This window comes from Vibrio sp. 10N.261.51.F12 (assembly GCF_041471725.1).
Taxonomy (GTDB): Bacteria; Pseudomonadota; Gammaproteobacteria; order Enterobacterales; family Vibrionaceae; genus Vibrio.
In genome coordinates, this window is the sequence record NZ_JBFROV010000027.1 from 57672 (window position 1) to 115342 (window position 57671).

At 45.8% G+C, this 57671-nt stretch carries 28 protein-coding genes and 1 pseudogene (2 of these 29 cut by a window edge); 21 read left to right on the forward strand and 8 right to left on the reverse strand.

Annotated features, from left to right (window positions below):
• The 4 genes in view from AB4405_RS15920 to pfaD are tightly spaced (at most 20 nt apart) and all read left to right on the forward strand, a layout consistent with a single transcriptional unit that may run on beyond the window.
• Positions 1–2189, forward strand: the end of a protein-coding gene (locus AB4405_RS15920) for a phosphopantetheine-binding protein (RefSeq protein ID WP_372061783.1). It extends 5599 nt beyond the left edge of the window; the window shows 2189 of its 7788 coding nt (coding positions 5600–7788); its start codon lies beyond the left edge, outside the window; the stop codon is at positions 2187–2189.
• The gene (locus tag AB4405_RS15925; protein ID WP_372061784.1) at positions 2189–4300 is read left to right on the forward strand and encodes a PfaB family protein; all 2112 of its coding nucleotides are present in this window, start codon (positions 2189–2191) and stop codon (positions 4298–4300) included. Before AB4405_RS15920 ends, AB4405_RS15925 begins: the two co-directional genes overlap by 1 nt.
• The gene (locus AB4405_RS15930) at positions 4297–10236 is read left to right on the forward strand and encodes a beta-ketoacyl synthase N-terminal-like domain-containing protein (protein ID WP_372061785.1); all 5940 of its coding nucleotides are present in this window, start codon (positions 4297–4299) and stop codon (positions 10234–10236) included. Before AB4405_RS15925 ends, AB4405_RS15930 begins: the two co-directional genes overlap by 4 nt.
• Positions 10237–10256: 20 nt before the next feature.
• Positions 10257–11894, forward strand: coding sequence for an eicosapentaenoate synthase subunit PfaD (gene pfaD, locus AB4405_RS15935; RefSeq protein WP_372061786.1), 1638 nt, complete (start codon positions 10257–10259; stop codon positions 11892–11894).
• A gap of 257 nt (positions 11895–12151) precedes the next feature.
• Here pfaD and AB4405_RS15940 read toward each other — a convergent pair whose 3' ends face one another.
• Genes AB4405_RS15940 through AB4405_RS15950 form a run of 3 tightly spaced genes read right to left on the reverse strand, consistent with a single transcriptional unit; the run spans position 12152 to position 16180 of the window.
• A complete protein-coding gene (locus AB4405_RS15940; protein ID WP_372061788.1) occupies positions 12152–13732 on the reverse strand; it encodes a hydantoinase/oxoprolinase N-terminal domain-containing protein in 1581 nt (526 codons plus the stop codon).
• Between the two features lie 4 nt (positions 13733–13736).
• Entirely contained in the window at positions 13737–14861 is a 1125-nt protein-coding gene (locus tag AB4405_RS15945; RefSeq protein WP_372061789.1) for a DUF917 domain-containing protein, read from the reverse strand.
• A gap of 5 nt (positions 14862–14866) precedes the next feature.
• Entirely contained in the window at positions 14867–16180 is a 1314-nt protein-coding gene (locus AB4405_RS15950; RefSeq protein ID WP_372061790.1) for a cytosine permease, read from the reverse strand.
• A gap of 105 nt (positions 16181–16285) precedes the next feature.
• On the opposite strand from AB4405_RS15950, the gene AB4405_RS15955 reads away from it, so the two are divergent.
• The 11 genes and pseudogenes from AB4405_RS15955 (at position 16286) to AB4405_RS16005 (ending at position 30344) form a co-directional block, all read left to right on the forward strand.
• Entirely contained in the window at positions 16286–17224 is a 939-nt protein-coding gene (locus AB4405_RS15955) for a LysR family transcriptional regulator (RefSeq protein WP_372061791.1), read from the forward strand.
• Between the two features lie 469 nt (positions 17225–17693).
• The gene (locus AB4405_RS15960) at positions 17694–17849 is read left to right on the forward strand and encodes a hypothetical protein (protein ID WP_372061792.1); all 156 of its coding nucleotides are present in this window, start codon (positions 17694–17696) and stop codon (positions 17847–17849) included.
• Positions 17850–18629: 780 nt separating this feature from the next.
• A pseudogene (locus AB4405_RS15965) lies at positions 18630–19022 on the forward strand (helix-turn-helix domain-containing protein); the annotation flags it as partial.
• A 511-nt stretch (positions 19023–19533) separates the two neighbouring features.
• Positions 19534–20730 (forward strand): efflux RND transporter periplasmic adaptor subunit, encoded by a 1197-nt coding sequence (locus tag AB4405_RS15970; protein ID WP_372061793.1) that lies wholly within the window; start codon positions 19534–19536, stop codon positions 20728–20730.
• 2 nt (positions 20731–20732) lie between these two features.
• Complete coding sequence (locus AB4405_RS15975) at positions 20733–22727, forward strand: MacB family efflux pump subunit (protein ID WP_372061794.1); 1995 nt, start codon at positions 20733–20735, stop codon at positions 22725–22727.
• A gap of 11 nt (positions 22728–22738) precedes the next feature.
• Complete coding sequence (locus AB4405_RS15980; RefSeq protein ID WP_372061795.1) at positions 22739–24166, forward strand: ATP-binding protein; 1428 nt, start codon at positions 22739–22741, stop codon at positions 24164–24166.
• Between the two features lie 29 nt (positions 24167–24195).
• On the forward strand, positions 24196–24900 hold the full coding sequence (locus AB4405_RS15985; RefSeq protein WP_372061796.1) for a response regulator: 705 nt from the start codon (positions 24196–24198) through the stop codon (positions 24898–24900).
• A 910-nt stretch (positions 24901–25810) separates the two neighbouring features.
• Positions 25811–27181, forward strand: a complete 1371-nt coding sequence (locus tag AB4405_RS15990; RefSeq protein ID WP_102469302.1) for a sodium:alanine symporter family protein — start codon at positions 25811–25813, stop codon at positions 27179–27181.
• Positions 27182–27390: 209 nt separating this feature from the next.
• Positions 27391–28674, forward strand: a complete 1284-nt coding sequence (locus AB4405_RS15995) for a peptidoglycan DD-metalloendopeptidase family protein (RefSeq protein WP_372061797.1) — start codon at positions 27391–27393, stop codon at positions 28672–28674.
• Between the two features lie 40 nt (positions 28675–28714).
• Complete coding sequence (locus AB4405_RS16000; RefSeq protein WP_372061799.1) at positions 28715–29353, forward strand: DUF1007 family protein; 639 nt, start codon at positions 28715–28717, stop codon at positions 29351–29353.
• Entirely contained in the window at positions 29346–30344 is a 999-nt protein-coding gene (locus tag AB4405_RS16005; protein ID WP_372061801.1) for a hypothetical protein, read from the forward strand. The genes AB4405_RS16000 and AB4405_RS16005 overlap by 8 nt, the downstream gene beginning before the upstream one ends.
• A gap of 203 nt (positions 30345–30547) precedes the next feature.
• Here AB4405_RS16005 and ylqF read toward each other — a convergent pair whose 3' ends face one another.
• Positions 30548–31486 carry a ribosome biogenesis GTPase YlqF gene (gene ylqF, locus AB4405_RS16010; protein ID WP_372061802.1) on the reverse strand — a complete coding sequence of 313 codons (939 nt, stop codon included), beginning with the start codon at positions 31484–31486 and terminating at the stop codon, positions 30548–30550.
• 305 nt (positions 31487–31791) lie between these two features.
• On the opposite strand from ylqF, the gene AB4405_RS16015 reads away from it, so the two are divergent.
• The 6 genes from AB4405_RS16015 to AB4405_RS16040 all read left to right on the forward strand — a co-directional run bounded on the left by AB4405_RS16015 (position 31792) and on the right by AB4405_RS16040 (position 54544).
• On the forward strand, positions 31792–47853 hold the full coding sequence (locus tag AB4405_RS16015) for an RTX toxin (protein WP_372061803.1): 16062 nt from the start codon (positions 31792–31794) through the stop codon (positions 47851–47853).
• Positions 47854–48093: 240 nt separating this feature from the next.
• Entirely contained in the window at positions 48094–50322 is a 2229-nt protein-coding gene (locus AB4405_RS16020; RefSeq protein WP_372061817.1) for a type I secretion system permease/ATPase, read from the forward strand.
• Entirely contained in the window at positions 50315–51640 is a 1326-nt protein-coding gene (locus AB4405_RS16025; protein WP_372061804.1) for an HlyD family type I secretion periplasmic adaptor subunit, read from the forward strand. The genes AB4405_RS16020 and AB4405_RS16025 overlap by 8 nt, the downstream gene beginning before the upstream one ends.
• Positions 51641–51655: 15 nt before the next feature.
• Positions 51656–52972, forward strand: coding sequence for a TolC family outer membrane protein (locus AB4405_RS16030; protein ID WP_372061805.1), 1317 nt, complete (start codon positions 51656–51658; stop codon positions 52970–52972).
• On the forward strand, positions 52972–53589 hold the full coding sequence (locus tag AB4405_RS16035) for an OmpA family protein (RefSeq protein WP_372061806.1): 618 nt from the start codon (positions 52972–52974) through the stop codon (positions 53587–53589). The genes AB4405_RS16030 and AB4405_RS16035 overlap by 1 nt, the downstream gene beginning before the upstream one ends.
• Positions 53582–54544 (forward strand): PstS family phosphate ABC transporter substrate-binding protein, encoded by a 963-nt coding sequence (locus tag AB4405_RS16040; RefSeq protein WP_372061808.1) that lies wholly within the window; start codon positions 53582–53584, stop codon positions 54542–54544. Before AB4405_RS16035 ends, AB4405_RS16040 begins: the two co-directional genes overlap by 8 nt.
• A 290-nt stretch (positions 54545–54834) precedes the next feature.
• On the opposite strand, the gene AB4405_RS16045 is transcribed toward AB4405_RS16040, so the two are convergent.
• The 4 genes from AB4405_RS16045 to AB4405_RS16060 all read right to left on the reverse strand — a co-directional run.
• The gene (locus AB4405_RS16045) at positions 54835–55143 is read right to left on the reverse strand and encodes a SemiSWEET transporter (RefSeq protein ID WP_372061809.1); all 309 of its coding nucleotides are present in this window, start codon (positions 55141–55143) and stop codon (positions 54835–54837) included.
• 10 nt (positions 55144–55153) lie between these two features.
• Positions 55154–56137 (reverse strand): aldo/keto reductase, encoded by a 984-nt coding sequence (locus tag AB4405_RS16050; RefSeq protein WP_372061810.1) that lies wholly within the window; start codon positions 56135–56137, stop codon positions 55154–55156.
• A gap of 51 nt (positions 56138–56188) precedes the next feature.
• Positions 56189–57526 carry a 6-phospho-alpha-glucosidase gene (locus AB4405_RS16055; RefSeq protein WP_102469295.1) on the reverse strand — a complete coding sequence of 446 codons (1338 nt, stop codon included), beginning with the start codon at positions 57524–57526 and terminating at the stop codon, positions 56189–56191.
• 131 nt (positions 57527–57657) lie between these two features.
• On the reverse strand, positions 57658–57671 hold the 3' portion of the coding sequence (locus tag AB4405_RS16060; protein ID WP_102469294.1) for an alpha-glucoside-specific PTS transporter subunit IIBC. It continues 1609 nt past the right edge of the window; only the last 14 of its 1623 coding nucleotides appear in the window; the start codon falls outside the window, past its right edge; the stop codon is at positions 57658–57660.

A 57671-nucleotide genomic window follows, 5' to 3' on the forward strand; every position in this document is an offset into this window, starting at 1 on the left:
TCTTGTTTGCCAAGCATCTAAAAACGCAGTTGAACACAGCGACAGGTCGTAGTGCGTTCTTTACACTCAGCCGTATCGATGGTGGCTTCGGTTACCTAGATAGCGAGCAGTTAAAAGGCGCGGAGCTAAACCAAGCAGCGCTGTCTGGTCTCACTAAAACGCTAAGTCATGAATGGCCGAACGTATTTTGTCGCGCACTGGATGCCGCGTCAGCGCTAGACGCTCGTCACTTAGGCGATGCTATTACCGCTGAGCTGTTTGATATCAATACAGATACCGTTGAAATTGGTCTCGGTGAAGCCACTGCTAAAGAATCAGGGCGTGCAACGTTAGTTGCTGCAACACCTGGTTCGGCATTGACTAAAAATACCGCAGCCCAGTTAACAAAGAGCGATAAAGTGCTGGTTACGGGTGGCGCGAAAGGGGTGACCTTTGAATGTGCACTAACATTGGCAAAACAATGCCAATCGCATTTCATCCTAGCGGGTCGTAGTCAACACATTACGCCTGATGAACTACCACAATGGGCGCAAGGCAAACAGCCAAACGAACTTAAGCCTGCGGCGATTGCTCACCTGCAAAGCACGGGTGACAAGCCAACGCCTAAGAAAGTGGATGCGTTGTTAAAGCCAGTATTGAGCAGCCTTGAAATCAATGCCGCATTGCTCGCCTTCAGTGAAGTGGGAGCAAGTGCTGAGTACCTAAGCCTTGATGTTTCAAACCGCGAATCAGTGGCAAAAACACTGGCGGGCATTAACGACATTACTGGCTTGATTCATGGTGCTGGCGTATTGGCTGATAAGCATATTCAAGACAAAACACTCGATGAACTGAATATGGTTTACGGCACGAAAGTCGGTGGACTTGAAGCCGTGCTGAATGGTCTTGATAGCAGCAAACTTAAGCTTATCGCGATGTTCTCATCAGCGGCAGGTTTCTACGGCAATACGGGACAAAGCGACTACGCGATGTCTAATGAGATTTTGAACAAAGCCGCGCTGCAACTTTCTGCGCGTCACCCTGAAGCAAAAGTGATGAGCTTTAACTGGGGACCATGGGATGGTGGCATGGTGAATGCCGCATTGAAGAAAATGTTCAATGATCGTGGTGTCTACGTTATTCCTCTACAAGCCGGCGCTGAATTGTTCAGTACTCAACTGCTAAGCGAAACAGGCATTCAACTGCTTGTGGGAACGAGCATGCAAGGTTCTGACAACAAGGAAGCCGCTGTAAAAAAGCTTAATGCGGAGTCTGTGCATCTTGCAAAGAGTCCGCTAACTACAACGATCACTGTGACACGTATTCTTGAACCAAAGGCCCTGCCTTTTATTCAAGACCACTGCATTGCCGGTAACCCTGTGTTGCCGACAGTGTGTGCCATTCAATGGATGCGTGAAACGGCGCAGCAACAGTTAGGTGTGAGCGTTAGCGTTCACAACTACAAGCTGCTGAAAGGGGTCATATTTGATACTGATGAAGCACAAGAGCTAACAGTGACATTGTCACCTTTGGCGAAGTCTGCGGGTCGAATTAAAGCAATGATTCATTGCCAAGGTCGTCCTCAGTATCAAGCGGAGCTACAAGTTGCCGACGTGCAATGTTCATCGGATGTGCCGAGCGCGTTAACGAAGCAATTTAAGGCAAATGAAGCAGGAAGCGTTGCGACGCAAGCGTCACTGTACAGCGATGGAACCTTGTTCCACGGCCCGAGATTGCAAGGCATCACGACAATAGAACGTTTTGATGACTCAAGTTTACTTGCGCAGTGCCAATTGCCAATCATTGCCGACCGTGATTGTGGTGCGTTTGTCGCGAAAAATGGTTTTGCGGATAGCCAACCCTTTACGGAAGACTACTTACTGCAAGCGATGTTAGTTTGGGCTCGCATGAAATATGGCGCGGCAAGTTTGCCATCGGCAATCGGTGATTTTATTTGCTATCAGCCTTTGCAGGCCGGAGATAAAGGGTGGATAGCGCTGGATGTGATTAAGAGCACAGCTCGTTCACTTCAAGCGAATATCTCACTTTACCATCAAGATGGTCGCGTGAGCGCGGTGATGAAAGGGGCAAAAGTGACGATCAGTAAGAGCCTTAATGATGCGTTTCTCGCCAACTCACCGGTTGCAACATTGGCAACAGAAACGTTGGCAACAGACAAATTGAAAGCAGAAAAGGAGCCATTGTCATAATGACGGTTCCTTCTAATCAAGCGATGCCTTTGCGCATCGCTCTTTTGGCTCAGCCAGCGTTTGCTGCTGAGCTTTCTGCCGACTTATCACCTCTGTTAGCCAGCGTTGAGAAAATCACGATTGGCGATGATTTTAATTCTGCCTTAAACCTTGCCATTGATGCTGTTAATCAAGGGCACTTGGTAGAATTTACCGCCGATCCCGCTGAGACGTTATCCTCTGGTCATCTTGTTACTGGCGCACCAGCACGTATCTGGATGTTGAGCGCACTCACCGCAGCAAAAAATAAGGTCCATCCGCATGCTTATCTAGCAGGAATGGCCGCTGAGCAGCCCTCGGATAACGTTAATACGGCGAGTGAAGCGCACAGTATCGACCGTGCACTTGCGCATGCCAAGCGTTCGAACGGCGATGTTAGCCAGAAAATTTCAACGTCCGCCGTGACGTCTGAAGAGAAGTTCTCTGCGTTGTTGTCTTTGATTCAATCAATCTCAGGCCGCACATTAGCGAACGGCTATTGGTTTACTGAGCCTCATAAAGCACGCGTAGCAACGTTGACCTTTATGGATGACGCGAGTATTAATAGCTCTGGCTCAGTATCGACCAGCCTAGTCCTTACTCAAGCGACCGGTTTACAACCATCCAAGTCGTTGCTATCTGCGACGCGATTGATGTTTGTCGTGTCGGGCACGACCCAAGCCGAGTTAATCGCACGCTTAACGCAGTTGAATGATGATCTTGTCAGTGCCCGTGACTCCGATCATGACGTACTCGCACTGACTACGTTGATGCACCGCAACCTCACGCAGTTTGAGTCTCAATCACCGCCTGTTAATTCACAGGCCAATATCGTGATTCAAGCGGCATCGCTTGAGGCGGCCTTACAAGAAATTAACGCGCTACAGCAAGCGTTGCCGAAAGTGATGGCCGATAACAGTCATTACAAAACCCCAGCGGGTAGTGGCTTTTCTCCAGCACCGACCAGCCAAGGTGGCGTAACGTTTGTTTACCCTGGTGTCGGTACGGTCTATCCGGGCATGTTGCGTGAGTTTCATCAGTATTTTCCATCGCTTTATGCACGGCTAGAGCGTGAAGGCAACCTGGCCGATATGCTGCAAGCGGAAAAAACGTATTCAGATGACGCACAAGAGATGTCACTCAGTGAGCTGGCGATTGCAGGCGTGGGCAGCAGTTATCTACTGACGCAACTGCTTTGTGATGAGTTCGCTGTGAAGCCAGACTTTGCGCTGGGCTATTCCAAGGGTGAAGCCTCGATGTGGGCCAGCCTTAATGTTTGGAAGAACCCTCATGCGTTGATTGAAATGACGCAAACCAGTCCTATTTTTACCACCGCTATTTCAGGCAAGCTCACGGCGGTTCGTGAAGACTGGAACCTGACTGAGACGGATGATATCCGTTGGAACAGTTTTGTGGTTCGCAGTGACGCGGCATCGATTGAGGCGCTGTTAGCCGAATTCCCAAGGGCTTACTTAGCGATTGTTCAGGGTGATACGTGCGTCTTAGCTGGTTGCGAGGAAAGCTGTCGCGCTTTACTTAAAAAATTGGGTAAACGCGGCATCGCAGCCAATCGAGTGACGGCGATGCACACCACACCCGCGCTGAGTCAACATCAGCAAGTTCGTGAGTTTTACACGCAGCCGTTGTTTGATGTATTGCCGCAACATATTCGGTTCATCAGCGCAGCGGGCAATCAACCCGTCAATATAGACAGTGACAGTATTGCACGCGCCATTGCTGATACGTTCTGCTCGACACTCGACTTCACTGCGTTGATACGCAGTGCTCGTGAGCAAGGCGCACGCCTGTTTGTCGAAGTTGGCGCTGATAGGCAAACCAGTACATTAATCGACAAGATTAATCGAAGTGATGATGTCGCCAATCAACATTGTGTTGTTGCCACCAACGCCAAAGGCGGCGAAGACGTAGTGACCTTACTTAAGTGTCTTGGCCAACTTATCACGCATCAAATCCCGCTCTCTGTTGCGCCTCTTATTCAAGGCCTAGAACAGCAGCTCAATGAGTTGAAACATCCGCATGATCTGGCTGCAACAGATACCACAGCAAATAATCATCAAGGAGAGCCAGTGTGAGTTCTCAGCAAAATAACAAAATCGCCATTGTCGGTATTGCCAACCAATACCCTGATGCGGATACGCCACAAGATTTTTGGCAAAACCTGATAGATAAAAAAGACTCTCGCACGACACTAAGCGCAGAGAAACTGGGGGCAAACCCGCAAGACTATCAAGGAACCCAAGGCCAATCGGATCGCTTTTATTGTGATAAAGGCGGTTACATCGAAAACTTTGCGTTTGATGGTCAAGGTTACCGTGTCACGGACGCGTCTTTTAAGGGCGTTGACCAAAGCTTTCTTTGGGCACTGGACACGAGCCGGAAAGCACTCGATGATGCCGGTATTGCCTTAAATGCCGATGTACTTGAACGTACTGGCGTCATCATGGGGGCGTTGTCGTTTCCTACCACGCGCTCGAATGATCTGTTTCTTCCGATGTATCACTCGGTGGTTGAGAAGGCGCTTCAAACTAAGCTCAATAGTGATCAGTTTTCACTATTGCCAACCAATGAGCAAGCGCATGACTTGAATACGGTCAATGGTGCAGCGGCGCACAATGCCTCTAAATTAGTGGCGGATGCGCTAGGACTTGGTAATGTTCAGCTAAGCCTTGATGCTGCTTGTGCTAGCTCCGTTTACTCATTGAAGCTGGCTTGCGATTATTTGAATACGGGCAAGGCTGACATGATGCTTGCTGGCGCGGTCTCCGGTGCTGACCCGTTCTTTATCAATATGGGCTTCTCGATTTTCCACGCTTATCCCGATCACGGTGTGTCTGTTCCTTTTGATAGCAACAGCAAAGGGTTATTTGCGGGCGAAGGCGCGGGCGTATTAGTGCTTAAGCGTTTAGCCGATGCGGAGCGTGACGGCGACAATATTTATGCAGTAGTCAGCGGAATTGGCCTGTCCAACGATGGTCGTGGTCAATTTGTGTTGAGTCCGAACAGCAAAGGCCAAGTACAGGCATTTGAACGTGCTTATGAAGCCTCTGAGCTGAGTCCGGACAGTATCGAAGTGATTGAATGTCATGCAACGGGAACGCCGTTGGGTGATAAAGTTGAGTTGACCTCTATGGAGCGATTCTTTACCGATAAACTTAATGGCTCAAATGCGCCATTGATTGGCTCGGCAAAGTCGAACCTTGGACACTTGCTTACCGCAGCTGGCATGCCGGGAATCATGAAAATGATTTTCGCGATGAAAGAGGGCGTATTACCACCAAGTATTAATCTCGATACGCCGTTGTCGTCGCCTGATGGCCTATTTGGGTCGCAGACATTACCAAGAAACGTGCAAACTTGGCCGAGTAAATCGGGTAACTCTGAGCGTTGTGCCGGGGTCTCTGTGTTTGGTTTTGGCGGCTGTAACGCGCACTTGTTGCTTGAGGCCTATTCGAGTACTGGCGTTGCGTCACCATTCAGCGAACAGGACACCAAAGAACGCCACCCAAGCGCCGCTTCACCGAAGGCATCAAAGCTTAGCATTGCTGGTTTGGCTTCGCACTTTGGTTCATTGCCAAGTATCAATGCGTTAAGTCGTGCGATTGACACCGATGGTAATGCCTTTATTGAATTGCCGAAAAAGCGTTGGAAAGGGCTCGATCAGCATCCAGAGTTACTCAGCCAGTTTGGGCTGAATGCGGTGCCAGCGGGCGCGTATATTGATCAATTTGAGCTGGATTTTCTGCGTTTTAAAATCCCACCGAATGAAGATGATCGTTTGATCTCTCAGCAGCTGTTGTTGATGAAAGTCGCGGACGAAGCGATTCGTGATGCCAAGTTAGTGGCTGGACAAAAAGTCGCTGTCTTGGTTGCGATGGAAACTGAGCTTGAAATGCACCAATTCCGTGGTCGTGTCAACCTGCACAGCCAATTGGCAGAAAGCTTTGCCAATATGGGTGTAGAGCTGTCGCAAGACGAATACCAAGCGCTAGAAACAATCGCGATGGACAGTGTCATGGATGCGGCGAAGCTTAACCAATACACCAGTTTCATTGGTAACATCATGGCGTCGCGTATCTCGTCGTTGTGGGACTTTAATGGCCCGGCGTTCACCATCTCTGCTGCAGAGCAATCGGTCACGCGTTGTATAGACGTCGCGCAAAATCTGATGTCGCAAGAGTCGTTAGATGCGGTTGTGATTGCTGCGGTTGATCTTAGTGGCAGCGCCGAGCACGTTATCCTCAAGAACAGTGTGACGCCAGTGGCAATGCAGCCACAGGATGCCGGTTGGAATGTTGGTGAAGGGGCGGGTGCCATTGTTTTGGTTGACGAGCAGCACGCTGCAACACGCCAAATTACTGAAGATGGTAACGTCACAAGCTATGGTCAAATTGGTGAGCTTGCATTTGGAAACAGTACTCGTAGTCAAGCCGTCACCGACGCGTTATTGACGCAATCTGCTACGCACTCAACCCAAATTGCTGTGGTTGAGCTTAACCACGCGCCAGAGAAAGGCGTGCCTTTGGGGCACACTGACATACTCGTTAACCACGTTGCTAAGCAAACTCAAGCCAGCAAGCGGTTAGGGCATTGTTCAGCGGCTTCTGGTATGGCGAGTTTGCTTCATGGCCTACTCAATCTCAATGGTATTGCTGATCCTGTCGCAGGTCATCTATCCAAACAGGCGATCATTGCTAACGTTAGTGAAGGGCAGTGCTCACAATTGCTTGTCTCGCAATCCAAGATTGAATCCCAAGCATTGACACTTCGCTTACAGCGCGAGATAGCCAGTGATGCGAAGCGTCAACTGATTAAATCGGTGTCCCTTGGTGGTCGCGATATTTATCAGCATATTACGCAAGCGCCATTATCAACCTTGCCACATATTCAACAAAAAATGGTTGGAAAAACAGGTCGCCGCACGGTGTCAGTACCAACGTTGTCGCCAGCGACCGTTGCTATGCCGGTTGAGACTAAATCAGTTAAGACAAAGCCAGCCATTGAAATTCAATCATCCAACTCTACAACTGTGACGGGCGTGGCATTGCATGCAAGCCGTCAGAGTCCGTTTATAGGTAATCACAGCACTATGACTGATGTTTTATCCGCTAAAAATAGCGCGCCGACGTCTCAATTATCCGCGACTCAAGATTCTGCGTTTCAACAAAACCAGCAACTGACGCAGCAAGTTCATCAAGCCTTTTTGCACAATCGCGCACAAGGTTTACAAATCGCCGATGCACTCCTTAAAGCGCAATTGAACGAGATCACTCAGGGCTTAGAAGGTGGCGCAACGACTATTGCGTCTAATAATAGCGCGTCTAATAATATGGCTTCTAACTCGCCATTAGGCACGAACGTTGCCACTCCAATCACTCAAACCGTGGCGGCTACTCAGCCAGTCGTTGAACCTGTGAATGTGTACGCGGCGCCAGCGAGACCCGTTCGTAAACCTTGTATCTGGGATTACGATGATCTGGTTGAATACGCAGAAGGCGATATCGCCAAAGTTTTCGGCCCAGATTACGCTATTATCGACAGCTATAAGCGCCGTGTAAGACTGCCAACTACTGATTATCTTTTGGTTTCTCGCGTGACCAAGCTTGATGCCACGATGCTGGAATACAAGCCAAGCACGATGACGACCGAGTACGACATTCCTGTGGACGCACCCTACTTAGTGGATGGTCAAATCCCATGGGCGGTTGCGGTTGAATCCGGTCAGTGCGATCTGATGTTGATCAGCTACTTAGGCATTGATTTTGAAAACAAAGGTGAACGTGTTTACCGTCTTCTAGATTGTACGTTGACGTTCCTTGGCGACTTGCCTCGTGGTGGTGATACGCTACGCTACGATATCTCCATTAACAACTACGCTCGCAATGGCGATACCTTGTTGTTCTTCTTCTCGTACGAGTGTTTTATCGGCGACAAGATGATCCTGAAAATGGATAACGGTTGTGCTGGTTTCTTCACCGATGAAGAGTTAGCGGATGGTAAAGGTGTCATTCATACTGAAAGCGAAATCAAGGCTCGTCAATTAGCGACGAAGCAACGCTTTGAGCCAATGCTGCATTGCCCGAAATCGCAGTTTGATCACAGTGCATTACGTCACCTGTTGACAGCGAACATCGCGGAATGTTTTGGTCCGACGCATCAATCCAACACGCACCAACCTTCATTGTGCTTTAGTTCAGAGAAGTTCATGATGATTGAACAAGTGAGCCGCGTAGAGCCACAAGGCGGCACGTGGGGTTTAGGTCTGATTGAAGGTCACAAACAGCTAGAGAAAGAGCACTGGTATTTCCCATGTCACTTTAAAGATGACAACGTGATGGCCGGTTCATTGATGGCGGAAGGTTGTGGTCAATTACTGCAGTTCTACATGATGCACCTTGGTATGCACACGTTAGTTGAAAATGGTCGCTTTCAGCCACTAGAAAATGCGCCACAACAAGTGCGTTGTCGTGGGCAAGTATTGCCACAATCGGCTCAGCTGACATACCGCATGGAAGTGACGGAAATTGGTGTTAGCCCACGTCCTTATGCGAAAGCGAACATCGATATCTTGCTGAACGGCAAAGTGATTGTTGATTTCCAAAACCTTGGGGTGATGATCAAGGAAGAAGCAGAATGTACGCGCTACCCTCAACTTATTGGTAGCAGTGAATCGGTAAACGTTGAGGCATTAACGGCTGCAACTGTTGCACCGACAGAAACCAAAGCGAGCAATCAAGCATCCGCCAATGCGCCGTTGATGGCTCAGATCCCCGATTTAGAGACCGCGACAAATAAAGGCGTGATTCCTTTACAGCACGTTGAAGCACCAATCACACCTGATTATCTGAACCGCACGCCGGATACGGTTCCGTTTACGCCGTACCATATGTTTGAGTTTGCAACGGGTGACATTGAAAAATGTTTCGGCCCTGACTTCTCTATTTATCGTGGAATGATCCCACCACGTACTCCGTGTGGCGATCTGCAGCTTACGACCCGAGTAGTAGAAATCAATGGTAAACGTGGTGACTTCAAAAAGCCGTCGTCTTGTATTGCTGAGTATGAAGTACCAGCCAATGCATGGTATTTCGACGAAAACAGCCATGAAACCTTAATGCCGTATTCAGTGCTGATGGAGATCTCTCTGCAGCCAAATGGCTTTATCTCAGGCTACATGGGGACGACCCTAGGATTCCCTGGTGAAGAACTGTTTTTCCGCAACCTAGACGGCAGTGGCAAAATGCTGCGCAATGTTGATTTACGCGGTAAAACCATCACCAATGATTCTCGTCTACTGTCGACGGTCATGATGGGCACCAACATCGTACAGAGCTTTAGCTTTGAGTTGAGCACCGATGGTGTGCCTTTCTATGAAGGCAAAGCGGTATTTGGTTACTTCAAAGGCGCTGCGCTGAAAGATCAACTTGGCTTAGACAACGGTAAAGTGACGCAGCCATGGCATGTCGACAACAATCGTACGCCAGATGTCAGCATTAATCTGCTTGATAAATCAAGCCGTTACTTTAATGCACCTGTATTGGCAAATGGGGCAACACAGCCGCATTATCAGTTGGCTGGTGGCCGTTTGAACTTCATCGATAATGTGCAAATCACCAGTGATGGTGGTAAATCAGGACTGGGCTACTTATACGCTGAGCGCACGATTGACCCAAGTGATTGGTTCTTCCAGTTCCACTTCCACCAAGATCCAGTGATGCCGGGTTCACTTGGCGTAGAAGCCATCATCGAATTGATGCAGACCTATGCGCTAAACAAAGACCTTGGTGCGGGCTTCCGTTCACCGAAGTTTGGTCAGATCCAATCTGAAGTGAAGTGGAAATATCGTGGTCAAATCAACCCGTTGAACAAACAGATGTCGCTCGATGTGCACATTACTGCGATTAAAGATGAAGACGGTAAGAAAATCATTGTTGGTGACGCCAACTTGAGCAAAGACGGCCTTCGTATCTATGAAGTGAAAGACATTGCTATCTGCATCGAAGAAGCTTAAGTGAGAAAGGACAAATTATAATGACAACACAACTAACCATAAACAACGAAAAGCTTTCTCCATGGCCGTGGCAAATTGAAGACAGCACGACGCATTTTGACCAAGCGACAATGGCAACCATTCTTAAAGACTTAAGCCTTGGCTGCTATGTGGTGAACCATCCTGAGAAAGGGTTGGGGCTTAGCCAACACGCAGAAGTGACGTCAGGTGACGCGGCAAGCGCAGCAAACAGCCAACCTGTCAGCGCTTACGCGCCAGCACTGGGTACACAAAGTCTTGGCGATGAAGAGTTTCGTCGCTGCCACGGGGTAAAATATGCTTACTATGCAGGCGCGATGGCAAACGGCATCTCTTCGGAAGAGCTAGTTATTGCCCTTGGTCAAGCGGGTATTCTCTGCTCATTTGGCGCAGCGGGTCTTATTCCGTCTCGCGTTGAACAAGCGATTAACCGCATTCAAGCGGCGCTACCAAACGGCCCGTACGCGTTTAACCTGATCCATAGCCCAAGTGAACCCGCCCTTGAGCGCGGCAGCGTAGAGCTGTTTTTGAAGCACAAAGTGAAGACGGTAGAGGCGTCGGCATTTTTAGGTCTAACGCCGCAAATCGTACATTACCGAGCTGCAGGTTTGAGTTGTGACGCCAAAGGCGAGATTCAGATTGGCAATAAGGTCATCGCTAAGGTGAGCCGTACTGAAGTGGCCAGCAAATTCATGGCGCCTGCGCCGGTGAAAATGCTGCAAGCGTTAGTGGATGAAGGGCGTATTAGCGCTGAGCAAATGGAACTGGCTCAGCTCGTGCCAATGGCTGATGATATTACTGCAGAGGCTGACTCTGGTGGTCACACGGATAACCGTCCACTGGTGACGTTACTGCCAACAATTTTGGCATTAAAAGACAAAATCCAAGCCCAGTATCAGTTCAAGACCCCGATTCGTGTTGGTTGTGGCGGTGGTGTAGGTACACCTGACGCCGCACTAGCGACCTTCAACATGGGGGCGGCATACATTGTGACCGGTTCAATCAACCAAGCGTGTGTAGAAGCTGGCGCGAGCGAGCATACCCGTAAGTTGCTTTCAACCACTGAAATGGCTGATGTGACCATGGCGCCTGCGGCTGATATGTTTGAAATGGGTGTGAAGCTACAAGTAGTGAAGCGCGGTACCTTGTTCCCAATGCGTGCCAACAAATTGTATGAGATCTACACGCGTTACGACTCGATTGAAGCTATTCCTGCCGACGAGCGCCACAAGCTTGAGACTCAGGTATTCCGTTCAACCTTGGATGATATCTGGGCTGGTACGGTAGCGCACTTTAACGAACGTGATCCGAAACAAATTGAACGAGCAGAAGGTAACCCAAAACGTAAAATGGCGCTTATCTTCCGCTGGTATCTGGGCCTTTCTAGCCGCTGGTCAAACACGGGTGAAAAGGGACGTGAAATGGATTATCAAGTCTGGGCAGGTCCTGCACTAGGCGCGTTCAATGCGTGGGCAAAAGACAGCTATCTTGATGATTATCAGCAGCGTAATGCGGTTGATCTTGCTAAACATCTGATGCATGGTGCCGCGTATCTAGCACGTATTAATTTATTAACCTCGCAAGGTATTAAATTTACGCCAGATCTTGCCCGCTGGACACCGAGCCAGCGAATGGCTTAAGTGATGAATGTCACTTGATGGTTAATGTGTGACGTGACCGTATTACCTGATGGCTAATGTACAAATTAGCGACCTCTTTAAGAGGTCGCTTTTTTTGTCTCTGACGTCGAGGGTAAGCTGCTGTCCGTGGGTATTTGGTCGCTTGTTTCTTGAGGCTATGGCCTCAAGAAGTGCCCATGTTAGAAGTCGTTCTGTATGAAGAAGTTGACTGCTTTTCGTTATAGAGCCTAGTTCAATACAACTGTCACTGATTCGCTTTAAATCATTTTGATGTGTCCAGCGGCTTTGATCTTCACATGAACCATGTTGCCTTGAAGGTAGCTTAGTGGGATCTCGCTACGTTCAATAATGGCTACGTTGTCGCTGCATGCGCCAGCCTCAATCGCCATTTGCTTGGATTGCGCTTCCAATCCCTTTAAGGTTTCCTCTCGAGAAGCCGGATCAATCGGTACGATCTTATCGAACTGACCTGATATTTCACCCAGCGCGACACCAATCGCATTCGCCACTTCAAAGTGTTCAGGGCGAACCACTTGGCTCACACCTTCAAAGTGGTCGGGGAATAGGGCACTGCCGCCACCAACCATGATTACCGGAACACTCGCTGCAGAAGTCTTCATCTTATCGATGCCTTCTTCAACGTCGGTCACCATTTGTTGATAAACCTGACTTGCTTGCTCGGTTGATATACCAATCTCATCACTTAGCTGATGCTCTGCTTGCCACTGTAATTGACCTGTTTTGAGTGCGATGTCGGTTAACGTAAGTTCATCACCACCAAAGCTGCGTGCCGTTTGCGTTAAGGTATGGCCAACACTTTCCGGCCCTAACTGGATACACTCTTGTTCAAAATGAACTTTGGTGCCACCACCAATGGCTAGCGCCAAAATATCAGGCATGCGGAAGTTGGTTCTCACTTCGCCAATTTCTACCGCTAAGCTCGATTCTCTTGGGTAACCATGGGTGAGCACACCAATATCAGACGTAGTACCGCCCACATCGACCACAATCGCGTCTTTTAACTTAGTTAAGTGACTAGCACCGCGAATCGAGTTTGTTGGCCCACAAGCGACAGTGAGAATTGGATACATCAACGCAAACTGCTGCGACATTAAGGTTCCATCGTTCTGACCGAAGTATGGTGTGGTGTGAATCTCATGGTTCACTAGTGCATTGCAGAAACCATCGACGAATCGTTTTGCTGTGCCTTGCAAGGCTGCGTTCAGAATCGTGGCGTTTTCACGCTCTAGAAGCCCTAAGCTGCCCACTTTATGGGAAAGCGATAGGTTCACGCCCGGAAGTTCTTGTTGGATCCACTCTGCTGCTTGAAGCTCTTGGTCGCCGTTGACGGGAGAGAACACACCGCAAATAGCAATGGAATCGACGTGACCTTTCATTTTCTGACAAAGCTCGCGGATCTCAGACTCTTGAATGTCGGCAATCAATTGGCCGTCGTATTCATAGCCGCCGTGTGCTTGATAGAAGTGTTCACCAAGCAGGCTTTGCCACGCTTCACTCCAACCACAAAGGGGCGGGACGCTGTCACCACTCGGAAGGGCTAAACGAATCATACCGACTCTGTCTAAGCCTTTCCTCTCAACGATTGCGTTGGTGCACTGCGTGGTGCCAAGCATCGCGTGTTTCACTTGCTTGCCGTCAATGTTCGCTTGGCTTAGTAGTGCAGAAATTGCATTATCGATGCCAGTGGAAATGTCGTGTGTGGTTGCGGTTTTCACCTTAGCAATCACATTTAAGTCTGCGTCGAGCAACACACCATCGGTATTCGTGCCACCCACGTCAATGCCTAAACGGCAGTAATCAAGTGTAATGTTTGTCATGCTACTACCTCTTCAATGCAGACTTTAATTGTTCAATGGTTTGGTATTCGACGGTGTAGCCAAAGTAACCTGGTCCTGCGACTTCGATGCCTTTGTCAGTGCGCCATTTGGGGTCACAAGGGTAGGCGATAAGGTCGATGCGTTGTCCGTAACGAAGTTGTTCGGTAGTGATTGGCTTACCCGTTTCGTGGTCCAATATTGAGATTAGGTCTGGTGTTGAAGCCAGTAGGTTTTCTTGATTCATGTCTGCGCGGCTTGTGCCTTTATGCGCCAGAAGCAATTCGTTTTGGAACTGTACGAATACGTTATCTACGCCAGTATCTTCAAACTGAGCCAGTTTCTCGATCACGACGCCACCAGTTGCAAAGCCACCGTCAGTTTCACGTTGAATGTCAACAATCTTGCCACTGATGAGTGTGTGGCCGCCAACAATGTCTAACACAGCTTGTGTGCCGCTCTGGTTGTTGTCGTTCGCGAGTCTGATCGCTTCACCAATCTTCATTGCTTGGGTCAGTGTTGCAGGCAATGCGCTGCGCTTTAGGTTCTTACCGTTCATTGGGTAGTCACACATTGCTGCCGAGCCGCCCATTTGCTCTGTAATCGGCCTAGCAAACTTTTCAGACCAAATTCCGTCTATCGGATAAAGCGTGACCACATTGCCACGCTCGTCGGCCAACGTGTTGGGTGCTGAAGGTAAATCGTCGAGGAAAAAGGTCACCATCTGAGCTTCAGGAAAGGCACGTCCCATTGCATCACAGTCAATTACAGGAATGTTCTTTTGCGCTGCAACGAGAATTGGAATCAGTGAGTTGAAGCCGCCTACCTCGATAGGGAATGTCGCCGCTACCTCGGTGCCGAGCGCCTTTTCCATTGCTTCGAATGCAACCAGCATTTGATCTTTCGAGTTGAGCTTTTCTACTGAGACGGTTGGTGCGCCAATCATAGAAGAGGGCACAGTCATCCAATCGTCTTGTACCTCTTCCAGAGGAATCATGTGGACAGGTAGTTTTGCTGTTGCGATAGCGACTTTCGCCATTAATGCGCCGCTGTATGGGTCACCGCCGCCGCCCGTGCCTAATACAGTGGCACCAAGCGCGATATCATCAATCATTTGTTCAGTAATAATCACAACTACTATTCCTTATCACTTGAAGGAGAAAGCTTCATTAGGGCTAGGTAAATACCGCCAGTTGCAAGAATGCCGTCTAACGCCGAGATGCTGGTTAATGAAAACAGGTTGAAGAATTCTGGTGCGGTGCAGGCGCTGAATGCAGTACCAAATGCCCAAGAAGCTAGGCCTTTGAACATCCAAGCTGGAACTTGTTGGATGTTCTCAAAGCTCATCTTTGTTGAATCTAAAACGTAGTATTGAACGATGTAGACACCCGCAGCAGGTGCGATGGTCACGCTCAGTAGCATTAAGAAGTCGGTAAATTTGTTCACCATGCCGAGCTGAGCAATGCCAATGCCTACGATGGTCATGATCACAACCAACACTGGACGAGGAATCTTAGGCAGCACCATCGACATGCATAAGCCACCAGAAGTCAAGTTGCTACTGTTGGTCGTCCATTGAGCAAACACCAGTACGATGATGGCAGCCATACCTAAACCAAGTGTGAAGAAGACTTCAACGATATCGTCGGTTCCGGTCATTTTGGTCAGGATTAATGCGATAAGAATGATGGCACTGTTGCCGACTAGAAAGCCGATACCAGCCCCTAAAATTGCGTCGCGACGTGTTTTGGCGTAACGAGCAATATCAGGTGCGGCAACGGCTGCAAGAATCCAGATAGACATAACAAAAGAGATGGCTTGGCCAAGAGTTAGAGGATCTTCAATGGTGGGTGCTGCTCCGCCTTGGTAGTCGGCGGCCATGAACAAGCCAATCGTAATCAGCGTTACCATAAGAGGAACAGAATAGGTGCTGAGTTTACCCAAGGCACGTACGCCGTAAATGGCGGTCATCATCATTAACACACTGCCGCCAATCAGAGCGGTTAGATGAGAAATAACGATGTCGTATTTCGCCAGAGCATCCACCATGATGAAAGCAAAGAAGTCAGCTTGGAAAGCGAACCAGCCAACTAACGAGATGCCATTGATGAAACCAAGAATCTTACCGCCGTTACGACCAAACACTGCGCTACTCACGAGTGGGGTAGATACACCCGCTTGAAAACCAATGTTGGCACACAACATCGCAATCACTGCGAGTAAGCCAGAGCCGATAAACGTGGCAAGCAATGCGTCCTCAAAACCAATCCCGCTGCTTAGAATCGAACCAAGGAACAAGCCAGAGATATCGATGCCGATAGCCAACCAGATAAGGCTGATCACCCACCAAGAGCGCTTGGCTTTCTCGGGAACAGGTTCCAACTCAAAGTCATCTATCTTTTTGTGGCTGCGTGTTGCTTCGGGTTTATTCATGTAAGCTTCTGTCGCCATAGCGCCATCCGTGCATTGTTATTCCATAAGTGTGAATAAAGCATACTGATGTATTTATTGCTAATAAATGAATATAATCAGATGTAAACATAACGAAATCCAAATGTGAGTAGCAAAGTGAACCCAAACAATAAGTTAGATAAAAGAGACCTACGAAGATTAGAACTTTTTTGTGAAATTGTTGAGCAAGGAGGTATCAATCAAGCGGTCGCGAGCACTGGAATTAGCCAGCCTGTGCTCAGTAATCAACTTATTGCCTTGGAAAAAAGCTTAGAATTAACATTGTGTCAACGTGGTCGGCGAGGTTTTAAACTCACTCATGAGGGTGAACAAGTGTATAAATATGCGAACCAATTAAAATCGACATTAATCGACTTTGCTTATAAGTTGCGAGGCGTGCAGACCGAACTCTCTGGACATGTACGAATTGGTTGTTTGGATAACACCGTTACTTTGCCTTACAACCCACTTCCAAAAGCGATCGAAACATTTTACCAGCGCAGTAACAGTGTTGAAGTCAGTGTCGATGTTGGGGACTTCACCCAGTTGAACGAGAAGCTAGCAAAGAACCAGATAGATATGATGATAGTCGTCCTGGGATCACATCAAAAGTCAGCATTTCAACATAAATACCCACTGTTTGAAGAGCACAGTTATCTATATGCGCGCAAAGATCTGGCCGAAAAGATCATGGATAACGATTTTTCGCTTAATGGTTGTCGTATCAATATGGGGGGTTATGCCAAAGATGAGATGTTCCGATTACTCAATATTGAACAGTACGATTCAGTAAAGCCTTTTGATGGTTGGCATGTAGAGTCGGGAGTGATCCTAACACTGGCAGGAACACACTTGAGTTTCTTGCCTTCCCACTTAATCGATCGTGGTCACTATGATCAGGCTTTGATAGCGCTTCAACCGGAGAAGTGGAGTTTGAAAAGTCAGTTTTATCTAGTGTTAAAGCAACCTGTGGAATCTCTTTCTCCCGCTGTTCGCGCATTTTTTGATGAGTTACACCAGCGGGAAACATTGGATTTAATCTAGGGTGCTCTCTTAATTCAAGGTGAACTCAAATAGAGATACTGGCTCCGCTTATAAATACCCCCTGAGTGAGATGCTGAGAGGGTTATTTATCTAAAGATTTTGATGAAGAGGTTTATTGATGGACATACAACGTTTAATTGCTTTCTAAGCTGTCGTGCCGATTTACGCTCTTAAGTGGCTGTCAGCAGACACCTAGTGCCATAATTGCCTAAATTTATGCACACACCACTGTGCAACCATCGATAAATCCAATGTCTGACAACATCGTATTAACTTGCTCCTTTGCCTAAGTGCCGCATTGTCTCAGCATTTTGTGCGAGATCGCTTACGCTTGCGTGAGTCAAGAGTACTAATGTCGCTGGTTTTATGATGGGCACTTGTCTAACTGTTTGTTTTTAATTTACTTTATGTGATTGTGGTATTCAAATCTTTTGGTTTCACATCTATATAACACGTCAAAAGTTCGATAATGCCGTATTCTATCTCTTGTCGACAGGATAGCGACACGGAACAGGAAAGGCGCAAGGAATGGGCATCGTCAGGAAGACGATTCGATGGTTTAGGATACGCCGTCGGCACGGAGAGCAAACAGGACATTGAAGTGATGCAACCGTTACTAGGATAGGTAACGAACTAAGGAAGGCAGTGGACACTTTTGGATGAAGTAGGGAACAAGCATCAGGATAGATGCAATGGACACCGCTTAGGAACGAGTGAGGTAAGCTAACGAGGATGGTTAGCGGGTAAGGAACACCATTTTGGACACCGCTAGGATGGCGATGAACGGAATAAGCTGACGGATTTCAGCATTACTGTTATGGATTGATGCATGGAGCACCTTTAGTAGCAGGATTGCTGCGAGTAAGAGTTATAACCCCGAAGCCGAAAGGTCTCGGGGTTTTTCTTTTTCGGCAATACCTCACGCACACACTATTGGACTGCGACCTCATAGTTTGTCATTTTCTAATCCCTCAAAATTAGGTCGTCATCCTTGGAAACGAGGATCTCCCAAAGCGTATTACTCACATAAAATAGAAACGAATTCCGAAAAATAGACTCATAACGCGCTGATGAAGATCCCCTTTTTCAAGGGGGTGACGATTTATTTTGATCAACGAGAGCAGTCACGTACCAGAGTCTATTTTGTGCTGGTAAAGAGCGAACAGACACGCTTTTAGACAAAAGCTATCCTTAAAATCAGTAAAAAAATATCTAAGAATTCGTCATTCTTTTGAAGAAAGGAATCTACCGACAACCCTCTCTGAACCACAAGAGTATCATATGGTGGCTAGCTTAGTTTTGCCCCGAAATGAGTTACGTCAGTATGTGATCACACTTGCTCACATCACTGATAGCTTCAGTTTTCTCATAGCAGTAAAGTGTCCATAAGTCTCTGGCCAGACCAATTCGAAGGCGTATTCAGGATCTTCCTATTAGCGGTCGACCATGTACGACTGAAATTGAGCTAGCTCAGGCGAGAAACAAGGCAGGAAGAAGACTGATTGAAGCAACGGAATATGTTGCTAAAGGAGGTAGATGTACCGCTCGTTTCTGCAAGTTTATAAGTGGATTATGTCGTCATATGAGTATCCATGCTGTCTCTCAGCACTTAGGTATTCGTTGGGAAACCGTAAAGAATATTGATCGAGAATACCTGCGTTCAAGCCAGCCAGCGTTAGACCCCAAGAAACTGAGCAACTTAATCCACATCGGTGTCGATGAAGTTGCCAGAGCTAAAAGCCATGATTATATGACGCTGGTATATAATCTGATTTCTGGTCATTTAATTTGGGTTGAACGAAGTCCTGCTCTCTTTTTTCGAGTAACTGTCAGTCGAAATATAGGTTTACTCAGACGTAGAGCCCGAGGGGTGAGAGATACTGATTACTTTAAATTGAAGATAAGACAAACATCTTTACCTGACACTTATTCAACCTTTTACTCAAAGATCAAGCTCACGTAAGCGGAGAAGAGCCCAAAACCTAATGAATGGCAAAAAGCAAGACCAATAACCCTATTGGCGATAGAATATCTAGCCGTGTTAACCATATACATACTCTCCAACTAAGCCTTAGCGCATGGTTATGTTGATATAGACTCACGACAACAAGTTTTAAAAAAAGAAATGGTGCAGAATTTCCTGGGTTGTGGCTAGTTACTTCTCTTATCGCCACACACTCACCACACAATTCAACCTAAACCAGAAAAAACCGTTTATTATCAGTAGTTAATAATTAAATCTTGTCTCAAAGTTCCCTCACATTTTTCCGTTATCCTAATAACAGTTAAGAAATTGGGGAAACTTGCACATGAAAAATATCAAACGTTTAGTGACGATCACTTTACTTGTTGTCGCTACCGGTGCCGTCGCCGCTTATTTTTATACGAAGAACGACGCCTCAACCATGGCGTATTCTACGGAGCCTGTTTGCATCGGGAATATTGAAGATGTGGTGCTAACTAACGGTGTGTTATATCCGTCCAAAATGGTGAATGTTGGGGCCCAAGTATCCGGTAAGTTAGAGTCGATAGCCGTTTCGGTTGGCGACAGGCTTGAAGCGGGGGCTCTCATTGCGCAAATTGACAACCTTTCTCAAGAAAACGCATTAAAAGAAGCCCAAGCATCATTGACCAGTATTAACGCTCAATATCAAGCGAAAGTAGCGCAAATTCATCACTCTCAACTGTCTTTCGAAAGGCAGAAGATGATGCTTGAAAAAAATCTCACCTCACAGTCTTTGTATGACGCTGCGGAAGCGGAACTTATTGTTTATAAATCGGAATTAGACCAACTGGTTGCTGAAAAAGAGAAAGCGTTGATCAATGTTGATGATGCCCAGTTGGACTTAGGCTACACAACGATTGAGTCACCCATTCATGGCACTGTTGTTTATGTTTCTGTCGAAGAGGGGCAAACCGTGAATACAAACCAGTCTACACCTTCTATTGTGGAAGTGGCTCAACTCGATGTTATGACGGTCAAGGCGCAAGTATCTGAAGCCGACATTATTCACGTTACGACAGGACAAAAAGTATATTTTTCGATTTTAGGCGCCCCACAACACTATTTTCATGGTGAACTAAGAACAATAGAGCCAGGGCCAACCCTTCTTACCGGTGATGATAGTAGCCTTAACATTGGTGATAATGATGCTATTTACTACAACGCGGTATTTGATGTCGACAACACGGAAGGGTTGCTTCGTTTCGGTATGACAGCGCAAGTGTCGATTGTTTTAAATTCAGCGCAAGATGCATTACTGGTTCCATCCCAAATTCTCACTCGCAAGTTGCCGGGCGATAATCGTTATCGTATCCCTGTATTGGTTGATGGGGCGTTGGAAATGCGAGATGTTGAGATTGGTATCGACAATAAGGTGTATGCGCAAGTGCTGAGTGGGTTAGAGCAAGGCGATCGAGTCGTTATGGGTCAGGCAAACACCAAATCGGCATCAAGTTTTAATATGCCATCCACATTAGGACAAGAAAAAGGCGGGAGATCTTAACCATGAGTGACGTATTATTAGAAGTCTCAGGTCTTAGTCGTCGGTTTCCTGCTGGTGATGAGGAATTAACGGTATTGAACAACGTCAATCTGACTATTCGTCGCGGCGAAATGATTGCGATTATGGGGGCATCCGGTTCGGGTAAATCAACCCTAATGAATATTTTAGGTTGCTTAGATACACCCAGTGAAGGGGCGTATCTGGTCAATGGTCAAGATACCTCCGTAATGAATCCAGACCAACTAGCAGAGTTACGACGTGACTATTTTGGTTTCATATTTCAGCGTTATCACTTGTTGGATGATCTAACTGCTATCGGAAACGTTGAAATTCCGGCGCTCTACTCGGCAGAAAATAAATTGTCGCGTCAGGCACGCGCAGAGAAGTTGTTAAACAAATTGGGATTAGCCGATCGTATGGGTCACAAGCCTAGCCAATTGAGTGGTGGACAGCAACAACGGGTCAGTGTCGCTCGCGCTTTAATTAATGGTGGTACGGTGGTCCTTGCCGATGAACCGACCGGTGCACTTGATAGTCACAGCGGTAAAGAAATGATGCAGCTACTAGGAGAGTTGCATCATCAAGGGCACACTATTGTACTGGTCACTCATGACCCTAAAATTGCCGCATCAGCAGAGCGTGTTATTGAAATATCTGATGGTGAAATCGTTAGTGATATCACTAACGATAACGCCTCAAATAAACATTCAGTAATAGCTAATTCGGAAATAGCTACTTCATCGACAAGTGTTTCAGAACAAAAAAAAGCGAATACATTCACATCAAGGCCATTTTCCGCACAGTGGTTCAGCTTTGTTGAAGCGTTCAAAATGTCACTATCGGCGATGGGCAGTCACCGCCTAAGAACGTTTTTAACGATGCTGGGGATCATCATCGGTATTGCCTCGGTGGTATCCGTAGTGGCGATCGGAAATGGTTCCCAGGCGCAAGTGTTGTCACAAATGGCTTCGATGGGGACCAATACCATTGAAATTAAACCCGGATCTGGTTTAGGTGATAAACGTGCGGGACGAATAAGAACGCTAACCGCAAGTGATGCAAATGCCTTAACGAATCTATCATTTGTTGATAGCGTGACGCCAACCGTACGTGCCAATGTCACTGTACGCTATGCTAGTGAGGTCGTCACCGCAGAGGTGCTAGGCGTTGGTCCTGACCATTTTCGCGTGCAAGGTTTTGAGTTAGCACAAGGGCAATTGTTTGATGAGCAAAGTGTCGCTTCATTGGATCAAGTCGCAGTCATTGACAATAACACCTTAAACGATCTCTTTCCTGATGGTGATGCACTTGGGCAGGTTATCTTTTTGGGCCAGTTGCCAGTGCGCATTATCGGAGTCACTGAAGCAAGTAAAATGGCATCTGGTAATAGCGATGCTCTGAATGTATGGCTGCCTTATAGTACGGTAAACTCTCGTATCTACAGCCAAAATTACGTCAATGATATTACAGTTAGGGTGAGTGATGACGTATCGAGTATCGCCGCAGAGCAAGCGATCATTAATTTAATTAAAATGCGTCATGGCGTAGAAGACTTCTTTACTGTTAATACGGATACGGTAAGGGAAAACATTGAACAAACCTCATCAACGATGACGTTACTTATCTCGGCCATTGCCTTTATTTCATTGGTGGTTGGTGGTATCGGTGTGATGAATATCATGTTGGTGTCGGTCACCGAGCGCACACGAGAGATTGGTATCCGAATGGCCGTAGGGGCAAGACAAGCGGATATTATGAGACAGTTTTTAATCGAGGCGGTTCTGGTGTGTCTATGTGGCGGTGCTTTGGGTATTGGCTTAGCTTACGTTGTGGGTTTGGTTATCTCATCAATGAGCGGTGGATTGAGTCTGATTTATTCGACCAACTCAATTATTGCCGCCTTTATGTGCTCAACACTGATTGGGGTTCTGTTTGGTTTCTTGCCGGCCAGAAATGCAGCAAGATTAAACCCTGTAGATGCGCTATCTAAAGGATAAGGAAACAGACGTTGAAAGTGAATTTTAAGCTGAAGATCATTCATAAGTTCTTTCTAGCGTTTTGTATTACAAGCTTTTTGGCTGTGTGCATTATGCTCGCTCTGATCATGCAAAACCTGTCAACAGGTTTTAATGATTTCATTAAAGATGCTGAATCGAATTATGTCGAACAAGTCAGCCAGAAATTAAGCGAGTTTTATCAAGTAAATGGTTCGTGGCAGTCGTTAAAAGACGATGAAAGCCATTGGCGACGTCTCGTTGGCACGAGAAGAGCGGGTGACGATCATGCGTCGCTATCTATACCGACAGATACAACAGGTATAAGCCAGTTATTGCAAACACAGCGAAGGCTCAGTTTGTATGATGTAAATAAAACGGTCGTGGTAGGCCGTTCTCAAATTGCTGAAATCGCCTTTACTCACGCCATCGTGTTAGACGGTGCCGTGATCGGCTGGCTCAGTTATGTTCCTTCGCGGCTGGCTGAACACAGCCCTGCCAACGCATTTTTGGCTGAGCAATATCAAAGTTATGTCTCTATTACGCTCGCCGTCATTGCCCTTGCGTTTGTGACTGCCTGGCTTTTCTCACGTCACTTGGTTGCGCCCATATTTAGGGTCAATCAAGGTACGACTCAATTAATTCAAGGTAACCTTGCTACAAGAGTGGTTAGCAATAGCAACGATGAGTTGGGTGTCCTAACGGACAATATAAATATTCTGGCTCAGACGTTGGAGAAGAACACAACGGAACGTTCTAAATGGATGTCAGATGTTGCACACGAACTGAAAACACCCCTAACGGTTGTTCGAGGGCAACTCAATGCGATTCAAGACGGAATTTTTAAAGCAGATGAAAAGCGTTTACAGGTGATGATTGACCAAATAGATGGAATGAGTCATTTGGTGGGTGACATTTATCAATTGTCCATTACCGACATTGGTGGATTGTCATACAAAAAAACATTATTTAATCTCGTTGAACTCCTCAAAGATATCTTACTTGGCTTTAAGGTGAAAACCGATGAGTTTGGGTTGGCATTACAATGTGAAGCGTTGTATTTGAGAGAGAATGCTGAGTGCTTCGTCATCGCAGATAGAGATCGTTTGACGCAGTTGTTTATCAATATAATGGAAAATAGTTGCCGCTATACCGACGCACCGGGAGGTATTGCTTTATCACTTCGCAAAGATAAAAATAATGTTGAGGTGATTATCGAAGATACATCGCCATCGATACCTGAAGGCGATTTCACTCAAGTATTTGAACGCTTTTATCGAGTAGAACAATCTCGCAGCCGAGAGCATGGCGGCTCCGGTATTGGTTTGGCATTGTGTCAGCAAATTATCGAGGCACATCAAGGCACTATTTGCGCTAAAAAGTCAGATATGGGCGGTGTTAAAATGATGATAACCCTACCGATCCATCGCCATACTACCTAACAATAAGACTTCGATAGAGGAAGAAGAGAATGAAGACGCATATTTTGATTGTGGAAGACGAAGAATACATTGCTGAAGTCTTGATTGCGTATTGCCAAAATAGCGGTTTTGAAGTGACCCATCTTGCGTCGGGTGGAGAAGTCGTGGCGACGGTGAAGTCGCAGACGTTTGACTTAATGCTGCTTGATTTAATGTTGCCAGATATGGACGGTATCGAGATATGCAAACAGGTTCGCCAGTTCTCTCAGTTGCCCATTATTATGGTGACCGCAAAAAGTGAAGAGATCGACCGATTGATTGGTTTAGAGCTCGGAGCCGATGATTATATTTGCAAGCCGTTTAGCCCTAGAGAGGTGATTGCGAGGGTCAAAACGGTACTGCGCCGAACTTTGGCGATTCAACCGAATCCTGCCATACATAGCCCTGAGTTAGTTTTAGGGCAATTTGTATTGAAGCCTGACGAGTATGAGGCTCGATTTAGCGGCTGCTTTCTCGACTTAACGCCCAAAGAGTTTATGTTACTTCGTCTGTTGGTTGAGCATCCGGGGCGAGTGTATAGTCGTGATGATATTCTCAATGCGCTTTACAGTGATCTTGCGGATGTATCAGACAGAAATATTGATACCCACATTAAGAACATCCGCAAAAAAATACATGCCGTTGCACCAACAGCGAACCCTATCCGTTCGGTTTATGGGGTGGGCTACAAATTGTTGCATGAAACACTTAAATAATCTGTGTATAGCCAGTTAGCGAGATGACGATTGGGTGTGTAGTGGATGATAAAAACTGGCCACTCGATCAGAAGTTTTGCCATACCCCTGCTAATTCGTCAGAAATTAGATTCGCAAATTCACTGACACAAAAATGTCCAAATGCGTGCCAGTTCAGATTCCGTCAGCGTGTCTGGTCAGTAAAGAATAGACTCTGTCATTTTACTGCTCCCACAAACAAAAACTAACCGTCATCCCCTTGAAAAAGGGGATCTTCATCAGCGCGTTGTGGACCTATTTTGATTTCATTCATTTCTAATTAAGTGAGTCACACGCTGATGAAGATCCTCGTCTGCACGAGGATGACAGCCTAATAGAGATGGGTTAAAGAGCGATAAGCTAAGACGGATCTATCCAGAAACGTTTTTGAAATTGATCAATCTTGATTTTCACCCCTTAGGCTTGGCATTCGTGACAGTCAAACACTATCTCCAACTATCACGTCGTTACGATAGTTATCAAGAAACTATGCCAGTATGCTATCGCTGGCATTTCGAATGATGCGGTTACCGACGCATGTCTAAAAGTTACTTCTAAAGGTCAACATGTCCTATTTAAGTGTGGCAAGTCATCACTTAGATGATGGTCCAGTCATGCTGGAACAGACAATCTGTTCACTGCACCATATTTTACCGTTTCATGCACTTTATTGGTGCGTCATGAGATTGAATCTATTTTTGTCGTTATCACTTCTTTGCTAACTATCGGATTTTTAGTAATAAAATCAGGTTTGAGATCACAGTTAGCCGTGTTGTGGCTGTTATTCAACTAGTGAAATCACATGACCTTTAACTTTGTGTGGTTATTGGAATGTAAAATGCATTGATCACACCAAGGAAATATCTCACTTACTTTGTGATAGGAAAATTAAATGGAATTACTTAATCAAATGGTCGGTACAATCAACGGAATCGTCTGGGGTGTCCCTATGCTGGTATTAATACTTGGCGTTGGTATCTTTCTCAGTATTGGCCTTAAATTCATGCCACTATTTAATATACCCAAAGCATTTAAACTGTTATTGAGCAGTCGAGACCAAGTGAAAGAAAAAGGTGAAATCCCACCCTTTCAAGCTCTTATGACGGCAATGTCAGCAACGGTGGGTACAGGTAACATTGCTGGTGTTGCAACTGCTGTGTTTATTGGTGGGCCGGGTGCACTTTTTTGGATGTGGGTCACGGCACTATTTGGTCTCGCTACAAAATACGCAGAAGCCGTACTTGCGGTCAAATACCGTGAAACGGATGAGCAAGGTCGATACTTAGGTGGACCGATGTATTACATCAAAAACGGCATGGGTAAAAAGTGGGCTTGGTTAGGATCTTTGTTTGCCGTATTTGGTACGTTTGCTTGTTTTGGTATTGGTAATGGCGTGCAATCAAACTCGATTGCTCAAGTTTTAGAGTCAAATTTTGCCTTTTCTCCATTGGTGGTTGGGATCATCATCATGATTCTGGCTGGCGCTGTTATTATCGGTGGACTTAAACGTATAGGCGCATTTGCTGGTGCATTGGTACCCGTTATGGCCGTTGCTTACGTTTTGTGTGGTGTCGTGATCTTAAGCTTAAATGCTTCTGCACTTCCTGGTGCATTTGCCCTTGTAATCGAGCAAGCTTTTTCTCCAACATCGGCGCAAGGTGGTTTTGCAGGCGCAACGGTATGGATGGCAATTCGTTTTGGTGTCGCACGTGGGGTATTCTCAAATGAAGCAGGGCTGGGTTCGGCTCCAATTGCTCATGCAAGTGCACAAACAAACGACCCCGTACGACAGGGCCTTATCGCGATGCTAGGTACGTTCCTTGATACACTGGTTATCTGTACTATTACCGGTATGGTTATAATTGTATCAGGCGAGTGGACATCGGGTGCTGATGGGGCGGCGTTGACTTCCGCGGCATTCGGTCAAGTTATCCCTGGTTTCGGCAACTATATCGTAGCAATCAGCTTGACAGTATTCGCCTTTACAACAATTGTTGGCTGGTCAGTTTATGGCGAGCGCTGTGCAAAGTATCTATTTGGAGATAAGGCAATTCTGCCATTTCGCGTGATCTTTGTTCTGGCACTGCCCGTGGGTGCAACGATGGAATTGAGTTTCGTATGGTTACTCAGTGATACACTGAATGCGATGATGGCAATTCCAAACCTTATCGCGCTAGCAGTACTTAGCCCCGTGGTTTTCGCCCTGACAAAATCGTATTTCGCTAAAGAAAATAAATCAGCACCTACCGCCGAAGTGAAATAGACGTAACCTCCGACAAGATAAGGCCAATCTCACGGATTGTTATTACTAAGTGGACTTGGCCCGAGCTTCCCAATCACTCTTTTAGTTCAAGCGTTAAAGAGTGATTGACTCGCGAGCTGGTATTTTTGTGTGTCTATAAATAATTATACAAACGAATTGGGTGTTATGTTATAACGTAACAACTTATTTGTTTGATCTTATCTATCTCTATGCTGTTAAAACGTCCTGTGTTTCTATCTATCTTGATTGTTGTCGTAATTGCGGCAATTTATCTTGTCAAAGTGAGCTATTTTTCAACGGCTCAACCATTAGTCGATACCACAATCAAGGTTACCCCTTACGCGAATACGGTGGAATCAGAACCTCAACGTGCCCCTTTAAGGGTGCAACGAATCCACTATGTGATTCAAGAAGGCGATTCGCTTAGCTTAATTTTTGATAAATTCTCATTGCCACAAGCCACGTTATCGAAGCTACTTGCCGCAGACGTGTCCGATCTGAAATTGGATAACCTGACTCCAAAAGCGCGATTAGAACTTGTGGTTGATGCCACTGATCAACACCTGATTCAATTAATTTATCATCATAGCCTTGCTGAGCGAGCCGTTTATGTACTGAACAAAGAAGGGGAGTTTGACTATGAATACGTCGAAGAGGGTGGCGAATGGCACTCTCAGATGTACGCCGGAGAGATCACAGGAAGCTTCTCTGTAGCCGCAAATAATCACGGATTAACGTCTCGCCAGATAGCGACTATCAGCCGTGTTTTATCGGACAAGATTAACTTTTCACGAGACCTCAGAAAGGGCGATCGCTTTGAAGTGCTTGTTAATGAACAGTATTTAGGAACTCGACCAACAGGGAAAACAGAGATCCAAGGGATTCGATTTAATCTAAGCAACGGACCGATATCGGCGTTTCTAGCGGAAGATGGACGCTTCTATGATCGTGACGGAAATAGTTTAGAACAAGCATTCAACCGTTATCCCATTGCCAAAGAGTATCGTCGAATTACATCGCCGTTTAACCCTCATCGTAAACACCCTGTCACGGGTAGGGTAACGCCGCACAATGGGACAGATTTTGCCACACCAGTTGATACTCCAATTTATTCCACAGGTGACGGTCAGGTAGTCGCAATAAAAAACCACCCCTATGCAGGTAAGTATTTGGTCATTGAACACAACAGTGTCTACACAACGCGCTATTTACACTTGAGCAAGTTCCTAGTCCGCGTTGGAGAAAAAGTGAAACGTGGTCAAAAAGTTGCGTTATCGGGTGCAACGGGCCGTTTGACTGGGCCGCATCTTCATTTTGAGGTGTTAGTAAGAAACCGTCCGGTTGACGCTATGAAGGCAAACTTGCCGCTCGCTCAGGCAATTTCTAAAGATGAAAAACCGGCTTTTTCCGCACTCGTTGCGATGTTTGATGAAAAATCCGTTCAATACTGGGAAAATACTCATGATGCCTCAGGGATAACACATGTGTCGTGAGTGGCTTTTGTGCTATCTATCTGGGGTTAGAGTGTCAACGATGCAACCTTTGATAATGCTACTAACAGCGGCCTTACTGCTATCTATATTACTACTTCCTATGCCGTCTCAGGCGCATCCACATTCTTGGATTGGTAACACCTTGACGTTACAAGGGGAGGCAACGCAAATAGATCGCTTAGAAATGGAGTGGGTATTTGATCCCTTTACTAGTGCTTATGCCCTCGATGGGGATTTTTCGATTTTTAGTGATGAGGTAAAGTCACAATTGGAAGCTCAACGCTTGATGTCTAATCTTCTCAATACCCATTACTTTACTTACCTTTATGTTGATGGTCAGCCTTTAAAATTTCGCATCCCTTCGGTTTATTCGCTGACTAAGCAGGGAAGACGTATGGTGCTCACCTTTATTTTGCCGCTATCAAAGTCAATTGATGTATCAAATCAGCGCCTAGATATTCAAACGTACGATAATACTTACTTTATCGATATTACATGGAAATCTAAACAGGCGATTGTTATCGACCCTGCATTATCGGCATCTTGCCGAGTTGCATTGCAGCAACCCGAACCGTCACAGGCTATCCAGCAATACGCGATGTCGCTGGAGAGAGATAGCGTTGAAGACTCAGAGCTTGGTCAGCATTTTAGCCAGACGGTGAGTATAGGGTGTGGATAGTAGAGTGTGTAAGGTGCAGGTTGCGTCTAGGGTAGCGTTTGTTGTTTTGTTCAGTGTTGGGCTTTTGTGTTCGCTATGGTGGCTACATGAAAACTGGTGGATGGTGCGTTGGATATTTCAGTCATTCCAGCGTGACCTTCTAGAAACTATGCTGGAAGGACTAGACCATGTTGATGACCCTGATAACCAATTAAGTGTTAATTTTTGGCTGATAGGCTTTGGAGTCTTTGCCTACGGATTTGTACATTCATTAGGGCCTGGGCATGGTAAGTCAGTCTTGTTTATCGCGATGCGTGATACTCGGCCAACGCTCGCTAAGGTAGTGTTATTAGCCTTGTTGATAAACCTAATTCAGGGTGTTAGCACCTACCTGGTCGTGACCGTTATTCAATGGGTCTTAGCTTTGGGATTCAAAGATACCATCACTTTAGTTGGTGGATTAAATCAAATAGTCGGTGCGGCCATGGCAATACTGGGAGCGTTAGGGTTGATGTCATGGTTGCTAAAAAAAGGCGGCGTACTAAGAACCTACATTGCACGCAATACGCATGATTCAAGTAGAGCGAATTTAAAACCGTGCGGGGTGCCTGTGGTGAACTTATCGACGAAGACACGATGGTCTAGGTTGCTACCATCGACGTTGAAATCGCATGCTTTGTCCTCCTATGCTGTTATGGGCGTTATTGCACTTAGGCCGTGTCTGAGTACGAGCTTGATTTTTCTGTACAGTGCATTGTGGTTTGATCGAATGGTGGCGACCCAATTATTAGTGGCGAGTTTTATCGGTAGCTTTTTGTCTCTCTTGCTCGTGTCATTGGCTGGATATAGCTTGGATAGACGACTTTCCAGTAAAAGCCCAGTGAACGCGGTTGAGCCAAAGGGCGTACTATTATGGCGACAGATAAGACCACTGTGTATCAGTACATTTTACATCTTGCTGGGGTGGGGTTTATTTATGAGCGGTACGGTGACAATGTCACCTGTATTGTAATTAAATACCTGTACTGGACAACTATCGATATTGTAGGTAACCAGAAGGCAACGTAGGTAAACAGGTTATGTGCCTACTCATCAATCTGTACCATTTAGGTTTTTAGAAACTCGAGCAATAGAGATATTGCCGTGGTCTAGTAATAAAAAAACGCTCCTAATGTAGGAGCGTTTTGTGTGAATTCAAGGTGCCCATAGAGCTCGCTAGCGTTTGTTCTTTAGGTAACGCTTACGACGTTCTTCTTTTTTCTTAATTTTGGCTTCGGTTTTTCTCGCTTCTTCAATCTCAACTTCCACGAGCTCTTTAGTAATCATCTCTGGAAGTTCCAAAGTAATCTGCCCTAAAGTGCCGCTGCGTAATTCGTGGAGTAATATCTCTGAGGCTTTGTGAAGGTTAACGCGACCACCCGACTGCAATGCGCCGCGTTTTTTACCGATCAGCTCCATCAACTCCAAATCTGATTCAGGCAGCTCTTCATCAATTTGGTAGCGCTCTTTAAGGCGATCAGCGTAGTGCTGGGCCAGATACTCAACCGTATAAAAAGCCACTTCGTCATACTCGATGGCGGTGTCTTTTACTGCCCCTGTTGCGGCAAGGCGAAAACCACTGTGCGGGTTCTCTACTTTTGGCCAAAGTACACCAGGAGTATCAGACAAGACGACACCATTCTGGAGATTAATTCGTTGCTGGCGGCGTGTTACTGCTGGTTGGTTACCCGTTACTGCGATAGTTCGACCCGCAAGGCTATTGATGATGGTCGATTTACCCACGTTAGGGATTCCCATAATCATGGTGCGTATATTCTTGCCAATGCTTTCGCGATTAGGCGCCAGTTTTCGACACAGGTCCAAGATTTGCTGCACTTCGTGTGGGTTGCTAGTGGTAATAGCGATCGCTTTTACGCCTTGTTCTTTTTCAAGGTGGTTGATCCACAATTCCGTTTTTTCAGGATCGGCCAAATCACGCTTGTTTAGCACTTTAACGACGGGCTTATCACCTCGTAACGTCGCTATCGTTGGGTTCTCACTACTAAAAGGAATTCGAGCATCAAGGACTTCGATAATGACATCGACTTGCGGAATGACTTCCTCAATCTCTTTAAGTGCCTTGTGCATGTGGCCCGGAAACCATTGAATGGACATGAATGAAAACCTCAATTTTTAAATTTGTGCACATTGTAGGAGGTTGACGGAGATAGTAAAGCATCGGATGTTTTTCTTTTTGGTAAATAATGTAAAGGCTGTCCACGCGGCGATGGGTTTGCCCTAAAAAAATGTATCGATGGCTTTTAAACGGTGCCTGATAGATCCCTTCATTTTAGCGAAACTTGGCTTACTTCAAAAAAGTGCAAAAAACGATGAAATTTAATCGGTTGAGCATGCACATAGCTGAACTAATACTAATATTAATGCATAACTTAACGGATTCTAAGTGTTGGAGTGGCGGTATGGTGCCGGTATTGTATGTCCAAGCGGGCGACTTAACATGGAAAGTGTTTGCCGATGGGACGTGGGCAAAGGTAGCACCTAACGAGGTGTTACTGAGTGGCGTTCAGGTGGTGACACAGAGTATAGAAGAGCTTGGTGAGGTGAAAGAATTATCACCTGAGCAAACAAAAGCGCTTGAGCTTGAACTGCAAGAAACGCTAAATGACTTGTCCAATGACATAGCCGATGCTCAGGGGCAAGTAGACAGTTCGTCTACATCCAACAACAATGGCAGCGGTGGTTTTGCTATTGCTCTGCAAGCTACGTTAGATGAGACCATTGCTCGAGCTGGGTTTGATACGCGTCCTAGCACAATAGGTGATTCAAATGAACGCGCGCGTTCAGAGGGTGAGTCATTTGATACCCTTTCACAATCGGCGACCCTTTCTATTGTCATCCAAGACGAGGTGTATAGTAGCGGCTACCTTAATCAGTTTGAAATTCCCGCCGTCACGATATCTGGTACTACGAGTGATGTGAGAGATGGGCGTATTGTTAATGTCACGATTACTGATGATGCTGGCAATACTGTTCTAGTCTCAGCGGAGGTCATCAACAATGCTTACGTTGTGAACAATGTGGATCTAAACGGCCTCAATGAAGGCAGTTTAGTTGTTACAGGGGTCATATCTGACGATTTTGGAAACTCAATCTCCGCTGAAGATTCATCGATAAAAGATACCAAGGCTTTCACTATTTTGCGCTTCGATGGATTTGGGGACGGGTATATAAATGCGACTGAATCTTCAGAAGAGCGTATATACGGCGTCGCTGTTAATGTCGAGCGTGGCCAGAATATTGAATTGTTGATCACGGATACCTCTGGTAATAGTGTACAGATAACCGCCAATGTCGGCTTGCTTGGGTTTTATGTTATCCGAGAAGAGGATATTTCTTCGTTGCAAGATGGTGAGCTGACGATAGTGGCGACTACCATTGATCTCGCAGGTAACCCGGCAACGGCATCCGATACCATTATCAAGGACACACAAGCGTCTATTACGGTCGAGTTTGATGGCTTCGGCGATACTTATATCAACGCAGTTGAAAGCGATACCGCTCATTTTTATGGGCAGGTACTCAATGTTGAAGTCGGACAAACGGTCACATTAATTGTCAAGGATGAACATGGCGTCACAATGACCTTCGAGACGGTCGTTATGAGTGACGGTACTTATGACATAACAGGCAACGATGTGTCGTCGTTACAAGATGGCATCTTGTCGGTTGAGGCCATCGTACTTGATCAAGCGGGTAACGTCGCGATTGCCGAAGATTCTATTATTAAAGACACTCAAGCGACTATTTCGGTGCAATTTGACGGCTTTGGTGACGAAGAGCTTAGCTTGAATGAGGTAGGCAGCGAACGTTTATTTGGCCAGGTGATGAATGTAGAAAGCGGTCAAGAAGTCGCGCTTACCGTCTCCGATCGTACCGGTCAAAGCCTAACCTTCAGAACTACGGTCAATGAAAACGGCGAATATGAATTGCTTGATGTTGATCTTAGCTCATTGTCTGATGGTGAGCTTACTGTGGCGGCGAGTGTTACGGATATCGCTGGGAATACCGCGACGTCACAAGACACAATTCTTAAAGATACTCAAGCCGCAATACTGGTGCGTTTTGATGGCGGTGGAGATAACTACCTCAATAGTGAAGAAGTCACAACCGAGTCTATCTTCGGCTTAGTCAAAAATATAGAAGTTGGTCAACCTGTCTCACTCAGCATCACCGATAGCTTGGGTGTATCCATTACCTTAACAACAAGCGTAACAGCCAACGGCACGTTTTCTGTCGCTGACGAGGATTTATCATCGTTAGCAGAGGGCACGCTTCATGTTACTGCGACGAGTTCAGACCTTGCAGGAAATGTCGCCACCAACTCTGACACAATAATCAAAGATACACTTGCTCATATTGATGTGGACTTTGATGGTATAGGCGATCGCTTTATTAATGGCATTGAGGTGCCTAGCACGCGATTATACGGGCAAACTCAGAATATAGATTTTGGTCAAAGTGTTACCTTAGTTGTTAGCGACCAAGAAGGTCTTCAGCAATCTTATGTCGTGAATACTCAACCAGACGGCAGCTTTGAGCTGATTGTCGACTTAGCAGGGTTAGCTGATGGGCCGCTCACTGTCGAGGCTGATGTGGCTGATGTGGCAGGTAATACTGCAAGTGCTAGCAACGAGATAATTAAAGATACACAAGCTACGATCGATGTCGCATTTGATGGAGAAGGCGACAGTTTTATTAATCTGGCGGAAATTTCGAGTGTTCGTTTGTTTGGGCAAACGACGGATATTGAAACAAACCAGGTAGTGACACTCATTGTATCGGATGTAAACGGTGACTCAGTGACACTTTATGCAAGTGTCACTGCCGATGGTAGCTATGAGCTAGATGGACAAGATCTTGCGACGTTGGCTGATGGCACGTTGAACATTGTCGCCTCTGTGAGTGACATCGCCGGTAATGAAACAAGTAATCAAAACTCAATCGTTAAGGATACGCTTGCTCAAATTGATGTGTTGTTCGATGGCGAGGGTGATGAAGAACTTAGTACTGATGAAATCAGCCAGACGCGTATTTATGGTCAGACATCAAATATTGAGTCTGGCCAAGTAGTGACATTGGTTGTAAGTGATGAAGCCGGGCAAACGATCACTCTGCAAACAACAGTGGAAAATGATGGTTCTTATACAGTAAATAACGCCGATTTGTCATCGTTGTCTGATGGTGAACTAGCCGTGGTTGCGACAGTCAATGACGTAGCGGGAAACAACGCGACTGCCGATGATGACATCGTTAAGGATACGCAGGCGGCTATTTTTGTTCATTTGAACGGGTTTGGCGATGACTACCTCAATGCGCAAGAAGCCCCTGCGGAGAATATCTGGGGTATCGTTAAAAATATTGAACCTAATCAACCGATTACCCTAGTGGTGTCAGATGTTCTTAATAATACAGTGACGATTAACACGGTCGTCGGTCAATTAGGCACTTTCTCAGTGTCCGATATCGATCTTAGCGGTTTGTCAGAAGGCATGTTAACCGTGAAAGCAACAAGTTCGGATCTCGCTGGCAATATCGCAACTAACACGGATACCATTATTAAAGATACCCAAGCGGCGGTGTCAGTCGCGTTTGACGGTAATGGAGATGACTATTTAAATTTGGCAGAAGTTGCTAACACGACATTATTCGGCGGCACTCAGTTCGTTGAAGCGGGTCAAGCGGTGTCGTTGGTGATTACCGATAGTGTCGGTAACCGTGTAGAACAGACGACCAATACCTTGGCTGATGGCAGCTACCGAATAGAGGGCATCGATTTCTCCTCGCTGGAGGACGGTTCTTTAACAGTGGTAGCCTCGGTCACGGATATAGCTGGTAACGTATCTCAATCGCAAGACATTATTGTTAAAGATACTAAAGCGCAAATTACCGTTGAGTTCGATGGTTTTGGTGATGAGGAGCTCAGTAAGTTTGAAGTTGAGACTTCAAGAATCTTCGGGCAAGTGGAGAACGTTGAAGCAGGACAAATAGTCAAGTTGTCGATAACGGATACCGACAGTTCAACCGTTATTGTTAATGTCGCGGTTGCCGCCGATGGTTCTTTTGAGGCTACTGGTGTGGATTTGTCGATGTTAAAGGATGGCGATCTTGTCGTAGAAGCTGTTGTGACGGATATCGCAGGCAACACGACCACCAATGACGATACCATCTTGAAAGATACCAAAGCGTTTATCGTGGTTCAATTCGTTGGTTTCGGCGATGGTTATTTAAACGCCAGTGAAGTAGAACAAGAAACGATTATCGGTCTGACAAAGAACATTGAAGCTGGTCAGCTTGTTACCTTGCAAATCGAGGACAGTGAAGGCAGCACGATTACGCTAACAACATCGGTGACCGAATCAGGGGCGTTTGCTATCTCTGATTTGGACTTATCAAATCTCGCTGAGGGGGCATTATCAATAAATGCGAATACGGTCGACCTTGCTGGCAATCCGGCGACGTGGAGCGATTCGATCGTTAAAGACACACTTGCTGATATTAACGTGTCTATCGATGGGCAAGGTGATGAGTACCTAAATGCGACAGAAAGCCTTGCCGCAACTATCTCGGGTTTGACCCAAAATGTCGAAGCCGGTCAAACAGTGACGATTGTGGTGACGGATATCGCCGGTCGTTCTTTAAGCACGAGCGCTATTGTTGAGAGTGATGGTGGCTACACTGTTTCAGATCTCGATCTTACCAACCTTGTCGATGGTGTGCTGAAGGTTGAGGCAAATGTGTCAGATATTGCGGGTAATGAAAGCAATAGCAGTGACCAGATAGTTAAAGACACGAAAGCGTCAATTGTCGTTTCATTTGATGGTTTTGGTGATGAAGAGCTGAGCAAGGTTGAAGTCGACGCTGCACGTCTATTCGGGCAAACCAGTAATATAGAAGCAGGGCAAGCCATAAATCTTGTCGTGTCGGATATTGATGGAAATGAGTTGGTTTTCACCACAACAATCGCTAGTGACGGAAGCTATGAGCTCAATGACCTAGACTTTTCTGGGTTTAACGAAGGGCTATTAACGGTTGATGCCACAACCACAGATATTGCCGGTAATCCGGCAAGCTCTACCGACTCTATTGTAAAAGATACACGCGCGTTTATTTTGGTTCGATTCGATGGTGGTGGGGACAATTATCTTAACGCCGAAGAAGTACCTGCGGATACTATTTTCGGTCTAACGAAAAACATTGAAGCGGGTCAAACCGTCTCTATTCAGGTTATAGACAAGAATGGCCTTTCGTTAAGTTTCACATCGGTTGTTGAATCAAATGGTAGTTTTACGGTTAACGACCAAGACTTTTCGTCGCTTGCTGAAGGCGAACTCACTGTCATTGCAAACGTGAGTGATGTCGCCGGTAATACCGCAATGGCTTCAGATACAATAATCAAAGATACCCTCGCATCGATTACTGTTGAATTTGATGGTGAGGGTGACGCTTTGCTCAATGCGATGGAAAGTCAAAGCGCAACAATATTTGGACAAGTTACTAACGTAGAGCCAGGTCAACATGTAGATGTCGTTGTGACTGATACTGCAGGCACGCAAATAGAGGCAGTTGCAACGGTACAGGCAGATGGCCACTTCACGATTGAAGACAATGACTTATCGGCGCTCGTCGACGGAGACTTGTCGGTAGAGGCGTCAGTTGTTGATATCGCCGGGAACCAAACGACTAATAGCAATACTATTGTAAAGGATACGCAAGCCAAGATTTCAGTGAATTTTGAAGGGTATGGCGATAACTATTTAAATGCGAGTGAGGTGGATTCTGAGCTGATTTATGGCGCTACGAGTAACGTTGAAGTTGGGCAATCAATTCTTGTCACCGTTACCGACAGTGTGGGTAACTCTGTTGATTTCACTAGTACGGTCGGTGCGTCGGGTTCCTATGCATTGTTCAATGTGGATCTTTCCTCGTTGCAAGATGGGATGTTAAGTGTCGTTGCGGCTACGAAAGATATTGCGGGCAACCCAGCTCAAGCAACGGATTACATTGTTAAAGATACGATGGCGAGCATTACGGTTGAATTTGATGGTGAAGGTGACACCTTTATTAATGCACAGGAATCAACTGCGGCGAGGATATTTGGTCAAACACAAGATGTTGAATCAGGCCAGAGCATTAAACTGACCGTTACTGATTCAGCTGGCGTGACATTAATCTTGTCTGCGATTGTGCAAGCCGACGGTTCATATGAAATCACTGGAGAGGATATATCGTCCCTTCAAGATGGTGATTTGACGGTACAGGCGCAAGTGCTAGATACGGCAGGAAATATTGCTTTAGCAGACAATATTATTGTCAAAGATACATTAGCGCAGATTGCTGTCGACTTTGATGGTCAGGGCGATCGTTACATAAACGATTCCGAATCCAACTCTGTTCGCCTGTTTGGACAGGTTTCTAATGTGGAATCGGGCCAAGTAGTTAACCTGGTGATTACCGATATCAATGGCACTTCAATTGAGGTTGAAACCACGGTACAGGGAGACGGAACCTTTGAGTTGCTCGACCAAGATATAACCAGCCTCGCGGATGGGGCTTTAGTCGTCAATGCCACCGTATCCGATATCGCAGGAAATCAGGTAAGCGCAAGTAATGACATTGTCAAAGATACGACGGCAACAATAGGCGTTAGCTTTGATGGTTTTGGTGACGAGGAACTATCGATTGACGAGGTTTCGGGTGAGCGACTTTACGGCGAAGTAGAGAACGTAGAAACCGGACAAAACGTAACACTTACAGTATCAGACACATCGGGCAGTACGTTACTATTTAACACATCAGTATTGGCCGATGGCAGCTATGAGGTTTTAAATGCCGACCTTTCGAGTTTAGAAGATGGGGTGTTGACCGTCGTCGCTGAGACCGTTGATATCGCGGGTAACCCGACAACATCAAAAGATGTCATTTTAAAAGATACGAGCGCGGAAATCTTTGTCACATTTGATGGTTTTGGCGATGAATATTTAAATTCAGCTGAGGTGACTCAAGAATTAATTCATGGGCGTGTCAAAAATATTGAGCCGGGCCAGTCGGTTGATCTAACGGTCGAAGATAGTAATGGGTTGAGTCTTGATTTCACCACAGCGGTGAATCTAAATGGTTCGTTTAACTTGGTTGATGTCGATCTCTCTTTCTTAGCTGAAGGGCAGCTAACCGTTACCGCAACGGCAACAGACCGCGCCGGTAATAGCGCGACAGCTTCAGATACGATTGTTAAAGATACCCTCGCTTCAGTCACCGTTGAATTTGATGGCAATGGTGATGAGTTTCTAAATTCAGCCGAAATAGGGGCAGTACGACTATTTGGTCAGGCTACAAATATTGAAGCGGGGCAAACGATCTCGTTGACCGTGACAGATTTAAGCGGCAACCCTATAGACTATACCGCGGTGGTAGATGTAATAGGGCGGTACGAAATAGCATCTGTCGATCTGAGTTCGCTTGATGAGGGCGAGCTCACTATTCAAGCAGTAATAGAGGATATCGCCGGCAACACTGCTACCGCGACCGATAGCATTATTAAGGACACATTGGCCGCAATTAGTGTTGATTTTGATGGTAATGGAGATGACGAGCTCAATAAAGATGAGGTGTTAACTTCGCGCGTCTTCGGTGAGACCAGCAACGTTGAAGATGGACAAGTGGTTATTCTCACTATCACAGATTCCATTGGAACTCAGATACAGCTATCAACGACCGTTTCAGACGGAAAGTTTGAGGTCGCGAATAACGATTTAAGTGCGCTAGAAGACGGTGAATTAAATGTAATTGCCGAAGTGACAGACGTTGCTGGTAACGAAACTACGGCGACGGACACTATCGTCAAAGATACTAAGGCATTTATTCTTGTTCGCTTCGACGGTTTTGGCGATGGCTATCTGAATTTGGATGAATCGCAAGATGAAACCTTATATGGCTTCACTAAGAACATAGAAGTTGGTCAGCAAGTCGCATTACTTATAACAGACGCGGCCGGCAATAGCGTGACCTTGCTTTCTGCAGTAGAAGCGGATGGCAGCTATCGTATCGAAAACCAAGATCTCACCACACTAGTTGATGGTGAGCTGTCGGTAACGGCAACGGCAACAGACGTTGGCGGGAACACTGCTGTAGCCAATGACACCATTATCAAAGATACGCAAATCGGTATCACCATCGATATCGATGATGGTGGTGACGGTATCCTCAATGAAAACGAACTCAACCCCGTGAAGGTGTTTGGTTCGGTGTCTAATGTTGAAGATGGACAAACAATCCTAGTCACGCTCACCAGTCAAACTCGCAACTTTTTTGTGATTAAAGAAACCATAGTGTCGGGCGGGACATGGCAAATCGACAATATCGACGCGTCTGAGTTTTGGGACGGTACGTTAGTCGCGTTTGCGGAAGTTACCGATGTTGCTGGAAATAGAGCTGAAGCCTTGGACACGGGTACGGAAGTCGACACTGAAAAGCCTAGAATTGATATCGATACGCTTGATGGGTTTAGCATTCTTGATTTTCGCAACAGTGATCTGACTCAGATGCAGGGAATTACAGAAGGTGTCGAGCAGGGGCTACCCGTCACACTGACTATTAGCGATGGCACTCAAGATATCATCTATCAAGTTGGGGTGGACGCGAGTGGCCGGTGGGTCGTGAGCAATATCGATATAACGGCCCTTGATAGTAGCGTGGAATGGACGATTTCTGCAGCGGTCAGTGATGCTGCCGGTAACAGCGCAGTCGATGACATGCCCACTATTATCCTGCCGGAATCAGTGAGCTTCTCTGAGACGGTGATAGGGATATTTGGCGAAGAAACTCAGGATTCAGACGTTCAAATTCAATTTGCAGACTTCACTTTTTATGAACAGCAAACCCTTGCAGAGCAGCTTACGTCGGAAGGACAAAGCCTGTCGCTAGAGATCACCGATTCGTTGATCATTGCACGCCGCTCAGACGGAGAAAGTGTTTTCGAAGCAAAATTAATTGATAACCTAGTTCAGATTCAATTCTTTAAGGCAGTAGATCAAGGGGTTAACTTAGATTCAATTCAATCAGCGTTGATCATTAAAGGAACCCAATATGATTCTGATGGTTCAACAGAGGTCGTATTAGGTCATCTCGCGGTGACAATCAAAGATTCCGAGCCGGTTATTTTCGATGAGCAATATGAGGTTACAGAGGGGGAAGTGACATCGGGTAATGTGTTAAATAATGACATTGACCTAGACGGTGAACTCATCATTGATACCGTCACAATTGAGGGTGTGTCACAAGACATCTCAGGTGCTTCACCCGCCGTTTTTGACTTGCCAGAAGGTCAATTGACGGTGTTTGCCAACGGGCACTGGAATTTCAGCGCAAGTAGGGACCTTGACCATAATTCTCCGCAAAGTATTTCATTTACCTACCTTGCTGGAGACTCCGGGTTTGATTTTGGAGAAGGGATTGCAACGATAGATATTCTCGACGGCGCAGCAGGGGTTATTGGTACAGGAAGCGTTACCGACGTAGAAGCAAGCATCGGAGATCGACCGCAAGTCATTGAAGGAAATGTCATTGTTAGTGCTGGCTCGGATAATCCTGATACTGACTCTATTGTTTTTACCGAACAAACCATCGTTGACCTCACGGCACAAGGTATTACGTTTGGCGATCCTGCTAGCGAATTGAATTACGAGTTGAGCGAGGATGGAAAAACACTGCTCGCGACCGCAGAGCGAGTGGGAGAGATTTTTAGAATTGAACTTAATATCTCTACGGAGCCTTCTTCAAATAACCTAATGGCAAGTTTTTCCTTAACGTTGAGCCAAGCCCTTAACCATACTTTAGATAGTGATTTGCTCAACTTCCCATTGTATCTATCTGGCGTCGATTCAGATGGCACGCCACTTGAGTTAGGACGTTTTGATTTTAATTTAAATGATGGCGCCGATCCTGATTTGCAAGCCGGAACGAGTATCTCGATATCAGAGGATGGGTTAGCTGATGGTCCGGTAATCGCTGACGGTCATTTTACCCTAGATCTCGGTAGTGATTTCCTAGCGTTTAACCAAACACTTGATGCACAGTTGTATTTTGACCTGAGCCACCAACCTAGCCTGACGAGTAATGGAGAGATCGTAAAATATACGATCGATCCAAGTGGGTCTATCGTGACGGGTTACACTGGGGAACTTGGCGATGAGGGCAGCCTCGTTTTTATCATCGCCCTTGATCAACCCGAGGTGTATGAGGAAGGCCAAATTGGTTACGGTTTCTCTTTGTTTAAAGCCGTTGACCAGAATAGTGATCCGTTTTCAATTCCGTTTGTTGTTACCGTGAAAGACCAAGACGGCGATCGTGACCAACTCACTTTAAATATCGGTATTGACGATGGCACGTCAGGAACAATCACTAGCGAAGTCTTAACAACGACAGAACTACCACGTTCGATAACCACACCGAGCCTAATCAATGGTGAAGATGAAAGCACGTTAACAATAGAATCCACGTTTGATGCCATTACCTACCTTGGATTGGACGTCAGTAACGGGGATACGGTACTAGATAGTTCTGGCAATGCGGTGACAAAAAGCGGTGAATCAATTAGTTGGCGCGATAATGGTGACGGAACTTTTGATGGCATCACCGCCGATAACGTCGTGATTTTTAGAATATCATTGCCCGAGGACTTTGGCTTAGCCCCGTCTGAATCGACCACGGTGACACTTAAGGCTGAGGTTTTTGACCAGGTAGACCACGGCACACCTGGCACGCCATCTGACACCGTATTGCAGTTGCCTCTACCTGTGATGACTATTGATTCCGACGGTACTAAGCAGGTGGTGGAATCAACGCTTGAGATCTTAGATGGACGTGCACCGAGGATCCAGGTAGTCGGAGACCTTAACGTTGATGAAGATGGGTTGCTCGACGATAACCAGTCTGCGGCAGAACAAGACAGTAAGCCGACTATAGTCTTAACTGAAGGGTCTGATGATTTTTCTCATTATGTGATTGATACTGAGGCGTTTGATGCCTTGAAATACACCTCAGGGGGCAGTGATATCACCCTCAATGACAAAAATGCAGATGGCTGGTATTTCGCCTATAACGATAATGGTAAGAAGGTCTTTAAACTCCGCATTGATGAAGATCCACAGAGTGATAAATTTGGGGAGGTAAAGTTTGTCCTCTTCAAACCACTTGATCATGAAGACAGCGATGGTGCCGAGAAAAACAACCTCGAACTGTCGTTTATCGTCGCTGCTGTTGATGCCGATGATGACCAATCCGTTGGGCATGAAGTTATTGTAAACGTCACCGATGCAATCCCTGAGTCTGTTTCAAAAGAGATAGAGATAACGGAAGGTGATGATTTTTCAGGCCAGTTTTTAGATGATAATGTCGCCGGTGCTGATGGTGGTGAGATAGCCAGCTTTGTGTATGAAGGTACCCGATACCAATTTGACGAATCCACTACCTCTCACACAATAGACCTCACCAATGACTTTGACGGCACGAACTATGGTTCAATTACGGTCAATAATGATGGTAGCTATACGCTCAAGACAAACGATAGCGTGCAGACCGATCCGAATGACCCAGTGTTGCGTGACAGCATTATTTTTACCGTTAGAGATGCCGATGGCGATGAGGTCGATAGTGAAGGTTTATTGATCCTCGATGACGCCGAGGGCTTTATTCGAGCCTTTAATTCGGAAACGCGCGAAGACGAATCGACTCTGATTGAGTTTTATGTTGTTTTAGGTGATTTAGACCAAAATGAGCAAGTATCACAAGTAGATATTGACGCCGCGTCCTTAAATGGCGGAACCGTGTTGTTAGGTGGTGTTGCACTGTCGGTTGTTGACGGTAAGGTGACGATACCATCCGATCAATTGGTCACAATAGATGGTCGATTTGTGACGCCTGCCGGTGCGTTGACATTCTTGCCAGCGTTAAACCAGAGCAATACAACCAGCACGACTTCAATCGCAATCAGTGCAATTATCACTACCGCTTCCGGTGATGATAAAACGGTTAGCCAAGAGCTAGATGTCTCAGTACTGCCTGTTGCAGATTTACCCGACTGGGATGAATCTACCTTCGAGTATGCGTCTATGGAAGATAGCTCAGAGCCTTTGATGTTGAATATTGAAGCAAGTCTATTTGATCAAGATGGTTCCGAATCCCTTACCTACACGTTCGCCAATATTCCAGACGGTGTCAGCTTATTACTCAACGGCAACCCAATTGATGAAGGCGCTCAGTATACACAAGCACAACTCGCTATTATGGAAATTCAAATGGCGGAGAATGTAGCGGGTGTCTTTGAGTTTGATATTACAGCGGTGGCAACAGAGGCGGGTAATGATTTCTTCAGTCCAAGCGATGAAACGGCCTCGATTACCCACACCATAGTTGTCGACGTCAAACCAGATGCTGATACACCAGTGCTTAGCGTCAAGGATATTCGTGGCTTTGAAGATCAAGCCATTGATCTTAAAGAGGCGCTCATTGGTACATTAACCGATACCGACGGTTCCGAGACTTTATATTACGAAATAGTGGTTCAGGACGGCTGGACCCTCAGTGGTACGGGCTTCACTAATCCTGAGCCGAATGTTTACTGGTTAGAGTCTGACGCGCTTGATAGTTCATTAGCGTTACTGGTGCCGAAAGAAGATATCAGTAGTGTCACTCAAAGCTTGTCGATTCAAGTAACGGCGGTTTCACGAGAGTCGACGCAAGATGGCTTAGACCCCGTCAACGAGTTCGCTCGCTCGGATACTCAAACGGTCAATATTACGCTGCAAGGCGTAGTCGATGAACCCATAGTAGAAGATGGCGGAAACGGTCATTGGAGTTTTGATAGCGACAATAATGTTATTCAAACAGTGACAGAATTTCCTGAAGATGAGTTAGTGCCGCTTGACTTCATGTTTGTTTCTCCAGATGACGACCAATCTGAAGTGCTGAATGTGTTGTTAACCGACCTACCTGATGGTGTTCGTTTGGTGGACTCCAACGGTAACCCTATTACCCTAACCATTGCCTCAATAGATCCTAATACCGGCCCAGTTTATCAGCTATCAAACGAAGAACTCTCTCAGCTTTACTTAAAAACAGAGGAAGATTTTAGTGGCAGAGTGGAATTTAAGGCCTTAGTGACAACGACTGAACCTGATGGAGACAGTGCGCGCTTTAGCTATACAGTACAGGTTGATTTGACGCCAGTGGTTGATCAGTCAGAAGGTCAGGTGGTGAGCACTGAAGGCATTGAAGACAGACAGATTGCGTTAAACTTAAGTCCGTCGGTTGACCAAGACCAAGATGGCAGCGAAGTACTCACTGGTTATATTATCGACCCATTACCAGAGGAGTTAACGCTTTACTTTGATGGTAGTGTCATTGATGTCTCCTTGAGAGGGTTAGACCTAGAGACATTACTTGACTCGACAACCCCGACGTTGGAACAGTTGTTAAATAGTGGCAGGTTGTCGGTGGTTGCCACAGAAGATCTTAGTGGCACTTTTGATATCCCGGTTCGCTATGAAGTTACGGATACGTCTGAGCTTGGTGCGACCCAAGTAAAAGAAATTACAGGAGAAATTAGTGTTATTGTCGATGCCAAAGTCGAGATCGATACACGGCTAATAAGTAATGCAGCGGTGTACGAAAGCGATGACGGTTCACCGGTCGATGTGTCTGGCGCGGTGCACTTTGTTGATGAAGACATCGATGGGTCAGAGTACCTAGATTACTTTACGATCATTTTGCCTGAAGGTTATGACTTCATCGTTGAACACCCTAACGGCGCCTCACAAACCTCAGATGGTAGCTGGATAATTGATGCCGGTGAGCTAACCAGTGACTCAATTAAGGATTTTGCCAGTCTACTCGATGGCACGACGATACGTTCCTACGACAACATGACTGAGCCAGGTGATGTAGTGGTGCGAGCGCGCGTAGTTGATGGAGAAGATGCTCGTTTTATTGATACAAGCTTTAAGATATTTATTACTGGTATAGACGGAGGTGGCGGCGAGTGTCCCGACATCGGTGAGCCAGGGGATATAGAAGCGAATGACGACATCATATTTGATGAAGGCACAGAGGTACTCGATCTTTCAGGACTGCTCAATCCTGATGTTGCTAGTGATGAAGATAATAGCGTCTCGTTCTATATTCCAGCAGATTCTTTACCAGAAGGCGTGGAGCTGCAAGGAGACGGTGTACTGGTTGAATATGATAACGCAGGTGAAGTCATTGGTTACTCAATCAGTCAAGAAGGGTTATCGCATTTACAGGTAGTAGGGTTAGATGAAGATTTTTCTGGGTGTTTGCAATTTACCGTAGAAACCACCGAAACATCGGGTTGCAGTGGAGAGTCTAAAACGACACTGCAAACTATTAACATTGATATCCATCCAGTAGTGGATGAGTTCGTCTTGTCTTCGAGTTTGACTACCATTAATGAGGATAATTCGACGGACCTAAACTTGGAGATACTGCTTGGCGACAGTGTTGAGGCCGGACAAACTATAACCGGCGAAGGCAATCCAGCCACAGGTCAAGAAACGATTAATTCGCTGGAGATAACCGTTAGTGATGGCGCGATCCTTTCAGCGCCAGGGATTACACTTTGGCTCGTGGATCATGGTGATGGCAGTTATACCATTACCGATGCGACTAAACTGTCTGAGGTCGTATTGACTCCGCCAGAAAACTTTAGTGGCGATATTACCTTAACAGCAACCGCCAGTATCACCGACTCAGTGACGTGTTTACCAGGTGAAGATGATACGCAAACTAAAACCTCGACCTTAACCGTGTCAATTGCTCCGGTGGTCGACGCAGCTCAATTAGTCAGCGCCGATGTTCTTGGTGATGAAGATAGTTATATTCCTCTGGATAGCCTCAGCGCACAATTGATAGACCAAGATGGCTCTGAAAGTATGTCATTAAGCTTAGAAGGCGTGCCAGAAGGGGCCGTACTTGTCTTTTTCGATGGCAGTGCTTATCAAGTCATGCCTAATAATGGGCCTGATGGTGGCAGCTTTAATGGCAACCCGACATATGAATGGCAACTAGACGTAGAACAGCTATCGCAAACATTTATATTGCCGCCACTTGATTACAGCGGTGACATACCATTGACCCTAACGGCCATTACCCAAGAATTAGAAACGGGTGACGTTCGATTCACGCGAAGTGAATTTACGTTGGGCGTAAAACCAGTTGGTGATGATGTTACCGTGTTTGACATGCCTGAGGTGCTAGAGGGTACCGAAGATTCTGCTATTGTCATTGAACTTAATGCGGAGAGCACAGAGACAAACAGTGACGAATTCCTTGAGTTGACGGTTGTGGTTAACAGTAGCTCAGATGCTTCTGCCTTAGATGGACTAGATAAAATAAAGGTTGGCTTTGAAACCGCTCGCTTTGTTTCATTACCTAATGGGAATGCCGCGGCAACGTTATTAATTTCGGCAAGTAGCTTAGCGGGTTTTGAGTTGTATGCCGGTGATGCTTTCGGCGAATTTGATATCAGTATCTCGCTGCGAACTTTTGACTCCAACACGGTTTTAGGGAATTACAGCGCTGATCTTGGGGCGGTCAACGAACAGCAGTTGACATTGATTATCGCCCCTGAGCCTGATGAGCCGATCCTAACCTCTCTATACCATTCAATTAGCGCCGAAGCGACCGGTAGTATCGATCTGGGCTTAGATATGGCGATGGTCAATCCAGCAATGGATGAGGTTGGCACGCTTACGTTACGTGGGGTGCCAGATGGGTTGGTTTTATCCCATGGTACTCGCGATGGAGACGATTACCTCGTTGATGTTGATGAGGTATCCGAGCTAAGTATCATCGGGGGGTACTCTGGAGAACAAGATTTTGAGCTCATACTTGAGCCATCCGCAAGCTTAGATGGGGAAACGGCAGTAGGGCTTTCCCAAACGTTGCAGGTCAACTTATCAGATATTGGCAACAATACCCTCGGTGGAACGGTACTTGCGGATTATTTAGACGGCGGAACTGGCAACGACACCTTGATTGCGAGTTCAGGTCGTGATGTCTTGGTTGGTGGAGCTGGCGATGATTCGTTAACTGGCGGGCTTGGCAGCGATACGTTTATCTTTAATGTCGATGATGTCGGTAGCAGTACCACCCCTGCAGTAGATACCATTATGGATTTTGATGTCTCAGCAGATACCGACATGATTGACTTATCAAGCTTATTATCTGGCGCATCAACGGGAGCAGAAGTGGATACCTTTGTTGACTTAGAACAGCAAGGTGATGATGTTGTCATTAACATTAAACCCGACACGACCAATGTGACTCAGAAAATTGTGTTGGTCTCAACCAGCTTAGATGAAATCTATGGTAGTGATTCAACGGGGGTTTCTGAGGCAAATATCTTGCAAAAAATGATTGATGACCAAAACTTAATTATTAATACATAACGAAAAATCCAGATAGCAAGGATGGCTTTAGTGGGTAGCAGTGATATCAAACTACGTGGTACAGAGCTGAGTAACAAAACGTTAGGTAATACAGAGCCGAGTGGTACCGATCTTAGTGGCGGGGAACGGCGTGATAGTAATCAAAATAATGATTCTAGACGGAGTGAAAAGCCAAGCAATGAAAACCTAACGGGTACACAAGGCACTGATGTTGATCTTGAGAACAAGCCCGTAGATGGTGTGTGGGGTAGCGAATCAGAGCAACGGGTAAATTCTTCTGAAGGTGACGATGTCTGGCTGTCGACAGTGATTTGGCTAGCAAAGCATTTTGAGGTGAGGGCGCATCCGTTAAAAATTAAAGCAGGATTGCCGCTCACTCAAGGACAGCTTGATGATATTTTGTTTCCTCGAGCCATTGAAAAATCAGGTCTTGAGGCATTAGAGTTTAGCGTAAAGAACTTGGATCAAATCGTACTTCCGGCGGTTGTTATGCTTGCTGATGCTAGGTTACCGTTGGACCAAGTCGACAAATCAAGCGAGCAAACAGGCAATAAACGCCAAGTATACCAGCCATATATATTGCTTAGTCGAGACGGGCAGCATTACACCATGCTTGATCCGGCAGAGGCATTTCAAAAAAAAGTTATCGACAGTCAAACGCTCAAGCCACTCATTCATACAACCGCTTGGCAAATCAGTGCTAAACCGGTGGCTGATAAACGGACTGACCACTTAACTCAGGCCTCACCAAGTGGTTGGTTATGGGCAGTACTAAAAGAAGTAAAACCTTGGTATAGAGACCTATTTGTGGCGTCTTTTGTGGTCAATCTTTTAGCCATGATGGTTCCACTTTTTACCATGAATGTTTATGACCGCGTGGTACCAAATCAGGCATTTAATACGCTGTGGGTTCTGGTTGCGGGGATTAGTATTGTCATCGTTTTTGATTGGATACTAAGAGAAGCTCGCTCCTCTGTCACCGATATGGCTGGGCGCTATATTGAAAATAAACTCTCTGCTTCGCTTTTTGCCAAAGTAATAGGGATGAAACTGGAAAATCGTCCAGAATCCATTGGTTCGTTTTCTCGTCAGGTACAAGATTTTGATAGCGTAAAAGATTTCTTCACCTCGGTATCCTTAGTCACTTTAGTTGACCTACCGTTTACTATTTTTTTCCTAGTTCTGATTGGTTGGCTAGGTGGTGCGCTAATGCTAGTGCCAATGACAGTGATGGCAGCGTTGCTCCTGTTAAGCATTTTTATGAAGTCGCGTGTTGAGCAAACGTTTGAAGAAACCTCAAAGCTGTCTTCTCAAAGACAGGCACAGCTCTATGATGCCCTGACGTCACTAACCGATATTAAACAAAATAACAGCCAAGGGGTAATCCAAAAGCGGTGGGAGCTGACTATTTCGGCGTTATCGGAATGGCAGTGCAAATCACGTTTTTATACCAACATCGTCTCACACTCTATTCAATCGAGTCAGCAAATCGTCACAATTTGTCTGATTGTTGTTGGCGTCTATCAGATAGCGCAAGGTGCGTTAACGATGGGGGGGCTCATTGCGGTGGTAATGCTAAGTGGACGCGCTGCTAATTCAATCAACCAGCTCTCGGTTTTAATGCTTCGTTACCAGCAAACGAAAGCCGCTATGGAGGGACTTAATACTATTATGGCGACGCCGCAAGAGGAGTGTGATCACCAAGTCATGGATCGAGGCCGATTTGAAGGACGAATTAAGCTATCGAATATTTGTTTTAGTTATCCGGATATGCAAAGTGAAACCTTATCTGGTATCGATCTTAATATAGAAAAAGGACAAAGGGTCGGCATTGTCGGTGCAGCGGGCGCAGGTAAATCGACGCTATTGTCTATTATCGCGAAGCAACTAGAGCCATCAAGCGGACAAGTGTATTACGAAGGCATTGATAGTAACCTTTGGCCTCATGCCGCGATACGTGAATGCTCAGGGTGGGTAGGACAGACTCCGGTTCTAATATACGGCACCATCTATGAAAACATTGTGTTGGGTGGTCACGTTATCGATGAGCAAAGGTTGAAGTATGCCATTGTTATGTCGGGCTTGAATGACTATATGGGGCGATTAGCCAACGGGCTGGAAACGCAGGTGGGAGAAGCAGGTCGGTTTTTATCAGGTGGTCAGCGCCAAGCGGTGGTTATTGCAAGAGCACTGTACCGACAACCCGCATTGTTGATTATGGATGAACCAACTAGCAGCTTGGACCGACAAGCTGAATCGCGCTTTCATCAAGCCCTACAACGTATGCCACGAGACATGACGGTAGTGGTCAGTTCCCATAAACAATCTTTCTTAAACCTTTGCGATACGGTCGTGGTGTTAGACAAAGGCAAGGTTGTCACCACCGGAACACCCCAAGAGGTATTTGCGAATAAGTCCTCGAGCCGAGTTAAGACCATCTCAGTGGTAAAAGGGGCCCCAAATGAGTAGTGCAGTTCGATGGTCAAATAACAACATAGCTTATCGCTCTCGAAAGTTGATCTGGCTGGTGGGATTGCTCACGGCTTTGATTGTTGCTTGGGCGTCATGGGCGACCTTAGATGAAGTGGTGGTGGGAGAGGGAACGGTGGTTCCGAGTCAGTCAGTACAAACGATCCAGAGTTTGGAAGGCGGGATCATCGAAAATGTTTTAGTTCGGCAAGGTGACACTGTGATAAAAGGCCAGCCGCTGGTTTTACTTGATGACACTCGCTTTCGTTCCTCTTACCAAGAATCGACACAACAATTTGATACGTTAGTCGCGCAACAAACGCGGCTAAGAACTGAGTTGGCCAGCGTTAACGTTGTCACTAGAGAAGTCGATTGGCGTCAGCAGGTCGTCGTAACCATCAATGACTTTGAAACGAATGATGAATCTTCTCCAGCGTTATTTAACGCCAAAGCAAACTATTTGGAGAGAATTGACCAATTACTCTCTGAGCTAGAAGAATCAAAATTACGGATTGAACAACAATCACAATCGCTAATGGATACACAAACCTCCATTCGGACCTTAGAAAGCAGTGTCGTGATTGTAAAGAAAGAGCGAAACATGCTGAAGTCTGTTGTAGAGAGTGGCGCCGTTGCTGAAGTTGAATTGTTAAAGCTTAATCGCGATGTGATTCGGCTTGAGGGGGACTTGTCGAGTGCAAGAGCCGCCGCGCAAAAACAACAAGCCGCCTATTCAGAAGCAATAGCTGATTATCGCGGTACAGCATTTGATTTTCGAGCTAAAGCACAAGGTCAGCTTAACGAAGTATCAGCAAAATTAGCTCAGTTAAACGAGAGCCAACAAGCTATTGCTGACCAATTGCGCCGAACCCAAATGGTTGCGCCAGTGGATGCGACGGTAAAAGAGGTGTTTGTGCGGTCAATCGGCGGGGTGGTTCGTCCCGGAGAGCCAATTATGGAACTTGTGCCTCAAAATGCGACATTGATCATCGAAGCGAAAATTTCTCCCAAAGATATTGCTTTTATTTCAGTAGGTTTGCAGGCAACGGTGAAGTTTTCAGCCTATGATTTTGTTATATACGGCGGTCAAAAAGGACACGTGACCTATGTCAGTGCTGATGCATTAAAAAATGAAGAAGGCGAAGCGTATTATCGTGCGCACATTGCACTTGATTCATCGGACTCAGAAGGCTCACCATTTACTATCATTCCTGGAATGCAGGTTGCCGTCGATATTCTGACCGGAGAGAAAACGGTTCTTAGTTATTGGATAAAACCGATATTAAGAGCAAAAGAAAATTCATTGAGAGAACGCTAATAACAAGGAAGAAATATGCGTGGTTCAAAGCTCATGTTGTCTATGTGTATCACTTTGGCACCCATGGCCAACGCGATATCGTTAGAAGAGTCAGTAGCATTTGCAATTGATTACAGTCCAGAAGTACTCGCCCAATACTCGCGCTTTCAGTCGGTTATCCGTGACGGCGACGCAGCTGGTGGTTACCGATTACCTCAAGTGAATCTGTATGCAGCGGCAGGTGTTGAAAGCACTCGTTATGACGGTGGCAATTATATCCCATCTGATGAAAGGCAATTAAATCGTACAGAAATGGGCGTCAAAGTGTCGCAACTCTTGTTCGATGGGTTTGGCACATCTGCCAATGTTAAACGCCTTGGGTATGAAGCGGAGGCAGAGCGCCTAACCTTGATATCACGAGCCGAAAATGTGTCATTGGATGTTGTGAGAACGTATTTGGAGTTACTGCAGGCTGAGACCCTGTTACAACTTGCTGGTCGGAACGTGCGTGAACATCAAGAAATTTATCAAGATGTTCTCGATAAAAAACAAAAAGGGTTGGCGAGTAATTCAGATTTAGCACAGATTTCGGCCCGTGTTGCGACGGCGCAATCATCCCAAATTTCAGCTCAAAACAATGTATTTGATTTACAAACTCAGTTTCTTCGTCAGGTTGGTAAGCCTGGGCGCAGCTTAGTCTTTCCTAAGTTTGATCAGGGCTTACTGCCCAGCACAATGAATGTGGCGATTGAACAGGCTGTTGTGAACCACCCAGAAATCAAAGCGGCGATACTAGATATGGACGCTGCACGTCAAGAAATACGTCGTGAAAAAGGAGACTACTACCCCGAGTTAAAGCTTGAGCTACATGCCAATAAAAATCGCAATGTTGGTAATGCAATCGGTCCAGATGAAGATATGCGGGCGATGGTCACCTTAGACTATGACCTATTTAATGGGTTTTCGACCGATGCACGAGTTGAATCATCGGCATGGCGTCTTGAGGAAGCACGCGCGATTCGCATTCGGACTGAGCGTGAGGTGAAGGAAGGAACGGAGCTTGCTTGGAATGCTTATTCAATGATTGAGCAACAGATTGTCTTGCTGCAACAAAATGTTGACGCTGCAAAAATAGCCGAGCTCGGTTACATACAACAGTTTAATGTTGGTCGTCGTAGTTTACTCGATGTGCTTGATGCCAAGATAGAGGTGTTTTTAGCGCGGCAAAACTATGTGCGGAGTAAATATGATAGAACCTTTGCCGCGTATCGATTGTTAAATGCGATGGGGGTATTAACGTATGCATTACGCATAGAACACCCTGAAGAGTGGCAAAAAGAGGGGGAGTCCTAATGAAGACGTTATTGATGTTTGCTGTGATTTCCTTAGCGCTTACTGGGTGCGCAGAAACCCCAAATACGCAAACGACTCGCCATCAAATTGATGACCTTCGTGATGAAGATGCAGATGGTATTATTAATCAGCGCGATAGGTGCTTAGATACACCAGAAAATGTGGCGGTAGACAATACCGGTTGTGCCAACTGGGATATTTCCGATAAGCCTGTAGTCGTGAGTGTTGATTTTGATTTTGACGAAGCGATATTGAGAGTTGACCAAGATTCAAAAGTCACCAAGCTTGTCGATATGCTCGAGCAATACCCCAATTCAAATGTTGTATTGATCGGTGATACAAGTTCCGAGGGAACGGACGATTACAACAAAGCGTTAGCGAAACGTCGCACTGCGGCAATTAAACAAGCGTTAGAAACTCAAGGCATCGAAAGCGAGAGAGTATCGGAACAAGAGTTTACTCAGACAACGTATTACACTGAACAATTGCACAAGCGCAAGCGCCGCACGATAGCGGTATTTTATCGCCCAGAAATGAAGGTCACGCAGGAGTGGGACATATTCACGTCAGAAAAAAGTCTGAGTAGTTCGACACAAGTGGAGGCGCCAAGTGAATAAATTACAATCAATTATGTTTGGGTTAGTCGCTATTTCCTGTTTCGGTGCAGTGGCAAAAACGGGTGTGAATGAAACAACTGATGTGAAAAACATCAACTCAACTGCTGATGGCGTGGGTGTATCAGTCGTTGCTGTTGAGGATAATCTTATACCATTAATGAAAGCGCTAATTGAATCAAAGGAATTAAATATAAGTGTCACGTCTAGCGGAGACGTTCCTTACAGTATTACTAAAAATGGATTGAAAATGGGTATTAGTTCCAGAAAGTGGAAAGATCGTGAGGTCGCCCAATTTGTCGAAAAATATGGTTATAAGCCTACTGAGCTTTATTTTACTGCTGATGTTATTGCTATTCTTGCCAATGACAATAATCAAACAAGCAGCATATCTTTGGCTGAATTAAAGACTATTTTTGGTTGTAATAGTAGCCCAGAAGTCGTGAGGTGGGCGGATAAAAATGGTCAACGTGGAGAGCCGATGGTTCCTTTTGCGATTGACGAACAGTTAGTGATGCACAGAGAGTTTTCAACGTGGGTAACATGCTCTGAAGGGGCGTTCACGGCTACACACTTTGTTCCTGATCAGCAAGCGTTACTGAGTGAGCTTAATGGAGATGTGAATGCATTAGGTTATACCGTTTATACGGATAATATGACGGATAATAAGGTGCTTAATGTGATAAATAATTTAGGGGAAACGTATGATGTTAACAAAGAAACAATTTTTTCTGGTCGTTACCCCTTAGCCAGCGTTTATTACATGTATCTCAATCTACCGCCTAATAGAGAGTACTTTAATGAACAGGAGGAGTTTTTCATCAGCCTCGCGTTGTCGGACGAACAACAATCTGTGCTAAACGATTATGGTTTTATCAGCCTTCCAATTGAAGCTGTACACCGAAATCGAATTAAACTAGGCCTCGAAAAACCAATGATAGAGGGTGGGTATAGATAACACGAGAGATAGACGAAGAGGGTGGGGATAATAAGGTGTCAACCGGGTTTCCCCTATTCCTGCCAGTATAAGTATGTGTATGAGGATTAGAGGCGGCAAAGGGTAACTGAGTTGCGCGATAGCACTCTAAGTTCATGTTTATTTTTTGTCATTTAAAACGAGGGAACCAGTTCGGCTCTCTCGCTTTTTTTCGGGGCTGCTATGACTAACGCTGCTCTAATACTTGTTGAATGCCGAGTGTCTACTAGGGAGCACACCAGCTCCTGGTGTGCAGCTGTGAGCTTTGTAAGCTATTTTACCGTGTGGTGTTGACGGAGTTTTGTCTGGCGTTTCGAGTTTAGGTTAACCGCATCACGGATTTTAAGGCTCAATATCGTTGATGCAAGTATAAACGTGACGCTGTTAGCAACGACAATGGGTAGGTCATCGATAAGTAAGCCATATATCAGCCACAGGGCAACACCACTTACGAAAATGCTATACATCATAAGAGAGATAGAATCGGTATTTCGAGTTTTCAATATGTGCAGTACTTGCGGAACAAAGGAGCACGTAGTGCATATTGCCGCAAGATAGCCTAACAACGTAATATCAATCATGTATTGTTCTCTACGCTATCCACTTCGCTACAATAGACTCTGCTTCGTGTAATAGTATCTCGCTCACGTCTGATTGTAAGAAGCGCGCATTTTCTTTCGCTTGATTAACGGTATGCGCCCCCGCTATAACCGAGCCTATACTTTCTTGGTTTACCATCCAATGGATTGCTAAGTGGGAAAGCGGAAGACCTGCAGAATCGGCCAGTGTTTTTAGCGCCATTGCGCAAGGGAAATAAATGTCTTTAAACAGCTCACCGTTGAGTTTAGGGTTGTTACGACGATCATCTTTATCATCAAAGTTGTGTTGAGCTTTGAATGTACCCGTTAGTAATCCTTGCATGAGAGGGCTGTATGGCAAGTACTTCATATCATGTTGCTGACAATAAGGAAGCATTTCATCACGAGTTCGATATTGAAGTGGGATGTTATGATAGTGGTCTGGGTTTTGCTCTATTAGGTTATATAAGCCTTGAACTGTGGCGACTTCCACAACAGACTGCATCTGTTCTATCATGTCTAAACTGTAATTAGAGACGCCAATATGGCGAATCTTTCCCTGTTCTTTTAGTATTTTTAGAGCGTGCGCTGTTTCGTCGATTGGCGTATTTGGATCAGGCCAATGAACTTGATACAAATCCAGGTAATCTGTCCCAAGGCGTTTTAGGCTTTGCTCAACCTCAAAAACGATGCTGTTGTGTGACAGGTCTTTCCTTGTTTTTTTATTTGGATCAGCCGGATCCCAAGGTAAGCCACATTTACTCGCTATGATGACCTTATCACGTGATATCCCCGAGAGTGCTTGCCCCAGGACTGATTCGGCGTGACCTTTTCCATATACGGGTGCAACGTCGAAAAAATTAATGCCTTCATCGATCGCGGCATGAATAGTGCGGATTGAATTCTCGTCAGTGACGTTGTTCCATGTGCCGCCAATCGCCCAGCAGCCAAACCCAATCGCTGAAGCCTGCATATCTTTTATTTGTTTGTATTTCATAATATCCTCAATAGTCTTAGCCCTACTGTCAGCAGGGCTAAGACCTAATGGTTACTTCATTTCAACCCAAAAATCTTTGTTTGCTTCAATCAGATCATCCAAGATTGCTTTAGCAACGGAGGCACTTGGGATCGTGGCGGAAAGGGTGAGAGCTTGCCACAGCTTTTGGTAAGAACCTTCCACATGCGCTTGAACCACGAGTTTTTCTACAGACACTTGTTGATTCATCATGCCTTTTTGGAACTCAGGGATCGCGCCGATTTGCAGTGGTTTTGCGCCAGTATTGTCAACAATACATGGGATTTCGACCATTGCAGTTGGGTCGAAGTTACTGATAGCACCATTGTTTGGAACAATAAGTAACATGCGCTCTTTAGTATTGAAAGCAATGGCAGTCGCGAGGTCAACAATATAAGAAGCGTGCTCTTCCACTTCGATTGACGTGTCTTTTGCTGTGCCGTTTGCAATGATGCGGTGGCATTCTGTGAAGACTTCTTTTTCGCGACCGTCCATGACCTCATTGGCACGGGTGAATTCTTTGTTAGAATGTTCAACCACGTAGTCTGGGTACATATAATACTTAAGATAAGTATTTGGGATGGTGTCTGGATCAAGTGCGTAAACATCACGAACCTTGATAAATGTCTCTTTCCAAGACTCATCAGTATGCTGTGCACCACTCAAGACACTAGGTGGTAGATAGCCATTATCCTTAATGTAATCTTGAATCTTAGGCATTAGGTTTTCACCAGTTTTGGCATCCTTGAATTCTTTCCACCAACCAAAATGGTTCAGGCCGTAATACATAATGTCGAATTGCTTACGGTTCTCATAACCTAATATCTCAGCGATACGTGTTTCGATACCAATCGGCATATCACAAATATTAAGTACTTTTGAATTTGGACGAAGCACGCGACACGCCTCGGCAACGATTGCGGCTGGATTCGAATAGTTTAGCATCCATGCGTTTGGAGAATACTTCTCCATGTAATCAATCATTTCAATAACTGCAGGGATAGAACGAAGACCATAAGCAACACCACCTGCACCACATGTTTCTTGACCGACGCAGCCATGGCGAAGTGGGATTTTTTCATCTTGCTCACGCATTGCATACAGGCCAGCTCGGATATGCGCCATGCAGAAGTCAACATCTGTAAAGGCTTCTTCAGGGTCGGTTGTGTAAGAGAATTCGATGTGCGGCGCACGTTCTTTCAACAAGATTTTGCACGCTTCTGCTATGGTTTCTTGGCGTTGTGCAAGATTGTCGTAGAATTTTAATTTGCGGATCGGGAATCGGTCTTGGTTTTCTAATAGCATCATCACGATACCTGGAGTAAATGTAGAACCGCCACCTGCAATTACGACTGAAAATTGTTTTTTCATGATAAGCCTCACTCAAAATTTGGGCGGCGTATTACCGCCCTTGATTATTGTTAATTTAAAGAAAAATGGTTTGTTTTATTATTGGTTAATCATTGCGTTATAAAGTGTGTCCACCTGCTTTTTCGACTCATTTAAAGCTGAGTCG

Excerpts from the sequence above, each read along its gene's own strand:
- AB4405_RS15925 (WP_372061784.1), top strand. The coding sequence starts at position 2,189 with ATGACGGTTCCTTCTAATCAAGCGATGCCTTTGCGCATCGCTCTTTTG.
- pfaD (WP_372061786.1), top strand. The coding sequence starts at position 10,257 with ATGACAACACAACTAACCATAAACAACGAAAAGCTTTCTCCATGGCCG.
- AB4405_RS15940 (WP_372061788.1), bottom strand. The coding sequence starts at position 13,732 with ATGACAAACATTACACTTGATTACTGCCGTTTAGGCATTGACGTGGGT.
- AB4405_RS15950 (WP_372061790.1), bottom strand. The coding sequence starts at position 16,180 with ATGGCGACAGAAGCTTACATGAATAAACCCGAAGCAACACGCAGCCAC.
- AB4405_RS15960 (WP_372061792.1), top strand. The coding sequence starts at position 17,694 with ATGCCGTATTCTATCTCTTGTCGACAGGATAGCGACACGGAACAGGAA.
- AB4405_RS15970 (WP_372061793.1), top strand. The coding sequence starts at position 19,534 with ATGAAAAATATCAAACGTTTAGTGACGATCACTTTACTTGTTGTCGCT.
- AB4405_RS15975 (WP_372061794.1), top strand. The coding sequence starts at position 20,733 with ATGAGTGACGTATTATTAGAAGTCTCAGGTCTTAGTCGTCGGTTTCCT.
- AB4405_RS15985 (WP_372061796.1), top strand. The coding sequence starts at position 24,196 with ATGAAGACGCATATTTTGATTGTGGAAGACGAAGAATACATTGCTGAA.
- AB4405_RS15990 (WP_102469302.1), top strand. The coding sequence starts at position 25,811 with ATGGAATTACTTAATCAAATGGTCGGTACAATCAACGGAATCGTCTGG.
- AB4405_RS15995 (WP_372061797.1), top strand. The coding sequence starts at position 27,391 with ATGCTGTTAAAACGTCCTGTGTTTCTATCTATCTTGATTGTTGTCGTA.
- AB4405_RS16000 (WP_372061799.1), top strand. The coding sequence starts at position 28,715 with ATGCAACCTTTGATAATGCTACTAACAGCGGCCTTACTGCTATCTATA.
- ylqF (WP_372061802.1), bottom strand. The coding sequence starts at position 31,486 with ATGTCCATTCAATGGTTTCCGGGCCACATGCACAAGGCACTTAAAGAG.
- AB4405_RS16015 (WP_372061803.1), top strand. The coding sequence starts at position 31,792 with ATGGTGCCGGTATTGTATGTCCAAGCGGGCGACTTAACATGGAAAGTG.
- AB4405_RS16025 (WP_372061804.1), top strand. The coding sequence starts at position 50,315 with ATGAGTAGTGCAGTTCGATGGTCAAATAACAACATAGCTTATCGCTCT.
- AB4405_RS16030 (WP_372061805.1), top strand. The coding sequence starts at position 51,656 with ATGCGTGGTTCAAAGCTCATGTTGTCTATGTGTATCACTTTGGCACCC.
- AB4405_RS16035 (WP_372061806.1), top strand. The coding sequence starts at position 52,972 with ATGAAGACGTTATTGATGTTTGCTGTGATTTCCTTAGCGCTTACTGGG.
- AB4405_RS16045 (WP_372061809.1), bottom strand. The coding sequence starts at position 55,143 with ATGATTGATATTACGTTGTTAGGCTATCTTGCGGCAATATGCACTACG.
- AB4405_RS16050 (WP_372061810.1), bottom strand. The coding sequence starts at position 56,137 with ATGAAATACAAACAAATAAAAGATATGCAGGCTTCAGCGATTGGGTTT.
- AB4405_RS16055 (WP_102469295.1), bottom strand. The coding sequence starts at position 57,526 with ATGAAAAAACAATTTTCAGTCGTAATTGCAGGTGGCGGTTCTACATTT.